The organism is Nocardiopsis sp. iso_237, from assembly GCF_056173345.1.
Genome location: NZ_CM149669.1, coordinates 5,544,728 through 5,602,398, shown reverse-complemented (window position 1 = coordinate 5,602,398; position 57,671 = coordinate 5,544,728). Strand labels below are relative to the sequence as shown.

Sequence of the window (57,671 nt, the reverse complement as noted above, 5' to 3'; positions counted from 1 at the left end):
TCCCGACCAGCGCGTACAGGCCGACCACCGCCACCACGGCGGCCATGAAGAAGACGCCGAGCTCCGGTCCCACCAGCAGCTGAGCGGCGCTCGCCTCCGACACCGGCGGACCGAGGTGCGGAGCGGTCAGTGCCCACGCGACCGCCATGATGACGACGGTCCACACCGCGTGTGAGGCCAGTGGTGAGGAGCGCGGCTTCGTCCCGCGCCCGGAACCGTCCCCACGACAGCCCCCGCCGTGGCGGTCCGCGTCCCTCGGCTCCTCCTCCTGCCCCGCTTCCTCGTCGTCCTCGTCCTCCTCGTCGTCGTCCGCGCCCAACGACGTGCGCTCGGAGACCACCGCCAGGTCCACCGGGCCCTGCGGGGCCGAGGCCCACGGCTGGGCCGGGTTGTAGTAGGCGGGCACCGGCTGCGGCAGCGGCCCCGTGGGCGGCGGTTCCCGCGTGGCCAGGTCCGCGCGCAGGCCGAGCAGCGAGGTCCGCAGGTCCACACCCCGGTTCCTCGCGGTCAGCAACCCCAGCACCAGCGGGATCGCCAACACCAGCGTCCCCCAACCGAACCCGCCCACCAGGCTGAGCGCCGTGGCCCCGGCCAGGCCGAGGGTCAGCAGCTTCAGCACCGCGTGCGGCGGAAAGCTCCGGTTCAGCATCTGCTCGAAGGTCGCCGGACCGCCCTGCGGGTCCCGCATGAGCATCCACGCCGCGATGTACAGCAGCAGCCCCGCGCCGCCGGCGAACGCGGTGAGCACGAACGCGGCGCGCCACACCACGGGATCCACCCGCGTGTACGCGCCCAACCCGGCGCACACCCCGGCCAGGGCCTGCCGCTGGTCGTCGCGGCGCAGCTCGGGGCCGGTCACCGGGCCCGGTGAATCGCTCCCGGGGCCGTTCTCCGTGGCGACACCCTCGGAGGACCCGGCCCCGGCCCGGGCGGAGCCGTCCTCCGGGGAACCGTGCCCGAAGGCCCCGCCCCCGAGGGGATCGCTCCCCGCCGACGCCCCGGTCGGCGTCTCTCCGTCAGACATGGACGCTCACCACACTTTCCTCATGGAACCATCGTGACCTCTGATGCGTCGCGAAGGGAATCCGGGACGACCCTGAACCCACCCTGACCGGAACACCAGGGCCGGACCAGGGCCGCGCCCCCGATGTCCCACGAGGGTCACACAGGGCATGCTGGAACCGTCCACAACCACGCGCGCGCCAGGCCACGGGCGTCGCGCCACACACGAAAGCGGTGATCCGGCGGTGCCAACGACGGCCGTGGAGACCCCGCGGCTCACCCGCGCGGTCGACGGCAGACTCCTCGGCGGCGTCGCCTCAGGGCTGGCCCGGCACCTGGGGCTGGACCCGGTCGTGGTCCGCCTCGCGTTCATGGCGCTCGCCGTCGGCGGGATCGGCGTGGCCGTCTACGCGGCCCTGTACTTCCTCGTCCCCAAGGAGGAGGTCGGCGCCGACGGGTCCGCACCGGGCGAGGACGCCCGGCGCAAGGGCCGCGACATCTCACAGCTCATCGCCTACGTCGGCCTCGCCGCCGGGCTGGGGCTCCTGTTCCTGGTGTTCGGCGGGGTCTTCGACCCGCTTCTGTGGTTCGTCATCTTCGGTGCGCTCGGGGCCACCATCCTGTGGCAGCAGGCCAACCCCGCCGAACGCAACGAGTGGATGAACAGCACCGTCAGCCGTACACGGCCCAAGAGCATCATGCGCACCACCGCCGGTGTCCTGCTGGTCGTGGTCGGCGTCATCGGCTTCCTGGTCTTCCAACAGCAGCTCCAGGAGGCCCGCGCCGGGCTGACCTTCGCGTTCACGCTCATCGCGGGCATCGCGCTCATCGTCGCCCCCTGGATCATCGGTCTCATCCGCGAACGCGACTCCGAGCGCCGCGAGCGCATCCGCAACGCCGAACGCGCCGAACTCGCCGCGCACATCCACGACTCCGTCCTGCACACGCTCACGCTCATCCAGCGCCGCGCCGACGACCCCCGCGAGGTGCAGCGGCTGGCCCGCGTCCAGGAGCGCGCCCTGCGCAGCTGGCTCTACCAACGCCCCGCCGACGCCGAGACCACCGTCACGCCGGGCCTGGAACGGGTGGCCGCCGAGGTGGAGGAGGAGCACGGCGTGCCGATCGAGGTGGTGTGCGTCGGAGACGCGCCCATCGACGACGGCATCAGCGCGATGCTCCGCGCCGCACGCGAGGCCATGGTCAACGCCTCCAAGTACGCCGGAACGGACACCATTTCGGTGTTCGGGGAGGTGGACGAGGCGGAGGTCCTGGTGTTCGTGCGCGACCGGGGGGCCGGGTTCGACCTCGACGACATCCCCGAGGACCGCATGGGCGTGCGCGGCTCCATCGTCGGACGCATGGAGCGCCACGGCGGGAGCGCGCGCATCCGCACCGAACCCGGAGAGGGCACCGAGGTGCAGCTCCGTATGCCCCGCATCCCCGACATGTGAGCCCGGGGGGACACGGGGACGGAGCGGAGGGGCCGAGGAACGGGCAAACCGTGGGCGCCGGGGCCGGGGCGGTGGGCCTTCCGGACGCCGGGCGCGGTGGCCGCTTCGGGCCAGAGGGCGGGCCGGGCGACGCGGGCCACTACCTACCGGGTGACTTCCCTGGATAGGGTCCAGGTGTGGGAGAAGAGAGCACGAACTTCAGTGACGGAGACGCGGTTCCCCGCGTCGTGATCGTGGACGACCACCGGCTGTTCCGCAGCGGAGTGCGCGGGGAGCTCGGGGACGCCGTCAACGTCATCGGTGAGGCCGGTGACGTCGACAGCGCGGTGCACGTCATCGGGGAGACCCTGCCCGACCTCGTGCTCCTCGACGTCCACCTGCCGGGTGGCGGGGGAGTCGAGGTGCTCCGGCGGGTCCTGGCCAAGCACCCCCAGATCCGCTTCCTGGCCCTGTCGGTCTCCGACGCCGCCGAGGACGTCATCGGCGTGGTGCGCGGGGGCGCGCGCGGCTACGTCACCAAGACCATCTCCGGCAAGGACCTGGCCAACGCCATCGTGCGGGTCGCGGACGGCGACGCGGTGTTCTCTCCGCGGCTGGCCGGGTTCGTGCTGGACGCCTTCTCCGCGACGGACGCGCCCCCGGCCGACCCCGAGCTGGACCGCCTCACCCAGCGCGAACGCGAGGTCCTGCGGCACATCGCTCGCGGCTACGCGTACAAGGAGGTCGCCAAGGAGCTGTTCATCTCGGTCAAGACGGTCGAGACGCACGTCTCCTCGGTGCTGCGCAAACTCCAGCTGTCCAACCGGCACGAGCTCAGCCGCTGGGCCACCGCCCGACGACTCGTCTGACCCGGCGCGGACCGGGACGCGGGCCCCTGTCTCCAGGGGACCCCGAATCCCTCCACGCCGCCAGCCCGCATCCCCAGCCTGTGGACAACCGGTCCGCCGGACGACCGGTGACCGGTCAGCGCAGCGAGTCGAGCATGCGGTCGAGGAACTCGTCATCCCGCACCTCGGTGACCACCCGCGCGGCCCGGCGCTCGTCGTCGCTCGGACGCAGGCGACGGTCGGCCACGGTCATCCCACGGGTCAGCCCGCCGGTGAGCTCCACCCGGACCGGAGCCTCGAAGGCCCCGGTCACCAGGTGCGGGTCCACCAGCACGGCCGCGGCCAGCGGGTCGTGCATCGCGCACTGGCGCACCCCGAAGATGCCCCGGTAGAACTCGGCGTAGAAGTCCAGGAACGCGGACGTGTTCTGGGCGCGCGCCCCGGGGACCTCCTGGAGCCGGTCCAGCCACGCCCCGGTGGCCACCGTCCTCATGGTGATGTCGAGCGCGATCAGGTCCAGGTCGAACCCGGCCGCGAACACCGCCTCGGCCGCCTCGGGGTCGTTGGCGATGTTGGCCTCGGCGTGCGAGGACACGTTCCCGGGCACCTCCACGGCACCGCCCATCACGACCAGGCGCCGCACCAGCTGCGGGAGACGCGGCTCCAGGCCGAGCGCCAGGGCCAGGTTGGTCAGCGGTCCCACGGCCAGAACGTCGACCTGCCCCGGGTTCTCACGGACCAGACGCACGAGGAGTTCGGCGGCGGACTCGGCCACCGGTGCACGCACGGGCTCCGGAAGCTTCACGTCGCCCAGGCCGTTCTCACCGTGCACGTGCCCGGCCAGCCGCGGCTCCTGCACCAGCGGCCGGGCGGCGCCCACGGCCACCGGCACGTCCGGGCAGCCGTACAGGTCGAGCAGGCGCAGCGCGTTCAGCGCCGTCACCTCGACCGTGTTGTTGCCGAACACCGCGCCGACACCGACGATCTCCACCTCAGGCCGCGCGGCCAGGTAGGCGAGCGCGACGGCGTCGTCGATCCCCGGGTCGCAGTCGACGAACACACGCATGGACTCCTGGTCAGCCAAGACCAATCTCCCCCCGAACAGGACATGGACCAGCCAGGCGGATGACCTGGTTGGTGTGTGGGGCGTGACCGGAGAGGTTCCGTGGTCGGTCGTGCGTCACAGGAGGCACGCGCACGACCGGAGACATCCGCCGAAAACGCCCCCAACAGGGTAAGCCGCCGGCCGCACCGCACGTCGACGGCGGCCCCGCCCCCACGGGGCGGGAGTGAGGGGAACGACGGAAGGGGCGGGAGGGAGCGGGCACGGGGAGAGCGGGGCGGCCCCTCGGGGGCGCCGCCCCCGGGTGGACGGTCACGTCACCGGTCGGCCGTAACCTGGTAGGCGTGTCCTCCCAAGAGCAGCTTCTCGAAGGTCTGAACGGTCCCCAGCGCGACGCCGTCACCCACGCCGGGGCGCCGCTCCTGATCGTGGCGGGCGCGGGATCGGGCAAGACCCGTGTCCTCACCCACCGCATCGCGCACCTCATGGCCGAGCGCGGGGTGCGCCCGGGGGAGATCCTCGCGATCACCTTCACCAACAAGGCCGCGGCCGAGATGAAGCAGCGCATCGAGGCCCTCCTCGGCACCCGCGCCGCCAACACCATGTGGACGATGACCTTCCACTCGGCGTGCGTGCGCATCCTGCGCCGGGAGGCGCACCGGCTCGGCTACCCGAGCAGCTTCACCATCTACGACGCCGCGGACTCCCAGCGCCTCATGCAGCTGGTCTGCAAGGAGATGGACCTGGACCCCAAGCGGTTCCCGCCCAAGTCCTTCAGCTTCCAGGTGTCCAACCTCAAGAACGAGCTCGTCGACTACGACACGTACGCGGAGCAGGCCCAGACCGAGCAGGAGAAGAAGCTCGCGGAGGCCTACCAGCTGTACCAGCGCCGCCTGCTCGAAGCGGGCGCCATGGACTTCGACGACCTGATCATGATCACGGTCAACCTCTTCCAGATGTTCCCGGACGTGGCCGAGTACTACCGGCGCCGTTTCCGGCACGTCATGGTCGACGAGTACCAGGACACCAACCACGCCCAGTACGCGTTCGTCCGCGAACTCGTCGGCGCGGCGGAGGGCTCCGACACCAGCGTGGTCCCGCCGGCCGAACTCTGCGTGGTGGGCGACGCCGACCAGTCGATCTACGCCTTCCGGGGCGCGACCATCCGCAACATCCTGGAGTTCGAGCGCGACTTCCCGAACGCGCGGACCATCCTGCTGGAGCAGAACTACCGCTCCACCCAGAACATCCTCTCCGCCGCCAACACGGTGATCGACCGCAACGAGGGCCGCCCGGCCAAGAACCTGTGGTCGGAGCAGGGCGAGGGCCCGATGATCACCGGGTACGTCGCGGACAACGAGCACGACGAGGCGGCCTTCGTGGTCGGTGAGATCGACCGGCTCACCGACGAGGGCGCGGTCAAGCCGAGCCAGGTCGCGGTCTTCTACCGGACCAACGCCCAGTCCCGCGTGTTCGAGGACGTCTTCATCCGGACCGGCCTGCCGTACAAGATCGTCGGCGGTGTGCGCTTCTACGAGCGCAAGGAGATCCGTGACATCCTCGCCTACCTGCGGGTGCTGGCCAACCCCGAGGACACGGTGAGCCTGCGCCGCATCCTCAACGTGCCCAAGCGCGGCATCGGCGCGCGGGCGGAGGAGTCCATCGAGCTGCTCGCCGCGCGTGAGCGCGTCTCGTTCTCGAAGGCGCTGCGCCGCGTGGACGAGGCCCCGGGCCTGGCGACCCGTTCGGCCAAGGCGATCCGCAACTTCACCGCCCTGTTGGACGAGCTCGCGGAGGTCGTCCCGGGCAGCACCCCCGCGGAGATCGTCGAGGCGGTGCTCAGCAAGACCGGCTACCTGTCGGAGCTCGCGGAGTCCAAGGACCTCCAGGACGAGAGCCGGGTGGAGAACCTGGAGGAGTTCGTCGACGTGGCCCGGGAGTTCGAGCACACCTTCGCCGCGCTCATCGAGGACGAGGCGGAGCTGGAGGGCGAGGAGAACCAGGGCATCGACCCGGGCGAACCCACCCTGGTCGACTTCCTGGAGCGCATCTCGCTGGTCGCTGACACCGACCAGATCCCCGACGAGGACGACGACGGCGGGGTGGTCACCCTGATGACCCTGCACGCGGCGAAGGGGCTGGAGTTCCCGGCGGTCTTCCTCACCGGCATGGAGGACGGGGTCTTCCCGCACACGCGGACGCTGGGGGACAAGACCGAGCTGGAGGAGGAACGGCGCCTGGCGTACGTGGGCATCACCCGCGCCGAGCAGCGGCTGTACGTGAGCCGCGCGGCGGTGCGCAGTGCCTGGGGGACGCCCTCCTACAACCCGGCGTCCCGGTTCCTGGACGAGATCCCGTCGGCGCTGATCGACTGGCGCCGCGCCGAGTCCACGCTCTCCGCCCCGCCCAGCCGCACCATCGGCGGCCGCTCCGGCGGAGGATTCGGTGGTGGCGGCGGCGGCTTCGCGAGCCCCTTCGGCAGCGGGAGGAAGAAGGCCGTCAAGGAGGCGCCCACGCTCAGTGTGGGCGACCTGGTCAACCACGACTCCTTCGGGATGGGCCGGGTGCAGCTGGTCGACGGCGCCGGGGACAAGACCAAGGCCAGAATCGACTTCGGCGCCGACATCGGTGAGAAGGACTTCCTGGTCAAGTACGCCCCGATCGAGAAGCTCTAGGCGGTCGGATCCCCTGGGGACAGGGGTCCCGCTCCTCTGAGGGGAGCGGGACCCGGAGCGGTGGACGGGTGGTTTCCGGCCCGCGACCGGGTCGCTCCGAGGCGATGTAGGCCAGGACACCGAAGAGATTTCGGAAACCTGTCACGAGCACTCCACCCCAGGGGTACAGTTGGTCAAGACCGAGCGAGACGAACGCGGATAACTCCGCGGGCGGGCCGGTCCACCTCCTCCGAAACACACTGGTTCGAGCAGTCGCTCGGAGCATGTAGGCTCGGGGAGTTGCTTCAAAAGCCCGGCGGAAACGCAGAGCGGACGAGGCACCGGGAATTCTTTCTCCGGATCAGGTTTGAAAGCGAAAACGCCGATTTGGCGGGGCGCGGAACACCTGATAAAGTAAAGACACAACACAGCGAAGAAGCCGCTAAAGCGGTGGAAACGCAGAGGCCTTCTCCGGAAGAGCAGACGGAACCTTGAGGTTCTGGCGCTTGTACGGGAAGAGCGATTGTTTCTTGAGAACTCAACAGCGCGTGTTTGATTTTCTTTAAGCCATGTTTGTTTTGGCCCCGACGCACTTCGGTGCGTAGGGTTCCTTTGATTAACCAACGCGAGTTGGTTGGTCAGGATTTCTTCTAGGTTTACTCGCCCCAGGCTGACCTCTGGTCGCCGGGACGGGTTGTTTGACCTTTATGGAGAGTTTGATCCTGGCTCAGGACGAACGCTGGCGGCGTGCTTAACACATGCAAGTCGAGCGGTAAGGCCCTTCGGGGTACACGAGCGGCGAACGGGTGAGTAACACGTGAGCAACCTGCCCCTGACTCCGGGATAAGCGGTGGAAACGCCGTCTAATACCGGATACGACCCGCCACCTCATGGTGGAGGGTGGAAAGTTTTATCGGTCAGGGATGGGCTCGCGGCCTATCAGCTTGTTGGTGGGGTAACGGCCTACCAAGGCGATTACGGGTAGCCGGCCTGAGAGGGCGACCGGCCACACTGGGACTGAGACACGGCCCAGACTCCTGCGGGAGGCAGCAGTGGGGAATATTGCACAATGGGCGAAAGCCTGATGCAGCGACGCCGCGTGGGGGATGACGGCCTTCGGGTTGTAAACCTCTTTTACCACCAACGCAGGCTCCACGTTCTCGTGGGGTTGACGGTAGGTGGGGAATAAGGACCGGCTAACTACGTGCCAGCAGCCGCGGTAATACGTAGGGTCCGAGCGTTGTCCGGAATTATTGGGCGTAAAGAGCTCGTAGGCGGCATGTCGCGTCTGCTGTGAAAGACCGGGGCTTAACTCCGGTTCTGCAGTGGATACGGGCATGCTAGAGGTAGGTAGGGGAGACTGGAATTCCTGGTGTAGCGGTGAAATGCGCAGATATCAGGAGGAACACCGGTGGCGAAGGCGGGTCTCTGGGCCTTACCTGACGCTGAGGAGCGAAAGCATGGGGAGCGAACAGGATTAGATACCCTGGTAGTCCATGCCGTAAACGTTGGGCGCTAGGTGTGGGGACTTTCCACGGTTTCCGCGCCGTAGCTAACGCATTAAGCGCCCCGCCTGGGGAGTACGGCCGCAAGGCTAAAACTCAAAGGAATTGACGGGGGCCCGCACAAGCGGCGGAGCATGTTGCTTAATTCGACGCAACGCGAAGAACCTTACCAAGGTTTGACATCACCCGTGGACCTGTAGAGATACAGGGTCATTTAGTTGGTGGGTGACAGGTGGTGCATGGCTGTCGTCAGCTCGTGTCGTGAGATGTTGGGTTAAGTCCCGCAACGAGCGCAACCCTTGTTCCATGTTGCCAGCACGTAATGGTGGGGACTCATGGGAGACTGCCGGGGTCAACTCGGAGGAAGGTGGGGACGACGTCAAGTCATCATGCCCCTTATGTCTTGGGCTGCAAACATGCTACAATGGCCGGTACAATGGGCGTGCGATACCGTAAGGTGGAGCGAATCCCTTAAAGCCGGTCTCAGTTCGGATTGGGGTCTGCAACTCGACCCCATGAAGGTGGAGTCGCTAGTAATCGCGGATCAGCAACGCCGCGGTGAATACGTTCCCGGGCCTTGTACACACCGCCCGTCACGTCATGAAAGTCGGCAACACCCGAAACTTGTGGCCTAACCCTTCGGGGAGGGAATGAGTGAAGGTGGGGCTGGCGATTGGGACGAAGTCGTAACAAGGTAGCCGTACCGGAAGGTGCGGCTGGATCACCTCCTTTCTAAGGAGTCTTTTGAAGACCAACACCTTTCTATCGTTGGTCGGACTCGAAAGTGGACCTCACACCCTTCGGGGTGATGGGGAGTGGCTCATAGAAAATTGAACTTCACCTCCGGCGACTAGAAGCGTCGGGGGGCGCGCTGTTGGGTATCTGAGGAAGCAATCGCGGCCATCGGCTCTCTTTTTGGGGGGTGGGTGGCCGAGTTGGTTCCCGCTACCACCTCTGAGAACTCCCAGCTGGTCTGGTGTGAGGTATCGGAGTTTGTGGTTGGTGTTTTGATTTGTGAATAGTGTGCGCGAGCATCTTATTATCTGTAGTGGCCAAGTGATAGTGGCACACGGTGGATGCCTTGGCATCAGGCGCCGATGAAGGACGTGGGAGGCCACGATAGGCCGCGGGGAGCTGTCAACCGAGCTTTGATCCGCGGGTGTCCGAATGGGGAAACCTAGCCCGAGTTGTGTCGGGTTGCCGCTACCTGAATGTATAGGGTAGTTGGTGGTGACGCGGGGAAGTGAAACATCTCAGTACCCGTAGGAAGAGTAAACAACAGTGATTCTCCTAGTAGTGGTGAGCGAACGGGGAAGAGGCTAAACCGTGCGCGTGTGATAGACGACAGTCGTTGCGTGTGCGGGGTTGTGGGATGCATCTTTTCAGGTCTGTCGGCCTGGAGCGCTGATGATTTTTCTAGCTGAATCCGTTGGGAAGCGGTACCGGAGTGGGTGAGAGTCCCGTAGGTGAAGGAAGAGTCTAGGTGTTGATGTTCTCCCGAGTAGCGCGGAGCCCGAGAAATTCCGTGTGAATCTGGCAGGACCACCTGCTAAGCCAAAATACGTCCTGATGACCGATAGTGCACTAGTACCGTGAGGGAAAGGTGAAAAGTGCCCCGGTGAGGGGTCGTGAAATAGTACCTGAAACCGTGTGCTGTCAAGCCGTCAGAGCAGTCCTTCGGGGTTGTGATGGCGTGCCTTTTGAAGAATGAGCCTGCGAGTCATGGTGTGTGGCGAGGTTAACCCGGGTGGGGTAGCCGTAGGGAAACCGAGTCTGAATAGGGCGTTTGAGTCGCATGCTGTGGACCCGAAGCGGAGTGATCTACCCATGTCCAGGGTGAAGCGGGGGTAAGACCTCGTGGAGGCCCGAACCCACCAGAGTTGAAAATCTGGGGGATGAGGTGTGGGTAGGGGTGAAAGGCCAATCAAACTCCGTGATAGCTGGTTCTCCCCGAAATGCATTTAGGTGCAGCGTCGCGTGTTTCTTGCTGGAGGTAGAGCTACTGTTTGGCTGATGGGCCCTACAAGGTTACTGACGTCAGACAAACTCCGAATGCCGGTTAAGTGAAGCGTGGCAGTGAGACTGCGGGGGATAAGCTTCGTAGTCGAGAGGGAAACAGCCCAGATCATCAGCTAAGGCCCCTAAGCGTGTGCTAAGTGGGAAAGGTTGTGGAGTTGCCCAGACAACCAGGAGGTTGGCTTAGAAGCAGCCATCCTTTAAAGAGTGCGTAATAGCTCACTGGTCAAGTGGTTCTGCGCCGATAATGTAGCGGGGCTTAAGTACACCGCCGAAGCTGTGAAGTCCAAGTTTATTCTTGGGTTGGTAGGGGAGCGTCGTGCATCCAGTGAAGCTGCCGAGTGATCGAGTGGTGGAGGGTGTGCGAGTGAGAATGCAGGCATGAGTAGCGAAAGCAACGTGAGAAACGTTGCCGCCGATTGACTAAGGGTTCCTGGGGCAGGTTAATCCGCCCAGGGTGAGTCTGGACCTAAGGCGAGGCCGACAGGCGTAGTCGATGGATAACGGGTTGATATTCCCGTACCCGTGCACGAGCGTCCAGTATCGAATCAGGTGATGCTAACCACGCTGGTTCTTGGTGGTCCCTTCGGGGAGTGCCTCTGAACTGGTCTGGGACCCGAGCTTGTAGTAGGTAAGTGATGGGGTGACGCAGGAGGGTAGCTCTACCCGGCGGTGGTTGTCCGGGGGTAAGCGTGTAGGCCGAGGGGTAGGTAAATCCGCCTCTCATGAAGGTTGAGACGTGATGCCGAGCCGTTTTTGGCGAAGTGAGTGATCCCATGCTGTCGAGAAAAGCCTCTAGCGAGTTCGTGTGTGGCCAGTACCCTAAACCGACGCAGGTGGTCAGGTAGAGAATACCGAGGCGTTCGGGTGAACCATGGTTAAGGAACTCGGCAAATTGTCCCCGTAACTTTGGGAGAAGGGGAGCCCTGTCCGGTGAAGAAGCATGCCTTCGGAGCTGGGTGGGGTCGCAGATAGCGGGGGGAAGCGACTGTTTATTAAAAACACAGGTCCGTGCGAAGTCGTAAGACGCTGTATACGGACTGACGCCTGCCCGGTGCTGGAACGTTAAGAGGACTGGTTAGTGGGTTTCGGCCCGCGAAGCTAGGAATCTAAGCGCCAGTAAACGGCGGTGGTAACTATAACCATCCTAAGGTAGCGAAATTCCTTGTCGGGTAAGTTCCGACCTGCACGAATGGCGTAACGACTTCCCCACTGTCTCAACCATGGGCCCGGTGAAATTGCACTACGAGTAAAGATGCTCGTTTCGCGCAGCAGGACGGAAAGACCCCGGGACCTTCACTATAGCTTGACATTGGTGTTTGGGATGGTTTGTGTAGGATAGGTGGGAGCCTGTGAGACTGTCACGCTAGTGGCGGTGGAGGCGTTGGTGAAATACCACTCTGACTGTTTCGGGCATCTAACTTTGGACCGTGATCCGGTTCGGGGACAGTGTCTGGTGGGTAGTTTAACTGGGGCGGTTGCCTCCCAAAGAGTAACGGAGGCGCCCAAAGGTTCCCTCAGCCTGGTTGGTAATCAGGTGTTGAGTGTAAGTGCACAAGGGAGCTTGACTGTGAGACGGACGTGTCGAGCAGGAGCGAAAGCTGGGACTAGTGATCCGGCACCGGCGTGTGGAAGCGGTGTCGCTCAACGGCTAAAAGGTACCCCGGGGATAACAGGCTGATCTTCCCCAAGAGTCCATATCGACGGGATGGTTTGGCACCTCGATGTCGGCTCGTCGCATCCTGGGGCTGGAGTTGGTCCCAAGGGTTGGGCTGTTCGCCCATTAAAGCGGCACGCGAGCTGGGTTTAGAACGTCGTGAGACAGTTCGGTCCCTATCCGCTGTGCGCGTTGGAGACTTGAGAAGGGCTGTCCCTAGTACGAGAGGACCGGGACGGACGAACCTCTGGTGTGCCAGTTGTCCTGCCAAGGGCATGGCTGGTTGGCTACGTTCGGGAGAGATAACCGCTGAAAGCATCTAAGCGGGAAGCTTGCTTCGAGATGAGGTCTCCTGCCTCCTTGAGAGGGTAAGACTCCCTGTAGACGACAGGGTTGATAGGCCGGGTGTGGAAGCCTTGTGAGGGGTGGAGCTGACCGGTACTAATAGGTCGAGGGCTTGTCCGCTGCAGATAATTGGATGTTCGCGCACACTTTGTTCACGAAGCTTGCTCGTGGCTGTCATTCCCTTTCGGGGTTGAGTGGTGGTTGTGGGTGTTGGTTTCCGTGGTGGTTTTGGCAGGAGGGTCACACCCGGTCTCATTCCGAACCCGGTCGTTAAGTCTCCTTGCGCTGATGGTACTGCCCTGTGATGGGGTGGGAGAGTAGGTCGCCGCCACGGTTTTTCTTGGAAGGGGAGGGGAAGGGTTCACGCCTTGGGGTGTGGGTTCTTCTCCTTCTCTTTTTTGTTGTCCTGGTTTGTGCGTTTGTGAATTGTGAGTTTGGGTGGTGGCCCTGAATCCCGGGGGGTGGAGGTCAAGCACACCCCCTGGGGCTGAGGATGCTCCACACCCGCACGTACACAACCCCTCAACCCCAGGGGTTGTGTTCCGTGCGGGAGGAGAGGGCCGAGCACACGGGGAGAGGGGCCCCTGAAGCCAGGGGCCCCTCTCCCTTTGGGTCAGAAGCCGTAGTTGTACATCGAGCCGCCCGGGTAGACGTTGCCCACGCCGTTGCGGTAGGCGTAGCCGCCGTAGTTGGCGCCCTCGACGAAGGTCCAGCCGCCGAGGGTCAGGCCGTTCAGCGCCACGTACCAACCGGCGGCGTTCGGGTCCGTGTAACCGCGCAGCGCGAAGTGGATGTGGGCGCCGGTGGTCGAGCCGCCCGCGCAGAGGCTGTTGCCCTGGGTGCCCAGGTAGTGGCCGGTGCCGACGTTGTTACCGGGCAGCCACTGGTAGTCCTCCAGGTGGTAGTAGTCCGTGGAGTATCCGTTGTCGTGGATGACCCGGGTCCAGCCGGAGCACAGGGAGTAGGCGTAGCCGCCCCGGGCGGCGCGGGCCTGGCCGTTGCCCCCGGCGAAGTCCACTGAGCTGTACGGCGGGCCGGAGCTGAACCCGTGCGGGCCGCCGGTCATGATCATCGAGGTGCCGATCGAGAACGGCAGCCCCACGCCGGTGTAGGCCATGGGGGAGAGCTGGTCGGGGTCGGTGGAGGCCGCGACGGTCTCGCGCTGTTCGGTGTCCATCAGCCCGGACGCGGCGAGGATCTGGGAGAACTCGTCGGTGCCTTCGAGCCCCACCTCCCAGGCGCCGTCGAGCTCTGCGGCGAACAGCCAGGCGTAGGGGTCCTCGCCCTCGACCTCGGGGGCGGTCACGATGGCCACACCGAAGGCGGCCTCGTCGTTGGCCTCCCGGATGTCGACTCGCACGTCACGGTCCTGGGCGGCGAGGGTGGACAGCTCCGTGGAGCGCTCCGCCAGGACGTCCTCGATGACCGAGTCGGCCAGGGAGGGGGCGGCGGTGGGGAGGTCGTCGGCCACCTCGGACTCGAGAAGGATCTCGACGTTGTCAGCGGTGCTCAGGGGCTCGTTCTGCGCGGACGCGGGGGTCATGCCCGTGACCACGAGGGCGACGGAGGCGGTCAGTACGAGGGGGATTCGGGGGGTTGGCAGTGTCAACGCTTCTCCTGGGGGAGTCGTGCGAACGGGGAGTGACACACCACTTCGTGTTCGTGGCTACCGCAGAGTAACCAGGCACCCAGGCACGGACAAGGGGTGTAACCGGAAAGTTCCTTCGGCTACACCCCTGATTTGGTTGGTTTGTTACCGCTCCAGGGCCAGGAGGAACTCCTTGCGCTCCAGTCCGCCCGCGTAGCCGGTCAGGCTCCCGTTGGCGCCGATGACCCGGTGACAGGGGACGATGACGCTGATCGGGTTCCGCCCGTTGGCCATGCCCACGGCGCGGGACGCGGTGGGGCGGCCCAGCTCCTGGGCGAGCTCACCGTAGCTGGCGGTCTCCCCGTAGGGAATGGTGGTGAGTGCCTGCCACACCCGGAGCTGCCAGGGCGTACCGGCGGGAGCGAGGGGCAGGTCGAAGTGCCGGAGCCTCCCCTCGAAGTACGCGGTCAGCTGCTTCCTGACCTCGGTGAACGCGGCCTCGTCCCGCACCCAGTCGGACGGTACGGTCCGTCCTTCCTTGGGCGGGGTCAACAGCCCGCCCAGGGCCTCGCCGTCGCCGTACAGCGTCAGTTCGCCGAGGGGCGAGTCCATCGTGGTGTGGCGGGTCGGGCCGGGGAGCGGAGTCCGGAAGGTCACCGCCGCCTCGCGTGGCGGGGCCACCGGCTCCAGGTCCATGGGAAGTGCTTCCTGTGTGTTCATCCTGATCCTTCCTCGTCGGGTAGTCCCAGCGACGCCCACAGGAGGTGGGTCGCGTACGAACGCCAGGGGCTCCATGCCTTCGGTGAGACCGGGCCCGTTCGTTCCAGGGCCTGCCGCACCCCGAGGTCCGTCTCCAGGAACACGTCCGGGTCGCCCAGACCGCGCATCCGGACGTAGCCGGCGGTCCACGGGCCGATCCCGGGCAGCTCCATCAGTCGGTGTTCCGCCTCGTCCCGGTCGCAGCCCGGACCCAGGTCCACGCGGCCGGAGGCGATCGCCCCCGCCACGTTGGTGAGGGCCCGCCCCCGGGACACGGGGATGGACATCCCCGCCGGGTCGGCGTCGGTCAGCGCCTCCGGGGAGGCGAACGTGTGGGTGAGCCCGGGGAACAGGCCGTCGAGCCCGGGTCCCAGCGGTTCCCCGTACCTGGCCACCAACCGTCCTGCCAGGGTACGCGCGGCCCTGACCGAGACCTGCTGGCCCAGGACCGCGCGGACCGCCAGTTCGGCGGGGTCCACGTGGCCCGGCGCGCGCACCCCGGGGCGTCGGCGCAGGACCGGGCCGAGCACGGGGTCCGGTCCGAGGACCTCCGCGACCGCGTCGGGGTCGGCGTCCAGGTCCAGCAGGCTCCGGCAGCGGCGCACGGCGCTGGTCAGGTCGCTCGGGTCGGTCAGCCACAGTCGGCACCGCACGTGCCCGGAACCGGCGGAGAGTTCGACGATCCCCGGACCGTGGGGCAGACGGAGCGTGCGCCGGTAGGTGCCGGAGTACTCCTCCACGCCCGGGACCGCGCGGTCACCGAGGAAGGAGAGCATCCGGTCCAGGTCGATCGCGCCCCGGTACGGGAGTCGCAGCACGATCCCGCTGGTCGGTGGTGTGCTCGACCGTCGGGTGGCGGCGCGCATCTCCGAGGGGGAGCGGTCGAAGACCGCCCGCATCGTCTCGTTGAACTGCCGCACACTCGCGAACCCGGAGGCGAAGGCGACGTCGGACATGGGCATGTCCGTGGTCTCCACCAGGACCCGCGCGGTGTGGGTGCGTTCCGCCCTGGCCAGGGCGAGCGGTCCCGCGCCGACCTCGGCGCTGAGCAGGCGGTTGAGCTGGCGTTCGCTGTATCCGAGGTTGTCCGCGAGGGCGCCCACCCCTCCTCGGTCGACGGCGCCGTCGTGGATCAGCCGGATCGCCCGGCCCACCACGTCGGCCCGCACGTTCCACTCGGGGGAGCCGGGCACGGTGTCCGGCCGGCACCGTTTGCAGGCGCGGAACCCGGACTCCTGCGCGGCGGCCGCCGTCCTGTAGAAGCGGACGTTCTCCCGGCGCGGGGTCACTGCGGGGCAGCTCGGTCGGCAGTAGATGCCGGTGGTGCGCACGGCGGTGTAGAAGACCCCGTCGAAACGGGAGTCCCTGCTCCGTACCGCTCTGTAGCGCTGCTCGTCGTCCATCACAACCACCATGTTCGCCCAGTGGAGAGGGGGATGCTGGCGGTTTTCGGACACCCAGGTGGGGTCAGTCCTCCCCGTTGAGATAGTCGATGTAGACGGGGCGCAGCGCCTCGTGCACCTTCGGGTCGTGCTCCGACGAGAACGCCTCGTAGAGGAGCCCCGACACCTGGGCGACGCTGGCCTCGCTGGCGTCCCGGTTGCCCGCGGCGGCCTCGGCGGCCGGGATCAGGCTCAGCAGGCGCCAGAGGAAGCCCACGTCCCAGCGCTTCCGTGCCAGTTCCAGGGCGCGTTCCCGCAGGTCCTCCGTGCTGGTCTGTTCGTATCCGTCGTCCATGGTCGGACGATACCCGCCCCCGTGCCCCGCACCCGCGAGTGACCTGGGTTACTCTTCACACGAGTTCATCATCTCCCCGGCGGGAGGGCCCTCACGAGGGGCGCCCCGCAGGGAACGTAGTGAGGGGTACGCCATGGCCGAGGCCGCCGCGCGCGTCGTCGTCGCGAAGCCGGGACTGGACGGGCACGACCGGGGGGTCAAGATCGTCGCCCGGGTCCTGAGGGACGCCGGGGTGGAGGTCATCTACACCGGACTGCGCCAGACCCCGGAGATGATCGTGGCCGCCGCGCTCCAGGAGGACGCCGACGCCATCGGGCTGTCGGTGCTCTCTGGCGCCCACATGACGATGTTCGGCCGGGTCATGGAGCTGCTGCGGGAGAACGACGCCACCGACATCAGGGTGTTCGGCGGGGGCATCATCCCCGACTCCGACATCGCGGAGCTGGAGGCGATGGGGGTCGCCCGGATCTTCACACCGGGTGCGCCGACGGCGGAGATCGCGGACTGGGTGCGCGAGAACATCCGGCCCGCGCACGCGGCCTGAGGGGTCGTGACCTTCGTCGCACTTCGGTGGAAGTCCGATGCGGGGCGGATCGACCCCGGATCGGTGTTATCAGTCGTGTCTCTGGTCACATATGTTCCCATGTGGGAGGCCCCGCAGTGCCGCATGAGCGGCATTTGTGCGCAAGGCCATGGGGTCAACGCGACCCTGGTGTCCGGTGGCCGGACAACGGGCGACTAAGCTTTGCGCATGTCGCGGGTGGCAACGCCGCGGCGATCTCGATCTCTGTAGGCGGCTCACCCCCAACGAGGGGTGTGCGTCGTGTGACACCCCTTCAGTGCGTCACCGCCGATCCGGACACGCCACCCCGGTACACACTTGAGCCAGCGAGTTACAAGGACGGACCCTCGTGGACCTGTTCGAATACCAGGCGAAGCAACTCTTCGCAGAGTACGGGGTTCCCGTACCCCAGGGGAAGGTGGCGAGCACGGTCGCTGAGGCGCGTGCCATCGCCGATGAGTTCGCCGCCGCGGGCAAGCCCCGCGTCGTCGTGAAGGCCCAGGTCAAGACGGGCGGCCGCGGGAAGGCCGGCGGCGTCAAGGTGGCCGACGGCCCCGAGGACGCCGAGGCCAAGGCCGAGCAGATCCTCGGCATGGACATCAAGGGCCACACGGTCCACCGTGTCCTCGTCGAGGAAGCGAGTGACATCGCTGAGGAGTACTACTTCTCCTTCCTGCTCGACCGCGCCAACCGCAACTTCCTCTCCATCTGCTCCAAAGAGGGCGGCATGGAGATCGAGGAGGTCGCGGAGACCAACCCCGACGCCGTCGCCAAGATCTCGATCGACGCCCTGAAGGGCGCCCCGGCCGACGTGGCCGCGGAGATCGTCAAGGCAGGCAACCTGCCCGAGGCCGCGGCCTCGGGCGCCACGGAGATCGTCTCCAAGCTGTGGGACGCCTTCGTGGGCAAGGACGCCACCCTCGCGGAGGTGAACCCGCTCATCCTGACCAAGGACGGCCGGGTCGTCGCCCTCGACGGCAAGGTGACCCTGGACGAGAACGCCGAGTTCCGCCAGGACCTGGAGAGCCTGACCTTCGCCGAGGAGGGTGACCCGCTCGAGGTCGCCGCCAAGGCCAAGGGGCTCAACTACGTCAAGCTCGACGGCGAGGTCGGCATCATCGGTAACGGTGCCGGTCTGGTCATGTCGACCCTGGACGTGGTCGCCTACGCCGGTGAGAACCACGGCGGCGTCAAGCCCGCCAACTTCCTCGACATCGGTGGCGGTGCCTCCGCCGAGGTGATGGCGAACGGCCTGGAGATCATCCTGGGCGACCCCGCCGTCAAGAGCGTGTTCGTCAACGTCTTCGGTGGCATCACCGCCTGCGACGCCGTGGCCAACGGCATCGTGCAGGCTCTGGAGCTCCTGGAGCAGCGCGGCGACGACGTCAGCAAGCCGCTGGTCGTCCGCCTGGACGGCAACAACGCCGAACTGGGTCGCCAGATCCTCGACGAGCGCGCCCACCCGGCCGTTCGTCGGGTCGACACGATGGACGGCGCCGCCGCTCAGGCCGCCGAGCTCGCGGCGAAGTAGGGGACAACACACCATGGCTATCTTCCTGAACAAGGACAGCAAGGTGCTCGTCCAGGGCATGACCGGCTCTGAGGGCACCAAGCACACCCGCCGTATGCTCGCGTCCGGCACCAACATCGTTGGTGGCGTGAACCCGCGCAAGGCCGGGCAGAGCGTCGACTTCGACGGCACCGAGGTGCCCGTCTTCGGCTCCGTCGCGGACGGTATGGCCGCCACCGGCGCCGACGTCACCGTGATCTTCGTTCCGCCGAAGTTCTCCAAGGACGCCGTCGTCGAGGCGATCGACGCCGAGATCGGTCTGGCCGTCGTGATCACCGAGGGCATCCCGGTCCACGACACCGCCGCCTTCTGGGCCTACGCCGGCTCCAAGGGCAACAAGACCCGCATCGTCGGCCCGAACTGCCCCGGTCTCATCACCCCGGGCCAGTCCAACGCCGGCATCATCCCGGCCGACATCGCGAAGCCGGGCCGCATCGGCCTGGTCTCGAAGTCGGGCACGCTCACCTACCAGATGATGTACGAGCTGCGCGACATCGGCTTCTCGTCCGCCGTCGGCATCGGTGGCGACCCGATCATCGGCACCACGCACATCGACGCCCTGGCGGCCTTCGAGGCCGACCCGGACACCGACGTGATCGTGATGATCGGTGAGATCGGCGGCGACGCCGAGGAGCGCGCGGCCGACTTCATCAAGGCCAACGTGACCAAGCCGGTTGTCGGCTACGTCGCGGGCTTCACCGCCCCGGAGGGCAAGACCATGGGCCACGCCGGCGCCATCGTCTCCGGCTCCTCCGGCACGGCCGCCGCCAAGAAGGAGGCCCTCGAGGCCGTTGGCGTCAAGGTCGGCAAGACCCCGAGCGAGACCGCTCAGCTGGTGCGCGACCTCTTCTAGGGGACGTGCCCCGCAGGGCGCTCGTTCAGCACGGCTCCGCCCCGCCGCCGGTGACATCCGGTCGGCGGGGCGGAGCCGTTTCGTGTGCGGGGGTCAGCCGTCCTGGTCCCGGCGCCCGCGCCGAGCGACGAGCTGCCCGACGAGGGGGCCGATCACCATGAGGCAGAAGAACCCGAGGAAGACCGTGATGGCGTAGACGTTGCCGCTGACGAAGGAGGGCGTGCCCCACACCAGGAGGAGGAAGCCGCCCCAGCCGAGGAGGCCGCCGACGTTCACTCCCTTGTCCTTCTCGGAGACCTCGGCCGTGTCCTCGTCGGGGACGGCGGGTGAGGCCGGTTCGGGGACGGCGACGGCGTCGGGGGCCAGCCCGGGCGGGAGGTCGTCGAAGAGCGGGACGAGGTCGGCGCTGTTGACGGCCCGGAGGGCGGCGTCCGAGCGCTGTTCGTGCTCCTCGGTGTCCAGCCGCCCCTCCTCGAAGGCCACGCGGAGCTTCCCGAGGGCGTCGTCGCGTTCGGTGTCGGACAACCGGTAGCCGCGGTCGGGTTCGAGCTCTGACATGGGGCGTCCTTCGTGCGGGGGGCGGGCTGTCATCTTACGACGTATCGCGTTTGTCGGGCGTTCCCCCGAGGTGACGCGGGCACGACACGCGCCGCCCGGATACCACGGAGCATTCCGGTCCCTGGCAGCATAAGTCGGGTGAGTACGCCAGGATCTCCCCCCGACCGAGGCCGACAGTCGAAGCGGTCCACGAGCACCAGCGACGGGGCCTCCGAGGGTGTGCCCGCGTCACCGCCGGAGGCGGCGGGCCGTCCGATCTACGCGACGGGCGGGATCGCCGCCGCGTCCGCGGCGGGCATCGGCCTGGCGGTGATCGTCACGCTCACCCTGGCCGGGTGGGTGGCGGCGCCGCACGACACCTTCGGCGAGGACATCGCCGACCTCCTGCGCGGGGCCGTCCTGGCCTGGCTGGTGGGCCACCACGTCTCCTTCTCCTTCGCGGAGGGGCAGATCAGCCTGCTGCCGATGGGCCTGGTCCTGCTGCCGGGGATGCTGCTGTACCGGTTCGGCCGCTGGCTGGCGCGCGGCTGCGTGATCGGGCGGCTCCGGCACGTGCACCGGGCGGCGCTGGCCATCGCCGGTCCCTACGCGGCGATCGCGGGCACGCTCGCGCTCCTGGCCCGCACCGACGAGGCCGTGCCGAGCATGCCGCGCGCGCTCCTCATGGGGTTCGTGATCGCGTTCATCGCGGGCGGGCTGGGGGTGCTGCGCCAGCTCATGCGGGACAAGGGCGTGGCCGCGCGCGACCTGCTCGACCTCATGCCCGCGCGGTCGAGGTCGCTGCTGGTGGGCATGCTCGCGTCCACGGGAACACTGCTGGTCGGGGGGCTGGTGCTGTTCCTGGTGGCGTTGGGGCTGAACCTGCCGGAGGCGGTCGAGATCACGCGGTCGCTGGGGCCGGGGATGGTCGGCGGGACGCTCCTGCTGATCGTGCAGCTGGCGTACCTGCCCAACGCGGTGGTGTTCGCGGTCTGTTACGCGCTCGGTCCGGGGTTCGCGATGGGGGCGTCCACGGTGGTCGCGCCGACCGAGGTGTCGGTGGGCGCGGTTCCGGCGCTGCCGATGCTGGCGGCGCTGCCCTCCAACGGAGCCGCCCCGGTGCTGTCCCTCGGCGCCCTGGTGGTGCCGTTCGTGGCGGGGGCGATCGGCGGGGTGCTGACCCAGCGCAGCGCGCCGGACGTGGTCAGCGAGGCGGCGCCCCTGTGGGGGTTCGTGTGCGGTGTGACGACGGGCTTGCTGTTCGCGGCCCTGGCCGGGGTCGCGGGCGGTTCCCTGGGGGCGCAGCGGCTCAGCGAGGTGGGCCCCTCGGCCTGGCAGGTGGGTGTGGTGGCCGCCCTCGAAGTGGGGGTGGCGGCCGCGGTGGCGGCCTGGATCGCCAACTGGTGGTACACGCGCAGGCAGTCCCGGCGGGTCGCCGCCGAGCGGGGGGAGACCGCCGCGGAGCCGCGCCCCGCACCCGCCGTGCCCGTGGTGGAGCTGCCCGACGACGTGCCGGTCGGCAAGGGGCTGGCCACCGTCACGGCGCTGCGCCCCCGCGAGGAGGAGCGGGTGGTGGAGGAGGTGCCGGAGCCGACCGTCGCCGAGCGCCGGGCGGCGCTGCGCCGTGTACGCCGGGCCCGCGGGCGCGACCGCGTGGTGGAGCGCCGGGCGCGCAGGGAAGCCCGCCGGGAGCTGCGGGCGCAGCGCCGCGCGGACCGGCGCGCCGAGGGCGGCTGGTGGCGCCGCGGCCGAGCGGACGAGGAGGCCGAGGAGGAGATGTACGGCATCACCTACGAGGCCGCTCCCGACGAGGTGGAGCGCCGCGACTGAGGTCGGGGGACGAACGTGGGGGCACGGCCGTCGGCCGTGCCCCCACTGTCTCCTCCGGGGAGGTCAGTCGCCCTTGGGGACGACCCTGCGCTTGTCGGGCTCGAAGATGGAGTTGACCAGGTCGGTGCACCACTTGAGGAGTTCGAGGTCGCGCAGCGGCTTGCCGCCGAGCCCGCCCGCCTTCGGGACCGGCACCAGGAGGGTCTTCGCGGACTCCTTCTGGATGGATCTCGGGTACATCCGGCGCAGCCGCAGCTCCTGGGACTCCCTCAGCTCCACCGGGGAGAAGCGGATCTGGTTGCCCTGCATGACCACGTCGGCCAGCCCGGCGGACTTGGCCAGCACCCGGAACCGGGCCACCGCCATGAGGTTGTCCACCTGCTGCGGCGGGGTGCCGTAGCGGTCGGTGAGCTCCTCGTAGGCGGCGAGGATGTCCGCCTCGCTGGTGACGCTGGCGATGCGCTTGTACGACTGGAGGCGCAGGCGTTCGCCCGGCACGTAGTCGTGCGGGATGTGCGCGTTGATCGGCAGCTCCACCTTGGTCTCGACCTCGGCCACCGCCTCCGGGTCGCCCTTGAGCTCGGCGACGGCCTCACCGACCATGCGCACGTACAGGTCGAAGCCCACACCGGCGATGGTCCCGGACTGCTCCGCGCCCAGGATGTTGCCCGCGCCCCGGATCTCCAGGTCCTTCATGGCCACGTACATGCCGGCGCCGGTCTCGGTGTGCTGGGCGACGGTGGCGAGCCGTTCGTAGGCGGTCTCGGTGAGCGGGCGCTCCGGCGGGTACAGGAAGTACGCGTAGGCGCGCTCGCGGCCGCGCCCCACCCGGCCGCGCAGCTGGTGCAGCTGGGACAGGCCGTAGGTGTCGGCGCGGTCGATGATCAGCGTGTTGGCGTTGGGCACGTCCAGGCCGGACTCGACGATGGTCGTGGAGACCAGCACGTCGAAGTTCTTCTCCCAGAAGTCGACCATGACCTTCTCGAGCTGCTGCTCGTTCATCTGGCCGTGCGCGTAGGCCACCCGGGCCTCGGGGACCAGCCGCTTGATGGAGGCCGCCACCTTGTCGATGGAGGCCACCCGGTTGTGCACGAAGAACACCTGTCCCTCGCGCATGAGCTCGCGGCGGATGGCGGCGGTGATCTGCTTGTCCTCGTAGGGCCCCACGAAGGTGAGCACCGGGTGGCGCTCCTCGGGCGGGGTGAGGATCGTGGTCATCTCGCGGATGCCGGTCAGACCCATCTCCAGGGTGCGCGGGATGGGCGTGGCCGACATCGCCAGCACGTCCACCTGGGTGCGCAGCCGCTTCAGGGCCTCCTTGTGCTCCACACCGAAGCGCTGTTCCTCGTCGATGATGACCAGGCCGAGGTCCTTGAACCGGGTCTCCTGCGACAGCAGGCGGTGGGTGCCGATCACCACGTCGACCTCGCCGGAGCGCAGGCCCTCGCGGGTCAGCTCGACCTCGCCGTCGGTCTGGAACCGCGACATCGGCTTGACCGTGACGGGGAAGGACGCGTAGCGCTCGGTGAAGGTCGACAGGTGCTGCTGGACCAGCAGGGTGGTGGGCACCAGCAGGGCCACCTGCTTGCCGTCCTGGACCGCCTTGAACGCGGCGCGCACCGCCACCTCGGTCTTGCCGTATCCCACGTCGCCGCAAATCAGCCGGTCCATCGGGACCGACTTGGACATGTCCTTCTTGACCTCGTCGATGGCGGCGAGCTGGTCGGGCGTCTCCACGTAGGGGAAGGCGTCCTCCAGCTCGTTCTGCCACGGGGTGTCCGCGCCGAACGCGTGCCCGGGGGAGGCCTGCCGGGCCGAGTACAGGCGGATGAGGTCACCGGCGATCTCGCGGACGACCTTGCGGGCGCGGCTCTTGGCCTTGCTCCACTCGGCGCCGCCCATCTTGGACAGCGTGGGCGCCTCGCCGCCGACGTACCGGGTGACCTCGCTGAGCTGCTCGGTGGGCACGAACAGGCGGTCGCCGGGCTGGCCGCGCTTGGAGGGCGCGTACTCGATGAGCAGGTACTCGCGGGTGGCGCCCTGGATCTGGCGGCTGACCATCTCCAGGTAGCGGCCCACACCGTGCTGTTCGTGCACGACGTAGTCGCCCGGCTTGAGCTGGAGGGGGTCGACCGTGCCCTTGCGGCGGCTGGGCATGCGGCGCATGTCGCGGGTGGAGGACTTCTGCCCCACCAGGTCGGTCTCGGTGAGGACCACCGTGCGTACCGACCGCAGCAGGAAGCCGTGGTCGACCAGACCGGTGGTGACGGTCGCGATCGCCTCCTTGGGCGGCTCGACCAGGTCGGCGGAGAGCGCGGCCCCCAGCCCGGCGTCCCGGAGCATGGCCACCAGGCGTTCGGCGGGACCGTGCCCCTGGGTGACCAGCACGACGCTCCAGTTGTCGTGCAGCCAGCTCTTGACGTCGGCCAGGGCGCGCTCGGTGTCGCCGCGGTAGGAGTCGGCGGGCACCGCGCCCACCACGACCGCGTCGTCCTCCTCGCCCGCGTCCTCGCCGGCGCTGAAGGGGGTCAGCCCCCACCAGGGCAGGCCCAGGCCGCTGGCGACCGAGCGCAGCTCGGAGATGGACATGTAGGCGGACTCACCGAGGTCGATGGGGGCCTCGCCGCCGGAGGCGGCGTTGATCCATGAGGCGTCCAGGAACTCGGCGCTGGTGGCCTCCAGTTCCACGGCGCGGGTCCGGATGCGCTCGGGGTCGCAGCCCACCACCATGGCGTTCTTCGGCAGGTACTCCAGGAAGGGTTCCATGCGCTCGGCCAGCACGGGGGCGAACGCCTCCATGCCCTCGACCGAGACGCCGTCGGCGATCTTGGTGAGCACCTCGGCCAGCGAGGGGTGCTCGGCGGCCAGGGCGCGGGCCCGCTCACGCACGGTCTCGGTGAGCAGGAGCTCGCGGCAGGGCGGGGCGAACAGGCCGGAGGCGGCCCGGGAGTCGGCGGCCTCCCCGTTCTCACCGGGAGTGATGGAGCGCTGGTCGGCCACCTGGAAGTACCGGATGTCCTCGACGGTGTCGCCCCAGAACTCCAGCCGGAGCGGGTGCTCCTCGGTGGGCGGGAAGACGTCCAGGATGCCGCCGCGCACGGCCATGTCGCCGCGCTTCTCCACCAGGTCGACGCGGGCGTAGCCGGTGTTGGTCAGGGAGCTGACCACGTCCTCCAGGGACGCCTCGTCGCCGGGCCGGATACGGACCGGTTCGAGGTCACCGAGCCCGGCGACCAGCGGCTGGAGGACGCTGCGGACCGGGGCCACCACCACACGCAGCGGGGTGGTGAGGGGGTCCGAGGGGTCGGGGTGCGCCAGACGGCGCAGGACCGCCAGACGCTGGCCCACGGTGTCCGAGCGCGGGGAGAGCCGCTCGTGCGGCAGGGTCTCCCAGGCGGGGAAGAGCGCGACGGAGTCCGCGGGCAGCAGTGAGCCGAGCGCGTCGGTCAGGTCGGCGGCCTCCCGCTCGGTGGCGGTGACGGCGAGCACCGGCCGGTTCGCGCCCACGGGGGAGTCGGCGGCGAGCGCCCCCACCATGAAGGGGCGCAGAGCCGCCGGGGCGACGAGGTCGAGATGGGGATCGCGGCCGCTTCGGGCGGTCTCGATCGCACTGTGCAGTGCCGGGTCCGTGGAGACGTCGGCGAGAAGTCCAATGAGGCTCATAGCACCAAAAACTGGAAGTGGTCCGGTTCAGGAGTCGGGTCCTGCCCTGACGCCGACACCCGCGTGCGGCGGGCACGGTTGCCGCCGTCCCGCGAGTCGAGTGGGGACGGTCCGGTGACGGTTGTGGGCGGCCGTGTGTGTGGATGGGCGTGGCCACCCGGCTTCCCTCAGCTTATCCAGTACCACCGTCGCGCGCGGGCCCGGTCGCGAGGTCGGCGGTTCGGTTCCCGCGCGTCCCCGACCTGCCCTCGGCCACGGTGATCCGGAGAGGTCACTAGGAAGAGAACCCGCTCTGAACTGCTGATATTCCGGAGTGACGGGTTCGCCGCCGGGGCGGGCGATCCGCCGGGCATACGCTGGACGCTCGTGGAGGGTTCCGCTGAACGGCCAGAGAAGAGGAAGCGCGTGGTGAGTGCCCACAGACACGGGAGCGGACGGGACGGCGACAGCGGCCGACCGAGTGCCCCGGCCTTCGCACCAGGTCCGGACGGCCTCGCCCACTTGGAGCTCATCCTCAGCGGCGCCTACCCGCTGGCCGGGTTCATGACCCGCGAACAGGCGGAGTCGGTGGCGCTCCGGGGACGTCTGCCCGACGGTCGGCCCTGGCCGGTTCCGGTCACCCTGGAGGTGCCGGAGGAACTGGCGGGACGGGAGCGGCTCACCCTCACCGACCTGGAGGGCGCGCCCCTGGCCGAGCTGGTGGTGAGCGAGAGCTGGGAGTCACCCGGTGAACCTGGCGTGCACCACCTGGCGGGGGACGTCACTCTGCTGCGGCCGCCCACCTACGGGGTCCTGAGGGAACTGCGGTCCACCCCCGCCGAGGTCCGCGCCCAGAGCGGGCTGGAGCCCGACCGCCCCCTGCTGGCCGTGGTCACCGACCGGCCGCTGCACCACCGGGCCCTGCACCAGATCCGGGCCGAGGCCGAGGCGCTGGGGCGGGCCGAGGTCCTGGTCATCCTGGACACCGGCCTGCACGACGCGGGACTGGCCGACGCCGTGCTCGCGGCCGAACCGCTGCTGCCGCCCCGGACGTCGTTCGCCGTCGTCACCCTGCCCCGGTCCCGGGCCCGCGCCACGGGCGCGCTCGGCGGCTCCTGGACCGAGCGGGACGCCGCGCTCGCGGGCCACGTCGCCGCCGCCTACGGCGCCACCCACCTGCTGGTCGAGGCGGGCGGGCACGCGCCCGAGACCGAGCGGGTCATGGCGCAGCGGCCGCCGCTGACCGTCCTGGACCCCGAACCGTGGCGGTACGACGCGAACGAGGCGCTGTGGAAGCCCCTCACCCACGTGGACCCGCGCACCGTCCTCGCGGAGCCGACCGACGAGGAGGTCGCGGCGGAGCTCGCGCACGGCCGCGAACTGCCCGCCTGGTTCACCCCGGCCCGGGTCGGCGCCGAGCTCGCCCGGCTGCGCCCCGCACGCACCCGGCGCGGCCTCACCCTGCTCTTCACCGGCCTGTCCGGTTCGGGCAAGTCCACCATCGCCCGCGGTGTGTGCGACGGCGTCCGCCGCTCCGGCCGCACCGTGAGCCTGCTCGACGGCGACGTGGTGCGACGCGTGCTCTCCAAGGGGCTCACCTTCTCCCGGCAGGACCGCGAGCTCAACATCCGGCGCATCGGCTACGTGGCCGCCGAGATCACCCGCCACGGCGGGGTGGCGGTCTGCGCGCCGATCGCGCCGTACGCGTCGGGCCGGGCCGAGGTCCGTGCCATGGTGGAGGAGTTCGGGGACTTCTTCCTGGTACACGTGGCCACGCCCCTGGAGGAGTGCGAGGCCCGGGACCGCAAGGGCCTGTACGCCCAGGCCCGCGCGGGGGAGATCCCCGAGTTCACCGGGGTCTCCGACCCCTACGAGGAGCCGACCGACGCCGACCTGGTCGTCGACACCGTGGGCGCGGACCCCTCCGAGTCCGTGGCCCTGGTGCTGGACGCCCTGCGTGCGGGCGGCTGGCTCCCCTCCGACCAGCACGTGAGCGAGGACTGATGACGAGCGACGCCCCGACCCCACCGGTGCCCGGGCACCGGATGCTCCGCCTGGTCGAGGTGATGGAGACGCTGCGCCGGGAGTGCCCGTGGGACAGCACCCAGACCCACGAGTCCCTGGCGAAGTTTCTGATCCAGGAGTCCTACGAGACCCTGGAGACCATCGAGGACGGTGACTACCCGCAGCTGCGCGAGGAGCTGGGGGACGTGCTGCTCCAGGTGGTCTTCCACGCCGCGATCGGCGCCGAGCGCCCCGAGGGGGACCCGGCCCGGTTCACGGTGGACGACGTGGCCGACGCCATCATCGACAAGATGACCCGTCGCCACCCGCACGTGTTCGGCGGCCAGGACGTGTCCGGCACCGACGAGGTGTGGTCGAACTGGGAGGCCATCAAGGCGGCCGAGCGCTCCGCGAAGGCCAAGGCCAGGGGCGGCAGCGGTGAGACCTCGGTACTGGACGGGGTGCCCTTCGCCCAGCCGGCCGTGCTGTTGGCCTACGAGCTCCAGAAGCGGGCCGTGCGCAACGGGTTCCCCGCCGACCTGGTGGGTGACGACGGTTCCGAGGGCGGGGAGCTGTTCGCCGCCGTGGCCGCGGAACGGGACCAGGGCCGTGACCCGGAGAGCGACCTGCGCCTGGCGGCCCGCCGCTTCGACACCCGTGTGCGTGCCGCCGAGGAGGCCGCCCGCGCCGAGGGCCACGAGCCCCGCGAGCTCACCGACGAACAGTGGCGCACGTACTGGTCGAAGACCGGATAGGCGGAGCGTGACGGCCCCGGCGCGGTTTCCCGCCCGGGGCCGGAACGCCACGGAGCGGTCCCGGCCTCCGGCCGACCACGGTGCACGCGACCCGGTGGGAGTCGCGCTCCGCCCCGGCGTCCGGAGCAGCACGATCGTCGCTCCCCGCCCCGTTACGGCGGGTCCACCCGTCGACCGCACCCCGCGAACGGCTGGGCCAGCTCGGAAGAACCTCACATAGGTCAAGTTGATCTTGACTCCCGTGTGACCCGTGCAACACAGTGCTCTCACCTCGGGGCCCGGGGCTCCGGCACCCTCCGCCGCGGTCCGGGCCCCCGTACACGTGGGAGCCCCTCATGCGCCGCTTCGGAAACGCCCTCGCGGCGTTCAGCACCAGATGGGTGCCGGACGCCTTCGTCTTCGCGGTCATCCTGTCCGCCCTCGTCTTCGGGATGGCCCTGTTCCTCACCGACCGGACGCCGATCCAGCTGGTCGGGGACTGGTACGGCGGGTTCTGGGGCCTGCTGGAGTTCGGCATGCAGATGGCCCTGGTCCTGGTCACCGGGTACGCACTGGCGTCCTCGCCCCCGGCGCGGCGGGCGATCCTCCGGGTGGCGGGGCTGGCCCGGGGGCCGCTGACGGCGGTCCTGGTCACGGCCGTGGGCTCCGCGCTCCTGGGCATGGTGCACTGGGGGCTCGGTCTGATCGCCGGTGCCCTGCTGGCCGTGGAGGTGGCCCGCTCCTGCAAGGAGCGCGGGATCAGGGTGCACTTCCCGCTGGTCGTCGCGGGCGGCTACACGGGGCTGATGGTCTGGCACAGCGGCCTGTCCGGTTCGGCGCCCCTGCTGGTCAACACCCCCGGGCACTTCCTAGAGGACCAGATCGGCCTGATTCCGCTCAGCGAGACCATCTTCCAGCCCTTCAACCTGGTCTTCCTCGCGGCCATGCTGATCGGCGCACCGCTGCTGCTGATGAGCATGACCCCCAAGGCGGAGGAGAGCGAGGAGATCGGTGACACCTCCGACAGCGAGCCGGGCCCCGGTCGGCCCGGCCGCGACGAGCTGCGCGCCCTGTCCCCGGCGCAGCGCCTCATGCACAGCCGGGTGCTGGTGTACGCGGTGGTGGCCGTGGGGCTGGTCCACCTGGTGCCCGCGCTCGTGACCAACGGTGTGGTGGGCATGGACATCAACCTGCTCAACTTCGCGTTCCTCATGGCCGGGCTGGGCCTGCACGGGACGCTGGCGGGCTACTCGGCCGCCGCCGCCGAGGGGGCGCGGAACGCCTCCGCCGTGATCATCCAGTTCCCCTTCTACGCCGGGATCATGGGGATCATGGACACCTCGGGGCTGCTGGAGGTCATCACCCAGTGGTTCATCTCGTTCTCCACCCCGTTCACGTACCCGTTCTGGGCCCTGATCAGCGCGTGCCTGGTCAACCTCGCGGTGCCCTCGGGCGGTGGCCAGTGGGCCGTGCAGGGGCCGGTGGTCATCGGCGCCACCGAGACCCTGGGCATCCGCCCCGGGGTGGGCGTCATGGCCGTGGCCATGGGCGACCAGCTCACCAACGGCATCCAGCCGTTCTGGGCGCTGCCGCTGCTCGCCCTGACCAAGCTCAGGGCGGGCCGCATCCTCGGCTACTCGGCGGTCGTGATGCTCTTCGGCATCCTCGTCGCCTCGCTGTGCATCACGTTCCTGACCTGAGTCAGCGGATGCCGTCGGGCAGGTCGCGCACGTTGATCACCTCGGTCGAGGGGTCGCCGGGCGCCAGCCCCGAACTGAACGACTCCTGCGGTCGGCGGGCGGACTCGCTGATGGTCAGCAACAGGCCCACGATCAGCCAGTTGGCCATGAGCGCGGATCCGCCCGCCGACATGAAGGGCGTGGTCATACCGGTGAGCGGGATGATCAGCGTGGCGCCGCCGAGCACGATGAAGACGTCGAACGCGGTGATGAACCCGTAGCCCAGGGCGGTGAGCTTCAGGAACACGTCGCGGCAGCCCAGGGCGATGCGCAGGGCCCGCTGGGCGAACAGCAGCAGCAGGGTCAGCACCGCCATCAGCCCGGTCAGGCCCAGCTTCTCGCCCGTCGACACCAGGATGAGGTCGCTGTCGGCGGCGAACAGGTTCTGCGCGTTGCCGCCGTCGAACCCGGTGCCCAGCAGCCCGCCGTAGGCCAGGGCGATCATGCCCTCCACCACCTGGAAGCTGCCGCCCGCGCTGTGGTACACCTCCGGGTCGAACGCGTTCAGCCAGATCCGCACCCGGTTCTGCACGTGACCGAACATCAGGTAGGCGACGTACGCCCCACCGGAGAAGGCCACCAGCCCGATCAGCACCCAGGACTTGCGGGCGGTGGCCGCGTACAGCACCGCCAGGAACGTGCCGAAGAGCAGCAGCGAGGTGCCCAGGTCCTTGGTGCCCACGAGTAGCAGGATCGCCACGCCCCAGCCCACGGCCATCGGGGCCAGGTCCCGGGCGCGCGGCGCGCTGAACACCTTCACCCCGCCGATCCGGAAGGTCCGGGTGACCAGCGCCATCACCTCGCGCTGGCGGCCCAGGTACGAGGCCAGGAAGATCACCAGGAGCACCTTCGCGAACTCCGAGGGCTGCATGGTGAAGGGCCCGATCATGATCCACCGCCGGGCGCCGAGCACCTCGTGGCCCAGCGGCGACAGCGGGAGCAGCAGCAGGACCAGCGCGACCAGGGCGATCAGGTAGGTGTACATCGTGAGGCGGCGCGGCTGCCGGACGAACGCGATGGCGGCGGCGCACAGGACCATGCCGACCAGCGTCCACATCAGCTGCCGGTCGGCCTCGCTGCTGCCGGGCGCCTGGTCCCGGGTCATCTGGAGCGCCCAGATCATGGTGAGCCCGATCCCGCTGAGCGCGGTGGCGACGGGGAGCAGCACGGGGTCGGCGTAAGGCGCCACGAACCGCATCAGCACGTGCAGGGCGAGCGCTCCGGCGCCGAGAACCAGTCCGTAGACCAGGACGCGGTTCTCCACACCGCCGGTGACCGACAGCGACGCGTAGAGCAGAGCCGCGAAGGTCACCCCGATCGAGGCGAGCAGCAACGCCAGCTCGGCGCGTCTCTGTCGTGCGGGGCGCAGGGCCCCGTCCACCGGGTCGGTCTTCGGGTTGGCCATGCTCGTCCTCTACCGTTCACGCGGGGCCGTGGCTGTTCCGGGCACGGATGGGGGGGACGGTGGCCCTCAGTGGGAACTATAGACAGGCCCGTGGACCCGGCAAGGGGAACGGCCACTTCCGGGCGGTTCGGTTTAGCCGGTTCCGGGCGGCGCGGGGGCGTCCAGGTCGATCCCCTCGGCGGCGTCGGCCACCCGTGTGTCCAGACCGGACAGCCGGGACAGGAGCCCGCTGAACCTCAGCAGCACGTCGCGCCCGACCAGGCCCAGGCGGGAGCGCGGCGCGAGGAAACCCAGTCCGGTGTCCGCGATGGCCTGGTTGGCCAGGACGTACGGGCGCATCCGGGCCTCGTACGCGTCGAGCGCGACGGCGGGGGCCGTGTGCCGGGACAGCTCCTGGGCCAGCACGTACGCGCCGACCAGCGCCAGAGTGGTGCCCTGGCCGGACATGGGGGAGGGGCCGTACCCGGCGTCTCCCAGCAGCGTCACCCGTCCCCGGGACCACCGGTCCATGCGGATCTGTGTGACCGAGTCGAAGTAGAAGTCGGGGCTGTCGTCCAGCCCGTCCAGGAGTCGCGCGCACTCCCAACCGGACCCGGCGAAGCGGGCGCGCAGGTACGCCTTCTGCTCCTCCTCCGGAGCCCGGTCCACGCCCCGCGGCTCGCGCTCGTGTATGAGGAAGAGGGCCTTGGCCCCCGGGAAGCGGGGGGAGGTGCTGATCCCGGCGGCGCGGCCGGGCTCGTTGTACAGGCGCACCTCCCGGTCCTGGCCGAGGAGGTCGGGGACGGTGGCGATGCTGATCAGGGCGCCCAGGTAGCGGGCGTAGCGCTCCTCGGGGCCGAAGACCAGTCCCCGGGTGCGGGAGTGCAGGCCGTCGGCGCCCACGACCAGGTCGAACACGCGGGGTTCGGTGCGCTCGAAGGTCGCGCGGACCCCGTGCGGGGTCTCCTCCAGAGCGGTGACGGTGTCGTCGTACAGGTACTCCGTGTACGCGGTGGTGGGCTCGTGCAGGATGCGGGTGAGATCGCCGCGCACGACCTCCAGGGACCGGTCGTGGTCGGTGTCCATGGTGGTGCCGATGTCGGCGCGGATCCGGCCGTCCGCGCGGACGAACACGGTGCGGGAGGTCTCGGTCACACGGGCGCGGAGGGCCTCCAGCACTCCCATGCGCCGGGCGACGTCGACGGCGACGCCGCGCACGTCGACGGCGTGCCCGCCGGTGCGGGGAGCGGGGGCCCTCTCCACCACGGTGACGCGGATCCCGTACCGGTGGAGCCAGTGGGCGAGGGCGGGTCCGGCGACGCTGGCCCCGGAGACAAGGACGGTTCGAACAGCGGTCACGGTCGACGACTCCTTGGGTGTCGAGGATCCCTCACGCTAGACCGAGAAGCCTGGGAGGACCAGCGGGGAGGGGCTCCGGGGGCCGATGACCCGTATGGACTAGACCAATGTGGCAGGGCGGACGCCACTGACCGGCTCAGGGGTCGCTAGTCTCGTGTCCGGGCCCGGAACTGTGGGCCCAGACACCGAAGATACGGAGAGATCGTGGCGTCCATCGAGTCAGTCCAGGCGCGGGAGATCCTTGACTCCCGGGGCAACCCGACAGTCGAGGTCGAGGTCCTGCTCGACGACGGGACCATCACCCGAGCTGGTGTCCCCAGCGGTGCCTCCACCGGCAGGTTCGAGGCGGTCGAGCTGCGCGACGGCGGCGACAGGTACGGCGGCAAGGGCGTGACGAAGGCCGTCACCGCCGTCAACGACGAGATCGCGGACGAACTGCTCGGCCACACCCCCGACGAGCAGCGCATCATCGACCGCGCGCTGATCGACCTGGACGGCACCCCGGACAAGTCCCGGATCGGCGCCAACGCCATCCTGGGCACCTCCCTCGCCGTGGCCAAGGCCGCCGCCGAGGAGGCCGGTCTGCCGCTGTTCCGCTACATCGGCGGTCCCAACGCGCACGTCCTGCCCGTGCCGATGATGAACATCCTCAACGGCGGCGCGCACGCCGACAGCAACGTCGACATCCAGGAGTTCATGGTCGCGCCCATCGGCGCCCCGACGTTCTCCGAGGCCCTGCGCTGGGGCACCGAGGTCTACCACTCCCTGAAGGCCGTCCTGAAGTCCCACGGCCTGGGCACCGGCGTCGGTGACGAGGGCGGCTTCGCCCCCGACCTGGAGAGCAACCGCGCCGCCCTGGACCTCATCGTCGAGGCGATCGAGAAGGCCGGGTACAAGGTCGGCACCGACATCGCGCTGGCCCTGGACGTGGCCGCCAGCGAGCTGTTCTCCGACGGCGTGTACACCTTCGAGGGCAAGACCCGCACGGCCGAGGAGATGGCCGCCTACTACGCGGAGCTCGTCGACTCCTACCCGCTGGTCTCCATCGAGGACCCCCTCGACGAGGAGGACTGGGACGGCTGGAAGAAGCTCACCGAGCAGCTCGGCGCCAAGGTCCAGCTGGTCGGGGACGACCTGTTCGTCACCAACCCCGAGCGCCTCCAGCGCGGCATCCTCGCGGACACCGCCAACTCGCTCCTGGTGAAGGTCAACCAGATCGGCACCCTCACCGAGACGCTGGACGCGGTCTCCCTCGCCCAGCGCAGCGGCTACACGGCGATGATCAGCCACCGTTCCGGCGAGACCGAGGACACCACCATCGCGGACATCGCGGTGGCCACCAACGCCGGGCAGATCAAGACCGGTGCCCCGGCGCGCAGCGAGCGGGTCGCCAAGTACAACCAGCTCCTGCGCATCGAGGAGGAACTGGACGACGCCGCCGTCTACGCGGGCGTGTCGGCCTTCCCGAGGTTCGCCAGGCGCGGCTAGTCTGCCCCAGTGTCCCGCGAATCCAAGCAGCCGCCCACAAAGGCCAAGAAGGCGACCAAAGCCGACAGGCCTGCGAAGGCCGCTGCCCGGAACGGCGCCAGGCGCGCCGGTGACGCGGGCACGAAGGACTCCGGCGTGGGCCGCACCTCCCGGGTGCGGCCCATGCTCACCAGCCGCGCCGCCATCCTCGCGCTGGTCGTGTGCGTGATCGCGCTGAGCCTCGCCTATCCGCTGCGCGAGTACGTGATGCAGCAGTCGCAGATCGCGCAGCTCAAGGAGGACCGCGCACGCATGGAGGAGAACGTCGCCGACCTCCAGGAGCGCGAGGAGGCGCTGAGCGACGAGGCGTTCGTGGAGCGCGAGGCCCGCGCCCGGCTCCACTACCAGTACCCCGACGAGACCGCCTACATCGTCATCCGGCCCGAGTCCGAGGCCGAGACGGAGGCGGACCCGGCGGAGCCCACCGAACCGTGGTTCACCGAGCTGTGGCGCACGGTCGAGGAGGCCGACAGCCCGGACCCCGACGCCGGTCTGTAGGCCCCGCGGACCCGGCCCGTCCGGGTGCGGCGGCAACTATGCTGGGCTGGTCATGACTTCCGCAGATCAGCCCGTTCCGGGGCACACCGACGGCGGTCCCGCGTCCGAACGGGACCTCGCCGCGATCGAACTCCAGTTGGGCCGCCAGCCGCGCGGGGTCAGTGCCGTCGCGCACCGATGCCCCTGTGGCCTCCCCGACGTGGTGAAGACAGCTCCCCGCCTGGAAGACGGCACCCCCTTCCCGACGTTGTACTACCTGACATGCCCGCGAGCCGCCTCCGCGATCGGTCGTCTGGAGAACGAGGGCCGCATGCGCCGGATGCAGGAGCGCCTGGGGGAGGAGCCCGAGCTCCAGGAGGCCTACACCAGGGCCCACGAGTCCTACCTGGAGGAGCGCGCCGAGCAGGCGCGCGCCGACGGGTTGGAGCCGTTGCCCGAGGGCATGCAGAGCACCGGTGGCATGCCGACGAGGGTCAAGTGCCTGCACGCGCTGGTCGGCCACGAGCTGGCCGCGCCGGGTACCAACCCGTTCGGGGCGGAGGCCCTGACCGAGCTTCCCGAGTGGTGGGCCAAGGGCCCGTGCGTGTGCGTGGACGAGAGCGCCCCCGAGGGCGCTGAAGGGACGGACGCTTCATGAGCGGTGTCGCGGCGATCGACTGCGGAACCAACTCGATCAGGCTGCTGATCGCGGACGTGGTGTTCCTGGGCGACGACGAGGTCCAGGTGGTCGATGTCGACCGCCGGATGGAGATCGTGCGGCTGGGTCAGGGGGTCGACGAGACCGGCGCGTTCGCGCCCGAGGCCCTGGAGCGGACCCTGGAGGCGCTGCGCGGCTACGCGGAGACCATCGAGGCGCACGGCATCGAGCTGGGTCCGCACGCGGTGCGCATGGTCGCCACCAGCGCCACCCGGGACGCCAGCAACCGCCAGGAGTTCGTGGACGGTGTCCGCGCGATCCTGGGTGTGGAGCCCGAGGTGGTGACCGGTCTGGACGAGGCCGAGCTCTCGTTCGTGGGCGCCACGGCCGAGCTGGAGGCGCAGGCCGCCGAGGGCGAGGCCAACGCGGACTTCACGCCGCCGTTCCTGGTGGTCGACATCGGCGGGGGCTCCACGGAGTTCGTGCTGGGCGGCCTGGACGACGACGAGGACCTCGTGCGCGCGGCCCTGTCGGTGAACGTCGGCTGCGTGCGCATGTCCGAGCGCCACCTGCGCGACGACCCGCCCACCAGGGAGCAGATCGAGGCGGCCACGGCCGACATCGACGCCGCCCTGGACGAGGTGGAGAAGGTCGTCCCGTTGCGGGAGGCCGGTTCGGTGGTGTGTGTGGCGGGGACCGCGACCACGGTCGCCGGGATCGCGCTGGACCTGCCGGAGTACGACTCGGAGCGGATCCACCACGCACGGGTCTCGGCCGAGGACCTGGAGCGGATCACGGGTGAGCTGCTGGCCTCGCGGCACGCGGAGCGCGCGGAGATCGGCGTGATGCACCCGGGCCGCGTGGACGTGATCGCGGCGGGTGCGCTGGTGCTGTCGCGTGTGCTCGCGCGCACCGGCGCGGACCGCTTCACCGCGAGTGAGCACGACATCCTCGACGGTGTCGCGTGGAGTCTCATCGCCCCTGAGTAGAATCAGGGCAAACTGGTACTAAAGAGGACATAGCCTCCTCGAAGGGGACCTTCGGCCGATCCGGAGGGGTCCTTCGAGGGGGGTCCCACAGGGCCCCTGGGTGAGACGCGTCACCCGGAAGACTCTTGTGAATGCATTCACAACCCGCCTGACCTGCATAAACGTCGTCGCCTTGCACGTGAGGATGGTGGGAAGGTGGGCGAATGTGAACCTTCCTGCGGGGAGGGGCTTGTGAAAGAATGCACAAGCAGGACGAACCACGGCACCACGGACCCCGGTGCGGGGCACCGAAGACCGTGACAGCCTTCGCGGCCCTTGAGGCAAGGGCGCCAAAGATTAACCGTTAGGGCGGAAATGCGATGACCGAGAGCAGGAACTACCGGCTGGTGCACGGCGGCGGGGACGAGGCGGAGATCCCGCACATCCTCATCGTCGGCGGCGGTTACCTCGGGATGTACACCGCGAGGCGACTGGAGAAGAAGCTCGGGTCCGGTGAAGCCCGCATCACCGTCATCGACCCGAACTCCTACATGACCTACCAGCCGTTCCTGCCCGAGACGGCCGCCGGCAACATCTCCCCGCGCAACGTCGTGGTCCCGCTGCGGAAGGTCTTCGACCGCGTCCGCGTGCTGGGCGGCCGCGTCGTGCGCATCGACCACGCCGACAACACGGTCCGCTACGAGCCCAACGTCGGTGAGCCCCAGACGCTCCACTACGACTACCTCGTGATGGCGGCCGGAGCGGTCTCGCGCACCCTCCCCATCCCCGGCCTGGCCGAGTGGGGCATCGGGATCAAGACCGTCGAAGAGGCGGCCTACCTGCGCAACCACGTGCTCAACCAGCTCACCATCGCCGACTCCACCGACGACGAGGCCGTGCGCGCCAAGGCGCTCAACTTCGTGTTCGTCGGCGGCGGGTTCGCCGGTGCCGAGGCCATCGCGGAGCTGGAGGACATGGTCCGCGACGCGGTCCGCCTCCACCCCTCCATCGACCTCTCCGACGTGAACTTCTACCTCATCGAGGCCGCGGACAAGATCCTGCCCGAGGTCGGCCCGGAGGTCGGCGGCAAGGCGCTCAACCAGCTCCGCCGCCGGGGCATCGACGTCCGCCTCAAGACCTTCCTCGAATCCGCCGTCGACCAGCGCATCAAGCTCAGCGACGGCGCCGAGTTCGACGCGGGCACCCTGGTGTGGACCGCGGGCGTCAAGCCCAGCCCGGTCGTCTCCGCCAGCGACCTGCCGCTCGGCCCCAAGGGCCACGTCGACACCAGCGAGTACCTGACCGTCAACGGCACGGACAACGTCTTCGCCGGCGGTGACAACGCCCAGGTCCCCGACGGCAACGGCGGCTACTACCCGCCCAACGCCCAGAACGCGGTCCGCCAGGCCCCGGTGCTCGCGGACAACGTCATCGCGACCCTGCGCAACGGCAAGCTCAAGGCCTACCAGCACAAGAACCTCGGCGCCGTCGCCGGGCTCGGCCTGCACAAGGGCGCGGCCCAGCTGTTCGGCAAGATCAAGCTCAACGGCCGCCTCGCCTGGTACGCGCACCGCTCGTACCACCTGCTCGCCGTGCCCACCTTCAACCGCAAGCTGCGGGTCCTCTCCGACTGGACGCTCGCCTTCTTCCTGCGCCGCGACTTCGCCGCGCTCCCGGAGATGTCCGAGCCGCGCCAGGCCTTCGAAGAGGCCAGCCAGCCCCAGGTGGAGGACGGCCGCCTGCGCCGCGTGAGCTGACCCCGCGCGACGCCTTCGGCTGCGAACACGAACGAAACGACCGGCTTCCTCGCGAAGCCGGTCGTTTCGTGTCCCCATCCGGCCAAGCCGAACCAAAGTGGGCAATCGGCCCGGCCGGTATGATGGGCCACGCCCCCGTAGCCCAATGGAAGAGGCAGGCCCCCTAAAAGGGTCACAAGTGTCGGTTCGAGTCCGACCGGGGGTACTTTGTCTTCCTGCATCTCCGCTTCGCTGTGGTGCGGGTTCAGGTGTGTTTGTTTTGGGCCTCCGCTTCGCTTCGGCCCGTGTTCGGGCGCCCGAGTAGCCAGGGACTTCTTCATCCTCGTCTACGCCTGACGCTCGTTCCTCGCTGGCGGCTTGTCTCGTCTTGCAGAACCCTGGCGGCGCCCGAACGGGCACCCCCCAGCGGCTGAGGGGGCCCGGGTTCAGGCGTGTTTGTTTTGGGCCTCCGCTTCGCTTCGGCCCGTGTTCGGTCACCCCCAGCGGCTGAGGTGCACGGACGGGACTCACAGTTGGGGTTCAGGGCCCGGGTGGGTCTCACGGCCCGTGGCTGAGGAGAACGGTCGGGACCCACGGTTGGGGTTGAGGTGACCAGGTGGGGCTCGTAGGCCGGGCTGGCCGGGGACCCGTGTGCGGATCAGCCCTGTTCCATGAGGAGCTGGAGCTGGGTGAACAGGCGCTCGCCCGGGTCGGAGAGGTCGATCCCGCTCACCGAGGCGGCGCGGCGCACCCGGTACCGGAGCGTGTTCGGGTGGATGTGCAGCCTCTCGGCGGCGGCCCGTGCGTCACCGAAGGCCTCCAGGTAGGCCAGCAGGGAGTGCACGAGGTCGGCGCCGCCCGCCCGGTCGTACTCGATCAGTCGGCTCACCCGGGGGTCGCGGAGCGACGGGTCGGCGCGCAGGTGCTCCAGGGTCTCGCTGATCAGCACCCGGGAGCGCACGTCGGAGATGGTGGCCACCTCCCAGTCCGTGCCGCCGTCCAGGTCGCGGCCCATCGCGTCCAGCACCCGGTCGGCCTCGCCACGGGACTCGGGCACGTCGCGCAGCCGCTCCACCAGTGAACCCACGGCCGCCTGCACGCGCAGGCCCAGGGCGGCCCGTGCGGCGGCCACGGTCTTGCGGGTCAGCGCCAGCACCGACTGCTCCACACCGCGCCAGCCGTCGCCGCCGGGGGCGCGGGCCAGGTCGGGCAGCAGCACGTACACGCGGCCGTCGAGCTCGGTCACCAGGGAACTGCGCCGGTAGGCGGCCGTGTGCACGGACACCAGGTCGATCAGCTGGCGGCGGCGCAGCTCGCGCACGGGCCGGTCCGGGCGCTCACCGTCCGTGCCCTCGGGTTCGGCCTCGGGCTGGCTGAGGGAGAAGGCCGCCACCAGGGCGGCCCGCTCGGTGTGCACCTCGACGGTGTCCGCGAGGGCGCTCGCGTCGATCCGCCCCTCAAGCAGGCTGGACAGCAGGTCCTCGCGCAGCCGGAGCCCGGCGCTGGTCTGGGTACGCTGCCGGATCATCTGGAGCGCGGTCGTCCGGGCGGCGCCGAGCAGGGCCTCCTCGGCGTGCTGGGAGAGGGGCTGTGAACCCTCCTGCACCCAGATGGCGCCCAGCGGTTGGCGTCCGGCGTGGATACCCACCGCGAGGCGGCGGCGGATGCCGAGCTCGGGGTGCTCCTCGATCCGGACCACCTCCTCGCCCGCGCGGAGCTTGGTGAACACGCCCCACTCCCGCAGGAGCGCCAGATAGGACTCGGGCCCCTGGCGGCCGAGCACGGACAGGCGCCGCAGCTCGTCCACCTCGGCGCCGCTGGAGTAGGCCAGGACCCGGCTGGCGGAGTCCTCGATGCTCACCAGCCCGCCGGTGAGCTGGGCGATGGTCTGCGCCATGGAGAACAGGTCGCCGGTGGCCTCGCCCAGATCCTCGGAGGTGGTCAGCCGGGCGTCGTCCACGATGCTCTGGCACACGGACTGGAGCTGGTCCCAGCGCACCTCGGGCCGGACCGCGAGGAGGGCCACGCCGTTCTCCTGGGCCTCGGCGCGCAGGGTCCGCAGCTCGTCGGCGCCGGACCTGGACCGGCGGGACTCGGAGGAGGGCGGGATGGTCTCCTCGGCGGGCGCGTACCCGCCCGCCTTGACCGCGACCGCCGTCGCCCCCTGCGCGGCGAGCGCCCGGACCAGGCGGCGGGCGGCCCCGCCGCGCACACCGATCAGGAGGACCAGGTCCCCCTCGCGGGCCTCCACCCGGTCCTCGGGGTCGATGATCACGACGTTGTCCACCTGAACATCCAGCCCGTCCGGTGCGGCGGCGACGTCCAGAATCGGGTCGCCAAGGGCCAGGAGGAGTCTGCGCAGGGGCAGCCCCGCGCCTTCTTCACTCTGTGATCCTGATTGACCAGGCATCATGTGGTTCCTCACCGGTCGGGTCCGGGAACCGACACTACTGGAGGGGCGAGGGAGCGGCGCCGGGGCGCGTGTGCCTGAGTTTGTTCTGGTGAACAAATAAGGCTGGCAAAGAGTGGCCCGTCCCACAAGGTCGGCGGGGGTCGGTTCTGGGACTGTTGAATCAGTCAACCCTGCTCATTCAGGGACATTCTTTCCAGGGAGGTGCCCATGGACGCCGTGACCAACGTCCCGCAGCCGGTGAACGAACCCGTTCTCACCTACGCGCCCGGGAGCGCGGAGCGCGCCGAGCTCGTCGCCAAGCTCGAGGAGCTCGGTCGCGAGAGCATCGACCTGCCGATGCGCATCAACGGCGAGAGCCGTATGGGTGGCGGCGAGCCGATCGACGCCGTCCAGCCGCACAACCACGCGTCCGTCCTGGGCACCATGCGCAACGCCACCCACCAGGACGCCCGCGACGCCGTCGCCGCCGCGAAGGCCGCCGCCCCCGCCTGGCGCGCCATGTCCTTCGACGACCGCGCCGCGATTATCCTCCGCGCCGCCGAACTGCTCGCCGGCCCCTGGCGCGCCACGATCAACGCCGCCACCATGCTCGGCCAGTCGAAGACCGTCCAGCAGGCGGAGATCGACTCGGCCTGTGAGCTCATCGACTTCTGGCGCTTCAACGTCGCCTACGCCCGCCAGCTCATGGAGCAGCAGCCCCTGAGCGTGCGCGGCGTGTGGAACCGTATGGAGCAGCGTCCGCTGGAGGGGTTCGTCTACGCGATCACCCCCTTCAACTTCACCGCCATCGCGGGCAACCTCCCCACCGCCCCCGCCCTCATGGGCAACGTGGTCGTGTGGAAGCCGTCCCCGACCCAGCAGTTCGCCGCCGAGCTCACCATGCGCCTCCTGGAGGAGGCCGGGATGCCCCCCGGCGTCATCAACATGGTCACCGGTGACGGCCTCGCCGTCTCGGACATCGCGCTCAACGACCCCGAGCTGGCCGGTGTGCACTTCACCGGTTCCACCAAGACCTTCCAGCACCTGTGGAAGAGCGTCGGCGAGAACATCTCCAACTACCGCTCCTACCCGCGCATCGTGGGCGAGACCGGTGGCAAGGACTTCATCGTCGCGCACCCCTCCGCCGACCCGGAGATCCTGCGCACCGCCATCGTGCGCGGCGCCTTCGAGTACCAGGGCCAGAAGTGCTCCGCCGCCTCGCGCGCCTTCGTCGCCCGCTCGGTGTGGGAGAAGATGCGCGACGACCTGGTCGCGGAGACCGAGGCCCTCACCATGGGCGACGTCACCGACCTGTCGAACTTCGTCGGCGCCGTCATCGACCGCCGCTCCTTCGACAAGCTGGCCAAGGTCCTGGAGGACGCCAAGTCCGACCCGACCCTGACCATCGTCGCGGGCGGCACCGCCGACGACTCGGTGGGCTACTTCGTGCGCCCCACCATCATCGAGGGCACCGACCCGACCAACGACGTGTTCCGCACGGAGTACTTCGGTCCGGTCATCGCCGTCCACGTCTACGAGGACGACAAGTTCGAGGACGTCCTCAAGATCGTCGACGAGGGCTCCGCGTACGCCCTGACCGGCGCCATCCTGGCCAACGACCGCGCCGCGGTGGCCAAGGCGACCGAGGCCCTGCGCTTCGCGGCCGGCAACTTCTACATCAACGACCGCCCGACCGGCTCCATCGTCGGTCAGCAGCCCTTCGGCGGCGGTCGCGCCTCCGGCACCAACGACAAGGCCGGTTCCGCCCAGAACCTGTCCCGCTGGGCCAGCCCGCGCGCCATCAAGGAGACGTTCGTCGCGCCGACGGTCTCCTCCTACCCCCACCAGGGGTAGTCACCGGCGGCCGCGCCCCCTCCTTCCGTCCGAAGGGGGCCGCCGCCACCACGGGGCCCGCTCCCCGGTGCCGCGAGCACCGGTGGGCGGGCCCCGGCCCCCCGAGGAACCCACCGCGCGGACGGCACACCGCCCGCGCGCATCGCCCGCGCCAGCCCCTGCGGCTCGCGCACGTCTCTTCGAGGTCACCATGCTTCGTAAGCCCCTGCTGCTCGCCGCCAGGTCCGCCACCTGCCGCAAGATCGTCGAGCGCACTCCCATGACCCGGGCCATGGTCACGCGCTTCGTCGCGGGCTCCAGCCAGGAGGAGGCCCTTCCGGCCGTCCACGAGCTGGCCAAGGACCGCTTCGTCACGCTGGACTTCCTTGGTGAGGACACCACGGACCTGTCCCAGGCCACCGCCACCGTGACCGCCTACCAGGACCTGCTCGCCGCCCTCGGTGAGGCCGGTCTGGGCGACCGCGCCGAGGTCTCCGTCAAGCTGTCGGCCGTCGGCCAGTTCCTGAACCAGGACGGCGAGAAGATCGCGCTGGAGAACGCGCGCCTGATCGCGGAGGCCGCGCAGGCGATCGGCACCACGGTGACCCTCGACATGGAGGACCACACCACCACCGACTCCACGCTGGGCATCCTGCGCGAGCTGCGCGAGGACTTCCCGTTCGTGGGCGCGGTGCTCCAGGCCTACCTGCACCGCACCGTGGCCGACTGCCGCGACCTCAGCGGCGCCGGTTCCCGCGTGCGCCTGTGCAAGGGCGCCTACGACGAGCCCGAGTCGGTGGCCTTCCGCGACAAGCACGAGGTCGACCGGGCCTACGTGCGGGCGCTGAAGGTCCTCATGGAGGGCGACGGCTACCCGATGGTCGCCTCGCACGATCCCCGCATGGTGGCCATCGCCGGTGAGCTGGCCGCCGCCAACGGCCGCGGCGCGGACGACTACGAGTACCAGATGCTCTACGGCATCCGGGACGGCGAGCAGGTCCGCCTGGCCGCCGAGGGCAAGCGCATGCGCGTCTACGTCCCCTACGGCGACGAGTGGTACGGCTACTACATGCGCCGCCTGGCCGAGCGCCCGGCCAACATGCTCTTCCTCGCGCGGTCCCTGGTGACCCGCAACTAGGAGTGGCCGTCGCCACGTGCGACGGCGGCGGGGCCCGCACCGACGTGAGTCGGCGCGGGCCCCGTTTCGCAACGGTGACCTTGGCCCCGGAACCCCTGGTCCGGGCCGTACGTTACTTTGTGGGCAGCAATCCACGCGTGAAAGGCCATTACTAGACATGCGGATGCGGAGTTCCAACCCCGTCCTCAAGCGGGCGCTTCAGCAGCAGTCCGGACCCCAGCAGGGTTACGGACAGCCCGGCTACGGTCAGCAGGGCTACGGGCAGCAGGGTTACGGACAGGCGTACCCGCAGCCCTACGGCCAGCAGGGTTACCCCCAGCAGGGGTACCCGCAGCAGGGCTACCCCCAGCAGGCGCAGGCCGAGCAGCCGATGACGATCGACGACGTCGTCGTGCGCACCGGCATGACCCTCGGCGCCGTCGCGCTCTTCGGCGTCATCAACTACTTCCTCTTCTTCTCGGGCAACCCGGGCCTGGCCATGGGCCTGATGTTCCTGGGCATGATCGGCGGGCTCATCCTGGGCCTGGTGATCGCGTTCAAGCAGATCACCAACCCGGTCGCGATCCTGTCGTACGCGGCCCTGGAGGGCCTGCTCGTCGGCGGTCTGTCGGCCGTGCTCGGCAACATGCTGTCGATGCAGATGGGCGACCCCTCGGCGGGCACCTCGCTGGTCTCCCAGGCCGTGATCGGCACCGTCGCCGTCTTCGGTGTGATGCTCGCGCTGTACAAGTTCCGCATCATCAAGGTGACCGACGGCTTCGTCAAGGCCGTCTCCTACGCCGTGCTCGGTGCGGCCGCGCTGATGCTGGTCAACTTCGTGCTCAGCTTCTTCATCGCGGGCGGCATGGGCCTGCGTGAGCCCACCTGGCTGGGCCTCGGCGTCGGCATCGTGTTCGTCGTCTTGGCCGCGCTCACCCTCGCCATCGAGTTCCGCGGCATCGAGGAGGGCGTCAACGCCGGCATCCCGAACAAGTTCGCCTGGCAGTTCGCCTTCGGCCTGACCGTCTCCGTGGTCTGGCTGTACATCGAGATCCTGCGTCTGCTCTGGTTGATCAAGACGATGTTCGCGGACTAGTAGGCAACGCCGCACGTGACGAGGGGCCGTCGCCCGGGATCTTCCCGGGGGCGGCCCCTCCGCCGTGTCGGCGGGTCAGGCGGACTTCGGGCGGGGCGACGGGATGGAGCGGTTCCGGCGGCGGCGGTCGTACTCGGTGACGATCGCGTGCGCGTAGCCGTGGGTGAGGTCGTACTCGTCGGCGAGCCAGCGCGACCGGTCCGTGGGGCGCAGGAGGCCCGGTCCCTGGTCCAGCGAGTCGAACCACTCGTGGAGTCCTCGGCCGGTCACGACCGGGATGCGTTCGATGAGCTTTGCGTGGATCTCCGGCGAGTGGGTCACCGTCATAGGCACCTCCGCAGCGCGTTGAACGTGTGGCACTTACCTGTGACCCTGCATCAGGATTCCGACGGGGACAAGACCCGGCCACCAGCTTTTACCTTGGCGGAGTGGGAACGTTTGCCCCTGGGACATCCGCAGGCGATATGGGGGCGCCGCGCGGTCCGAGGGCACGGAAAAGGGGCCCCGGACCGGCTCCGGGGCCCCTTCCCGCACGCGGCGCGTACTAGCTCAGGCGCTCGAAGACGGCGGCCATGCCCTGGCCGCCGCCCACGCACATGGTCTCCAGACCGAAGGTCCTGTCGTGGAACTGGAGGCCGTTGATCAGCGTGCCGGTGATGCGGGCGCCGGTGCTGCCGAACGGGTGACCCACGGCGATGCCGCCGCCGTTGACGTTCAGCTGGGAGTCGATGTCGATGCCCAGCTGGTCGGCGGAGGGCAGCACCTGGGCGGCGAAGGCCTCGTTGATCTCGGCCAGGTCGATGTCACCGATGGCCATGTTGGCGCGGGCCAGGGCCTGCCTGGAGGCCTCGACCGGGCCCAGGCCCATGATCTCGGGGCTGAGTCCGGTCACGCCGGTGGAGACGATGCGGGCCAGCGGGGTGATGCCCAGCTGCTTGGCCTTGGTGTCGCTCATGATGACCAGCGCGGAGGCGCCGTCGTTGAGCGGGCAGGCGTTGCCCGCGGTGACGGTGCCGTCGGGGCGGAACACCGGCTTGAGCTGCGAGACCTTCTCGTAGGTGGTGCCGCGGCGGATGCCGTCGTCGGTGCTGACCACGGTGCCGTCAGGCAGGGTGACCGGGGTGATCTCCCGCTCCCAGAAGCCGTTGTCCAGCGACTTCTCGGCGAGGTTCTGCGACCGGACGGCGAACTCGTCCTGACGCTGGCGCGAGACACCGGTGATCTCCGCGACGTTCTCGGCGGTCTGGCCCATCTCGATGTAGGCGTCGGGCAGCAGGCCGTCCTCGCGCGGGTCGGTCCAGGTGCCCTGGCCGCCCTCCTTGCGCCTCTCGGTGCGGGCCTTGGCGTCGGCGAAGAGGCGGTTCTCGTTCTGGGGGTTGTCGCTGCTGCCGTTGACGAAGCGGCTGACGGTCTCCACGCCCGCGGAGACGAACACGTCGCCCTCGCCCGCCTTGATGGCGTGGTAGGCCATGCGGGTGGTCTGGAGGGAGGAGGAGCAGTACCGGGTGACGGTGGTGCCCGGGACGGTGTCCAGCCCCAGCTGCACGGCGACGATGCGGGCCAGGTTGAAGCCCTGGTCGCCGCCGGGGAGGCCGCAGCCGAGCATGAGGTCGTCGATGCTCTTCGGGTCGAGCTCGGGGACCTTGGCGAGGGCTGCGCCGACGATCTGGGTGGTCAGGTCGTCCGGGCGCAGGTCCTTGAGGGAGCCCTTGAAGGCTCGGCCGATCGGGGAGCGCGCGGTGGCGACGATGACTGCTTCGGGCATGTTCTTCGTCCTTGTTCGGGTCACGGCGAGACTTGTTACTGACCAGTTAACCCGCCGGGCGCCCTCACGCGCCACCCGGGGTCGGCCTTGGCGCGTCCTCCTCCTCGGGGGACTCGGGCGGTGTCGGCCGGGTCCCCGCGCCGAGGCGGAAGGGCCCCCGGACCAGCGCCGTCCACCTGCCGTGGACCCCGCCCGACGTCTGGTCGGCGGCGCGCGTGACCTCCGTGCCGGGGGTCTGCGCCGCCACCACGGCGGCGCGGTCCACCGGCAGGACGCCCTCGGTGCGCCCGGCCTCGTCCAGCTCGGGGAGCAGGCCCAGGGCGGCGCAGGCGGAGGGCAGGACCACGAAGGCCGCCTGCGCGTACCCGCGCGCCGACGGGTGGAACCGGTCCGGTCCGAACATCGAGTGGGGGTCGGTGCGGAAGTCGTCCGCGAGGATGTCGCTCAGGGAGACCGTGCGACCGCCCGCCTCCGTCACCGCGATGGTCTGTGCGGCCGCCAGCTGCCGTGAGGCGCGGCGGGCCACCGACCGCAGCGGCCAGCCGATGGGGCGCACGGTGCCGAGGTCGGGGCAGGTCGCCACCACCACGGGGGTGCCCAGCCCGACCAGCTCGGCGGTGACCTCGCGCAGCGCGGCCACGGCGTCGTTGGGGCGGACCCGGCGGATGACGTCGTTGGCGCCCACGAAGACCACCGCGACGTCGTAGCGCCTGTCCGGCTGGCGGGCCCCGGACCGCTCCACCTGGGAGTCGAGATCGGCGGAGGTGGCACCCGGGCTGGCCGTGCAGCGCAGCCACACCGGACGGTCGGCGGCGGCGGAGATCCCCGCGGCGAGGAGGGCCCCCGGCGTCTGCCAGGACTCGTCCACCGCGAATCCGGCGGCCGTGGAGTCACCGAGCATCAGCAGGCGCAGCGGCGGCCCCTCACCCTCACCGAAGGTGCCGTTGGCCCTGGGCCGGTCCCACGGGGTGTGGCCGATCGCGTTCTGGGCCAGCCGGGCCTGGAGGTAGAGCAGGGCGACGGTGCCACCGCCCACCAGCGTGAGCCCGCCGCCGCCGAACGCGGTGGCGGCGGCGATGCGCCGGGCTCGCGCGGCTCGCAGCATCGGTACCCCCCGGAAGCGTCCGACCAGCCAGTTCTCCCCACCGACGTTACCGGCGGGCCTCCTCGGGGTCACGTACCCGAAGGGCACACAATCGTGCCCGGGGGTCACCGAAGTCGGTCGCCCCGGTACGGGGTACCGGTCCACTGGTCCGAACCGGTCCACACCGCGCGTCGGCGCCTTGATCCAGGTGAGCGGCGCGAGACCGGTGAAATCGGCCTAGAGTCTGGTGGGGAGCCGGACCGGCCCCATCTGCCTCGGACGTCACCGGGGAAACAACACGGGCGGGCCGAAGACCCGGTCGCCACGATGCGAAGGAGCGAAGTTGCGGGTACACGACTCACTGATCGACCTGGTCGGAGACACCCCCCTGGTCCGTCTTCGGAAGGTCACCGAGGGGTTGGCCCCGACGATCCTGGCCAAGGTCGAGTACTTCAACCCGGGCGGGTCGGTCAAGGACCGCATCGCGCTGCGCATGGTCGAGGCCGCGGAGAAGAGCGGAGAGCTCAGGCCGGGCGGCACGATCGTCGAGCCCACCTCCGGTAACACCGGAATCGGCCTGGCCCTCGTGGCGCAGGAGAAGGGCTACCGCTGCGTCTTCGTCTGCCCCGACAAGGTCGGCCCGGACAAGCTGTCGGTGCTGCGCGCCTACGGGGCCGAGGTCGTGGTGTGCCCGACCACGGTCGCGCCCGAGCACCCCGAGTCCTACTACTCGGTCTCCGACCGCCTCGCCGCCGAGATCCCCGGTGCCTGGAAGCCCAACCAGTACGAGAACGAGAACAACCCGGAGTCCCACTACCACTCCACGGGCCCGGAGATCTGGGACCAGACCGAGGGCCGGATCACCCACTTCGTGGCGGGTATCGGCACCGGCGGGACGATCAGCGGCACCGGCCGGTACCTCAAGGAGGCCTCGAAGGGCTCCGTCCAGGTCGTCGGCGCCGACCCCGAGGGTTCGGTGTACTCGGGCGGCAGCGGCCGTCCGTACCTGGTCGAGGGCGTGGGCGAGGACATCTGGCCCGGTACCTACGACACGGCGATCTGCGACGAGATCGTGCCGGTCAGCGACAAGGACTCCTTCCTCATGACCCGTCGCCTGGCCAAGGAGGAGGGCCTGCTGGTGGGCGGCTCCTGCGGTCTGGCGGTCGAGGCGGCCCTGCGCGTGGCCAAGGACGCCGGTCCGGACGACGTCATCGTGGTGCTGCTGCCCGACGGCGGCCGCGGTTACCTCGGCAAGATCTTCAATGACGAGTGGATGGCCGACTACGGCTTCCTGTCCGCCGAGACCGAGGAGGCCACGGCCGGCCAGGTGCTCGCGGACAAGGAGGGCGAGATGCCCGACTTCGTGCACAGTCACCCGGACGAGACGGTCGGCACCGCCGTGGCGATCATGCGCGAGTACGGCGTCTCCCAGCTGCCGGTGATGAAGGAGGAGCCGCCGGTCATGGCGGCCGAGGTGGTCGGCTCCATCGCGGAGCGGGACCTCCTGGACGCCCTGTTCGACGGTCGGGCCGAGCTGGACGACCTCGTCGAGACGCACATGGGCAAGCCGCTGTCCACGGTGGGCACGGGCACGCCGGTGAGCGACTGCGTGCGTCTGCTGCGCACCTCGGGCGCGCTGGTGGTGCTCCGCGACGGCAAGCCGGTGGGGATCCTCACCCGTCAGGACCTGCTGGCCCACCTGTCCGGCTGATCCCGGCTCCCCGGGGTTCCGAACGAGGTTCGGGCCCCGGGGTTCACGCACCGGACACGGTGCCGCATACTCGGACACTGCTAATGTTCGCGTCAGTATGTACTGGCCGGTAACTAAGTAGGTGCACCCGTGTCGCGGCTCCTCAACTGGATCATCCGCTCCGCCTGGTCGTACGCGCGGAGCCACGGAGAGATCCGAGCCGACTCCAGGGCGGCCCGGAAGTTCGCGCGCTTCGGCGTCGGTTCCGCGATCGCCTTCCCCACGGCCACCCTCTACGGTGAGCCGTGGATCGAGATCGGCGTGCACACCGTCCTGGGCGGGGACATGACCCTCGCGGCCGGGATGGGGCCGGACTACGACCTCGGTGAGGGCACGGTCGTGCGCATCGGGTCGGGCTGCGCCATCGGCCGGGGGTCGCACATCGTGGCGCACCGCTCGGTGGACATCGGGGACCACGTGTACACGGGGCCGTACGTCTACATCACCGACCAGAACCACGCCTACGCCAACACGGAGATCCCCGTGGGCCTCCAGTGGCCCGTGGACGACCCGGTGAGCATCGGGGACGGGAGCTGGCTCGGCGCCAACAGCGTGATCCTGCCCGGGGTGCACCTGGGGCGGAACTCCGTGGTGGCGGCCGGGACCGTCGTGCGGCCGGGCCGGTACCCGGACCACGCGGTGATCGCGGGTGTCCCCGGGAAGGTCGTGCGCACCCACGACCAGGAGCTCGGCTGGGACCCGCCCCTGCGCGAGACGGGGACGCCGACCCGCGTCCCGACCCCGGTCTCCGGGCTGCCCCCCGAGGCACCCACGGAGCCTCCCGAGCCGGGTTCCCCGACCCGGTTCCCCCCGGCCTGACACACGGAGTGAGGGCGACGCGCAGCGTGAGGCCCGTTGGCTGGCGTGCACCTTGGAGTGCGGGGGCCTGACTCCTCCCTTCGTGGGTGCCTTCGCCGTGTCGGCTCCCGCCGGGCCGCGGTGCCCGGGAAGAGGGTGACCACATCCTGAGATATGCCTGTTGACAAAGGGTTCCGGCGGGGTTCGGGGCACTAGGCTGGACCCATGAAGTTCGACGGTTTTGAAACGCTGGCCATCCACGCGGGGCAGGAGCCGGACGCCGGTACCGGCGCCGTGGTTGTGCCGATCTACCAGACGAGTACCTACGCCCAGGACGGCGTCGGCGGGATGCGACAGGGGTACGAGTACTCCCGCACCAAGAACCCCACGCGCACCGCGCTGGAGGAGTGCCTGGCGGCCCTGGAGTCCGGGGCGCGCGGCCTCGCCTTCGCCTCCGGTATGGCGGCCGAGGACACCCTGCTGCGCGCGGTCCTCTCCCCGGGCGACCACGTCATCATCCCCGGTGACGCCTACGGCGGCACGTTCCGGCTCATCTCCAAGGTGGTCGAGCGCTGGGGCGTCAGCTGGGACGCCGTCGACCAGACCGACGTGGAGGCGGTCCGCGCCGCCATGCGCCCCAACACCAAGGTGGTGTGGACGGAGACGCCCACCAACCCGCTGCTGGGCATCACCGACATCGAGTCGGTCGCGCAGGTCGCCCACGACGCCGGCGCGCTGCACGTCGTGGACAACACCTTCGCCTCCCCCTACCTCCAGCGCCCCCTCACCCTGGGCGCCGACGTGGTCGTGCACTCCACGACCAAGTACATCGGCGGGCACTCCGACGTCGTCGGCGGCGCGCTGGTCGTGGCCGACGCGGAGCTGGGCGAGCGGCTGGCCTTCCACCAGAACACCATGGGCGCCATCCCCGGCCCGTTCGACTCCTGGCTGACCCTGCGCGGGGTCAAGACGCTGGGCGTGCGGATGGACCGCCACAGCGAGAACGCCGAGCGCGTGGTGGCGGCCCTGGAGGGCCACCCGGCGGTGCGCAGGGTCTACTACCCGGGCCTGGACAGCCACCCGGGGCACAAGATCGCCGAGCGGCAGATGCGTTCGTTCGGTGGCATGGTCTCCTTCGCGCTGCGTGACGGGGAGAAGGCCGCCCTGGAGCTGTGCGAGCGGACCCGGGTGTTCACCCTGGGTGAGTCGCTGGGCGGGGTGGAGTCCCTCATCGAGCACCCGGGGCGGATGACGCACGCGTCCACCGCTGGTTCCCCGTTGGAGGTGCCGGCCGACCTGGTCCGGATCTCCGTGGGCATCGAGTCCGGTGACGACCTCGTGGCGGACCTGGCGCAGGCCCTGGAGGGCTGATCTCCCGGTTCGGGGTGCCCGCGTCGAGCCGCGCGGGTCCCCCGGCCGTGTGCCGGGCCCGTCGCGGCCTGTGCCTCGGTGGTGCTCCTCGGACGTGGGTCCGGTCAGACGGCGGTGGGGGTACGGCCGCTGTCCGGAAGCTCGCGCCGGTCGTCCCGGAAGCGCAGGCCGACGACGGCCCGGCTCGAACGGGAGAGCGCGCTGTGGTTGCCGTCCTGGCGCAGGGAACGGTAGGTGCCGTTGCGGTCCTGGCGCCGGATGCCGATGGACACGGCGAGAAGGAACCCCGTGGCGAGTCCCAGAAGGAGGAGTCCGGCGAGGATGAGGAGGGCGAAGGCGATCTGCATGGGGAAGTTGTCCTCTGTGTCGGTGGTCGTCAGTTCCTGGTCGGCCCCCTGGTGCACCGGGGGAGAGTAGGGCTGGGGTTCATCGGTCGCGGGTTCCTCTGGCGGTATGGGGCGGGTGGTCCTGGAGGGGGCTGCGCATGCGGGGGATCTCCGATTCGGGGCCGGGGCGCCCTGTACTGAGGGTCACCTTCCTCTAGGATGGGTTCAGGAAAACCAGTGGGACCTGTTCTGCTGGCGTAGCACCTAGCTTGTTGGTACAAGCTGTGTTGTTGGTCTTTTACCCCTCCTAGGGCGGACTTATGCGGGCAGAGAGCAGATATCGACAGATCGCCCGTGTCCTGCGGCGGGAGATCCAGGACGGGAGCCTGCCCCTGGGCGGGCAACTCCCCTCGGAGAAGCAGCTGGAGGAGCGCTTCGAGGCCTCCCGCAACACGATCCGCCTCGCCCTGGGCATGCTGCGCAACCAGGGGCTCATCGTCAGCAGGCCCGGACGCGGGCACTTCGTGCAGGACGTGGTCCCCGAGATCTTCTACGCCACCCGCAAGGCGGGCGGCCCCGACGGGCTCAACGAGTTCAACATGAGCGGTCTGACCCTGGAGGAGCTCCAGCTGCTCAGCGCCACCCCCGACATCGCCAGCCGACTCCGCGTCCCGGAGGGCGAGATGACGGTGGTCCGGCGCATGCACCGCTTCTCCGGTGAGCGCTCGGGGTCGATCAGCTCCGCGTACTACCCGGTGGACTTGGTCCAGGGCACCTCACTCATGATCCCCGAGAACGTCGAGAGCGCCCTGTCCGTCCTCCTGGAGCACGGACACCGGCAGGTCGGGTACGTGGACGAGCTGGAGACGCGCATGCCCACCCCCCAGGAGGCCTCGGAGCTCGAACTCCCGCCCGGGGTCCCGGTCCTCAACGTCCACCGCACCGACTACTCCGACGACCGCCCCCTGCGGATGGTGCACACTGTCCACGCGGGGCACAGCATCCGCTACCAGTTCGAGCACGGCAACCTCCAGGCCTACTACCGGGACTGATCCAGCCAATGAGCGCGACGAAGAAGACCGTGGTCGCCGACTACCTGCGCGAGGCCCTGTCCAGGGGCGACTACCGTCCGGGCGACCGGCTCCCCGGTGAGGAGGAGCTCGCGGACGAGCTCGACGTCTCCCGTGCCACCGCGCGCCTGGGGATGCGCATCCTCCAGGACGAGGGCCGCGTCTCCATCCGCGTCGGCCGGGGCGCCTTCGTCTCGGACCACCACCCGGTCATGCACAAGGCCACCCCGGACGGATCCGACGACCCCGCCCGGTTCGACCTCGGCTACCACGACCGGCTACGGCAGGCCGGATACAGCAACATCGACGAGAAGGTCAAGGTCAGCCTGGACACCATGCGGCCGAAGGTGGCCAAGCGGCTGGTCGACGCGGTCGACGGCCAGGCTGCCGGGGGCGGACTGGTCGTGATCCGCTCCTCGGAGTACTACGTGGACGGCGGCCTGTGGCAGTCCCACGTCACCTACTTCCCGTTCGGGATCGCCAACAACACCCCGCTGATGTCGCCCGAGTACCTGGAGAACGGCATCGGCTCGGTCATGCGGGAGCTCGGCTTCCACGAGAACTGGAACTGGGACGTCGTGGGCGCGCGGATGCCCTCCCAGGACGAGGCGGACGCCTTCGGCCTGGGGCCCGGCCTCCCCCTGCTGGTCCAGGAACGGGTGACCTACGAGGGCCAGCGCCCGCTGCGCTATACCCAGACGCTCATGCCCGCCAACCGCCACCAGCTCCTGTACGCGGGCGGCGACGCCCCGGACGACCTGCCGGTCATGGACTCCGACGTCAGCGTCTTCGAGCACTGACCCGTCTTCGGGCACTGACCCGTCCTCGGGCACCGACCCGGCTCAGGGGCGGCGCCGCAGGTACCGGTCGATCACCATCGGCCCCAGGGCCTCCGCGTCCGCGCCCACCACACCCACGCCCCGGCGGCGTTCGAGCAGCCCCCGGAACTCCCGCAGCCGGGGGTCGTCCGCGAGCAGGAAGAACGTGATCCCGGCGCCCTCGGCCAGCGCGACGTCGAGCTCGGCCGCCGTGAGCTCCACCGTGCGCGGTGCGGGCGGCCAGGCGAACCGGGCGTCCCCGTCCTCGCCCAGGTGCGCGGTGGGCTCTCCGTCGGTGACCACCAGGACCAGGGGGCTCAGCCCCCGGTGGCGGCGCAGGTGCCGCCGGGCCAGGTGCAGCGCGTGCTGGAGGTTGGTGCCGGGGACGCGCCGCCAGTCGTACTCCACGAGTTCGGCGGGGGTCATCTCGCGGGCGCGGTCACCGAACCCGACCAGCAGGACGCGGTCCTCGGGGTACCGGGTGCGCACCAGGGTGTGCAGGGCCAGCGCGGTGCGGGTGGCGGCCTCGTGCAGGCCGCGGGCGGTCATCGAGTGGGACAGGTCCACCAACAGGCACACGGCGGCTGCCCCCGCCGGTTCGGTCTCCGCGTACCGGACGTCCTCCGCCCGCAGGGGAGCGGCGGACACACCCTCGGCGGCGCGGCGGAGCATGGCCTCACGCAGGGTCGCGACGGCGTCCAGGGCACGGTCGCGGCCGTCGTGGGCGAGCGCGGCACCGGTGGGTTCGCCGCCCGCGCCGTCGCCGCCCCGGTGGCTCCCGGGCGCACCGCGCCGCGCCGACTCGATCTCGCCCAGCGCCACCTCGCCCAGCCTGCGGAGTTCGCGCGGGGTCAGCCCGTGGTCGGCGGCGTCCAGGCGTTCCAGGAGCCCGGACGCGGCGGCGCCCAGGAAGCCCCGCAGAGCCCCGGTGTCCCATCCGGCCAGGGCGTCGCGGTCGCCCTCGGTATAGCGGGTCAGCGCCTCCTCGGCGGCGGTGAGCGCCTCCTGCGGGGCGTCCTCCTCGGAGCGCTCCCCGGCGATCATCTCCAGCAGGCTCTCGGCGGCCCGCACCGCCTCCTCAGGGGGCGGATCGGGCTCGGCCAGGGGGTCGGGGCCACCCATGTACTCCCGGTACCTGAACCTCATCAGAAGCGGTACACACCTCCGTCGGGCACGGTGTCCTTGGACAGCCGCCGTTCCAGGTAGAGCCCCTCCAGCGCGAACTCGACCACGGCGGCGGCCAGCCCCGGCGTGGGCGGACCGTCGACCGACTCGGGGGCGGCCCGCTCCAGGAGGTCGGACAGCCCGGGCACGGTACCCACCCGGCGCAGCAGCTCGGCGGCGCCCACGAGGTCGCCGCTCTCCACCGTCCCGCCGCCCGTGAACCGGTCGCTGAGCGGTTCCAGGTCCGCCTCACCCAGTCGGGCGCGAAAGGTCTCGGCCACCGCCCGGCGCAACAGGGTCTCCAGGACCGACGCCTCGCGGCCCTCCGCGCCGGTCTCGAACTCCACCTTGCCCAGGAGCGGCTCGGCCACCCCGGACAGGTCGCAGACCCGGGCCACCGGCACCTCCTCCCCGGTCAGGGCGGCCCTTCGCAGCGCCGAGGCGGCCAGTGTCTCGGCGGCGGCCACCGAGAAACGCACGGACACCCCCGAACGCTGGTCCACCCGGTTGGAGGCGCGTACCAGCCTGGTGAAGCGGGCCACGCTCTCCAACAGGTGCGACGGGACGGTCGTGCCCGGGGGCAGGGCCGCCTCCTGCCGGATCAGGGCCAGTTCGTCGTCGAGGCCGGGCGGGTAGTGCGTGCGCACCTGGGCACCGAACCGGTCCTTGAGCGGGGTGACGATGCGGCCCCGGCTCGTGTAGTCCTCGGGGTTGGCGCTGGCCACCAGCAGCAGGTCCAGGGGGAGGCGCAGGGTGTGGCCGCGCACCTGGAGGTCGCGTTCCTCCAGCACGTTGAAGAGGGCCACCTGGGCGCGCGCGGGCAGGTCGGGGAGTTCGTTCACGCAGAACACGCCGCGGTTGGCGCGGGGCAGCAGGCCGTAGTGGATCGTCTCGGGGTCACCGAGGGAGCGCCCCTCGGCCAGCCGGGCCGGGTCCACGTCACCGATCAGTTCCGCGGTGCCGGTGTCGGGCGTGGCCAGCTTCTCGCCGTACCGGGCGTCGCGGTGCCGCCAGGCCACGGGGAGGCCGTCGCCCTCGGCCGCGCTCCGGCGCAGGCAGGCGGGGCAGACCGGGGCGAAGGGGTGGTCGTTGACCGGACACCCCTCCACCACGGGACTCCACTCGTCGAGAAGCCCCGCGACGGTGCGGATCAGCCTGGTCTTGCCCTGGCCGCGCTCACCCAGCAGGACGACGTCGTGCCCGGCGATCAGCGCCCGTTCCAGCTGGGGCAGCACGGAGTCGTCGAATCCGTGCACCCCGGGGAAGCGGGGGCGGCCCGAGGCCATCCGGGCCAGCAGGTTCTCACGCACCTCCGCCGTGGTCGTGCGGAGGACGTGGCCGGACTCGCGCAGCGCGGCACGGGTGCGCGGGAGCCCGCTCGGAGCTTGTGCGGCATGGGTCACAAGGGGAGTGTAGGGCGTGCCCGGCCGGTACCGCCCGCCCCGTAAGGGGGGAAGATCCGGGGCACACACGCCGGGGCCGGGGCGTTTGAGCGGCCACCAGGAGGAAAGCTCCTGTTGGGAGTCCGGATGGAAGAATGAGACGGCAAGGTTCCCAGGGACCGGTCCGCACGACCGGTGAAGGCGGGGGTGGCAGCTGGTGGCTAGGTTCGGCGATGCACTGACGACGGGGGCCGACCTCGTGAACGCGGCCGAGCGCGCCGCGCTTCAGGCCCTGGAGCAGATGGACGGCCCGGCCGACCTGGTCTGCTTCTTCGTCAGCGGGGCGGACCCGGACGAGGTCACGCTCGCCGGCAGGCGGGTCATGGAGCTGACCGGCGACGCGCTCACCCTGGGGTGCAGCGCCACCGGCGTGGTCGGCGGCGGCCGGGGCGTGGAGGGCCAGGGCGCGGTCAGCGTGTGGTGCGCCCGCCTGCCCGGGGTCGAACTGACCCCCTTCCGGCTCGACACCGTCGTGGAGGGCGACCAGCTGGCGGTGGTGGGCATGCGTGAGCCGTCCCCGCGCGACCGGGCCGGAATCCTGCTCACCAACCCCTACGAGTTCCCCACCCAGGCGTTCGTCCGCGAGACCACGGCGGCCCTGGGCGGCCTTCCGCTGGTCGGGGGCATGGCCGACGGGCTGCGCGGCGAGGAGTCGGTGCGGCTGTTCTGCGAGGGCGAGGTGGCCGACAACGGCGCCGTCGGCGTGCTGATCGGCGGCGAGGGGGTGCTGGGCACGGTGGTCAGCCAGGGCTGCCGCCCGGTCGGACCGAGCATGACCATCACCAAGGCCGACGGCAACCTCGTGCTGGAGCTGGCCGGGACCAACGCCTACGAGCGGTTGGAGAGCCTGGTGGAGGAGCTCTCCGAGGAGGACCGCGAGCTGGCCTCGCGCGGGCTGCACATCGGGATCGCGATGGACGAGTACGCCGACCACCACGAACAGGGCGACTTCCTCATCCGCACCCTCAGCGACGTGGACCCGGAGTTCGGGGCGCTGACCATCGACGAGATGGTGGAGGTCGGCCAGACCGTCCGCTTCCAGGTCCGCGACTCCGGCACGGCCGACGAGGACCTCGCCCGCAAGCTGACGGAGTTCGGCGCCGAGCACGCCGTGGGCGCGGGGCTGCTGTTCTCGTGCAACGGCCGGGGCGAGGCGCTGTTCCCGCAGTCCGACCACGACGTCCTCGCGGTCCGGCGCATCCTCGGGGCGGGCCCCGTGGCGGGCTTCTTCGCGGCGGGGGAGATCGGCCCGGTCGCCGGGGTGAACCACGTGCACGGCTTCACGGCCTGCCTGCTGGCCTTCGCCGCCTGAGAACCGCCAAGTCGGACTTTTACCCTCGGATCACCAACACCCTGACCAACCTGCTTGAGTGCGGGCACACCAGGGTGATTACTAAGAGTGACTAGATTCATCACTTTGCGTGTTTGGTGAGAGAAGGAACGATGGCCGACAACCGGCGC

Annotated in this window: 42 protein-coding genes, 1 tRNA gene and 3 rRNA genes (2 of these 46 running past the window's edge); 29 read left to right on the top strand and 17 right to left on the bottom strand. The window is 69.8% G+C overall.

The window, feature by feature from the left end:
- On the bottom strand, positions 1-1,024 hold the 5' portion of the coding sequence (locus AC0VYM_RS25130) for a PspC domain-containing protein (RefSeq protein WP_475456174.1). Its footprint begins 527 nt before the window's first position; the window shows 1,024 of its 1,551 coding nt (coding positions 1-1,024); the start codon lies at positions 1,022-1,024; its stop codon lies off the left edge, out of view.
- A gap of 238 nt (positions 1,025-1,262) precedes the next feature.
- On the opposite strand from AC0VYM_RS25130, the gene AC0VYM_RS25125 reads away from it, so the two are divergent.
- Both AC0VYM_RS25125 and AC0VYM_RS25120 read left to right on the top strand, forming a co-directional pair.
- Positions 1,263-2,453, top strand: coding sequence for an ATP-binding protein (locus AC0VYM_RS25125; protein WP_475463224.1), 1,191 nt, complete (start codon positions 1,263-1,265; stop codon positions 2,451-2,453).
- A gap of 176 nt (positions 2,454-2,629) precedes the next feature.
- Complete coding sequence (locus AC0VYM_RS25120) at positions 2,630-3,301, top strand: response regulator (RefSeq protein ID WP_378738339.1); 672 nt, start codon at positions 2,630-2,632, stop codon at positions 3,299-3,301.
- Between the two features lie 115 nt (positions 3,302-3,416).
- Here AC0VYM_RS25120 and AC0VYM_RS25115 read toward each other — a convergent pair whose 3' ends face one another.
- Entirely contained in the window at positions 3,417-4,346 is a 930-nt protein-coding gene (locus AC0VYM_RS25115; RefSeq protein WP_475463222.1) for a nucleoside hydrolase, read from the bottom strand.
- 341 nt (positions 4,347-4,687) lie between these two features.
- Between AC0VYM_RS25115 and pcrA the strand changes: the two genes are divergently transcribed.
- The 4 genes from pcrA to rrf all read left to right on the top strand — a co-directional run bounded on the left by pcrA (position 4,688) and on the right by rrf (position 12,854).
- On the top strand, positions 4,688-7,018 hold the full coding sequence (pcrA, locus tag AC0VYM_RS25110) for a DNA helicase PcrA (RefSeq protein ID WP_475456172.1): 2,331 nt from the start codon (positions 4,688-4,690) through the stop codon (positions 7,016-7,018).
- Positions 7,019-7,701: 683 nt separating this feature from the next.
- Positions 7,702-9,234: ribosomal RNA gene (locus tag AC0VYM_RS25105) — 16S ribosomal RNA — on the top strand.
- Positions 9,235-9,551: 317 nt separating this feature from the next.
- Positions 9,552-12,641 (top strand): 23S ribosomal RNA (locus tag AC0VYM_RS25100).
- A 97-nt stretch (positions 12,642-12,738) separates the two neighbouring features.
- Positions 12,739-12,854 (top strand): 5S ribosomal RNA (gene rrf / locus AC0VYM_RS25095).
- The 16S, 23S and 5S rRNA genes sit together here, the layout of an rRNA operon.
- Before the next feature lie 279 nt (positions 12,855-13,133).
- On the opposite strand, the gene AC0VYM_RS25090 is transcribed toward rrf, so the two are convergent.
- The 4 genes from AC0VYM_RS25090 to AC0VYM_RS25075 form a co-directional block, all read right to left on the bottom strand.
- On the bottom strand, positions 13,134-14,129 hold the full coding sequence (locus AC0VYM_RS25090) for a M23 family metallopeptidase (RefSeq protein ID WP_475456170.1): 996 nt from the start codon (positions 14,127-14,129) through the stop codon (positions 13,134-13,136).
- Positions 14,130-14,273: 144 nt separating this feature from the next.
- Complete coding sequence (locus tag AC0VYM_RS25085; protein WP_475456168.1) at positions 14,274-14,828, bottom strand: methylated-DNA--[protein]-cysteine S-methyltransferase; 555 nt, start codon at positions 14,826-14,828, stop codon at positions 14,274-14,276.
- Positions 14,825-16,282: an AlkA N-terminal domain-containing protein gene (locus AC0VYM_RS25080; protein ID WP_475456166.1), complete on the bottom strand. Its 1,458-nt coding sequence runs from the start codon at positions 16,280-16,282 to the stop codon at positions 14,825-14,827. The genes AC0VYM_RS25085 and AC0VYM_RS25080 overlap by 4 nt, the downstream gene beginning before the upstream one ends.
- 52 nt (positions 16,283-16,334) lie before the next feature.
- Entirely contained in the window at positions 16,335-16,604 is a 270-nt protein-coding gene (locus AC0VYM_RS25075) for a hypothetical protein (RefSeq protein ID WP_475456164.1), read from the bottom strand.
- Positions 16,605-16,737: 133 nt separating this feature from the next.
- Between AC0VYM_RS25075 and AC0VYM_RS25070 the strand changes: the two genes are divergently transcribed.
- From AC0VYM_RS25070 to sucD, 3 genes are all read left to right on the top strand, one after another.
- Positions 16,738-17,148, top strand: coding sequence for a cobalamin B12-binding domain-containing protein (locus tag AC0VYM_RS25070; protein ID WP_378745213.1), 411 nt, complete (start codon positions 16,738-16,740; stop codon positions 17,146-17,148).
- A gap of 367 nt (positions 17,149-17,515) precedes the next feature.
- A complete protein-coding gene (gene sucC, locus AC0VYM_RS25065; RefSeq protein ID WP_475456161.1) occupies positions 17,516-18,697 on the top strand; it encodes an ADP-forming succinate--CoA ligase subunit beta in 1,182 nt (393 codons plus the stop codon).
- Positions 18,698-18,710: 13 nt separating this feature from the next.
- Entirely contained in the window at positions 18,711-19,589 is an 879-nt protein-coding gene (gene sucD / locus AC0VYM_RS25060; RefSeq protein ID WP_017545891.1) for a succinate--CoA ligase subunit alpha, read from the top strand.
- A 93-nt stretch (positions 19,590-19,682) separates the two neighbouring features.
- On the opposite strand, the gene AC0VYM_RS25055 is transcribed toward sucD, so the two are convergent.
- Positions 19,683-20,147 carry a DUF1707 SHOCT-like domain-containing protein gene (locus AC0VYM_RS25055; RefSeq protein WP_475456159.1) on the bottom strand — a complete coding sequence of 155 codons (465 nt, stop codon included), beginning with the start codon at positions 20,145-20,147 and terminating at the stop codon, positions 19,683-19,685.
- A gap of 219 nt (positions 20,148-20,366) precedes the next feature.
- Between AC0VYM_RS25055 and AC0VYM_RS25050 the strand changes: the two genes are divergently transcribed.
- A complete protein-coding gene (locus AC0VYM_RS25050; protein WP_475463220.1) occupies positions 20,367-21,956 on the top strand; it encodes a cell division protein PerM in 1,590 nt (529 codons plus the stop codon).
- 63 nt (positions 21,957-22,019) lie between these two features.
- Here the strand turns inward: AC0VYM_RS25050 and mfd are convergent, their stop codons facing one another.
- Positions 22,020-25,619 carry a transcription-repair coupling factor gene (mfd, locus tag AC0VYM_RS25045; protein WP_475456157.1) on the bottom strand — a complete coding sequence of 1,200 codons (3,600 nt, stop codon included), beginning with the start codon at positions 25,617-25,619 and terminating at the stop codon, positions 22,020-22,022.
- 405 nt (positions 25,620-26,024) lie between these two features.
- Here mfd and cysC point away from each other — a divergent pair, with 405 nt between their 5' ends.
- The 3 genes from cysC to AC0VYM_RS25030 all read left to right on the top strand — a co-directional run bounded on the left by cysC (position 26,025) and on the right by AC0VYM_RS25030 (position 30,036).
- Positions 26,025-27,602: an adenylyl-sulfate kinase gene (gene cysC, locus AC0VYM_RS25040; protein ID WP_475456155.1), complete on the top strand. Its 1,578-nt coding sequence runs from the start codon at positions 26,025-26,027 to the stop codon at positions 27,600-27,602.
- Entirely contained in the window at positions 27,602-28,357 is a 756-nt protein-coding gene (locus AC0VYM_RS25035) for a MazG family protein (protein ID WP_475456153.1), read from the top strand. Before cysC ends, AC0VYM_RS25035 begins: the two co-directional genes overlap by 1 nt.
- A gap of 335 nt (positions 28,358-28,692) precedes the next feature.
- Entirely contained in the window at positions 28,693-30,036 is a 1,344-nt protein-coding gene (locus AC0VYM_RS25030) for a short-chain fatty acid transporter (RefSeq protein WP_475456151.1), read from the top strand.
- A gap of 1 nt (position 30,037) precedes the next feature.
- On the opposite strand, the gene AC0VYM_RS25025 is transcribed toward AC0VYM_RS25030, so the two are convergent.
- Positions 30,038-31,480 carry an FtsW/RodA/SpoVE family cell cycle protein gene (locus AC0VYM_RS25025; protein WP_475456149.1) on the bottom strand — a complete coding sequence of 481 codons (1,443 nt, stop codon included), beginning with the start codon at positions 31,478-31,480 and terminating at the stop codon, positions 30,038-30,040.
- 132 nt (positions 31,481-31,612) lie between these two features.
- A complete protein-coding gene (locus AC0VYM_RS25020) occupies positions 31,613-32,818 on the bottom strand; it encodes an FAD-dependent monooxygenase (protein WP_475456147.1) in 1,206 nt (401 codons plus the stop codon).
- A gap of 204 nt (positions 32,819-33,022) precedes the next feature.
- Between AC0VYM_RS25020 and eno the strand changes: the two genes are divergently transcribed.
- From eno to AC0VYM_RS24990, 6 genes are all read left to right on the top strand, one after another.
- Positions 33,023-34,306, top strand: coding sequence for a phosphopyruvate hydratase (gene eno, locus AC0VYM_RS25015; RefSeq protein WP_475456145.1), 1,284 nt, complete (start codon positions 33,023-33,025; stop codon positions 34,304-34,306).
- A 162-nt stretch (positions 34,307-34,468) separates the two neighbouring features.
- On the top strand, positions 34,469-34,843 hold the full coding sequence (locus AC0VYM_RS25010; protein ID WP_475463219.1) for an FtsB family cell division protein: 375 nt from the start codon (positions 34,469-34,471) through the stop codon (positions 34,841-34,843).
- 52 nt (positions 34,844-34,895) lie between these two features.
- Positions 34,896-35,480, top strand: a complete 585-nt coding sequence (locus AC0VYM_RS25005; protein ID WP_475456143.1) for a DUF501 domain-containing protein — start codon at positions 34,896-34,898, stop codon at positions 35,478-35,480.
- On the top strand, positions 35,477-36,469 hold the full coding sequence (locus tag AC0VYM_RS25000) for a Ppx/GppA phosphatase family protein (protein ID WP_475456141.1): 993 nt from the start codon (positions 35,477-35,479) through the stop codon (positions 36,467-36,469). The genes AC0VYM_RS25005 and AC0VYM_RS25000 overlap by 4 nt, the downstream gene beginning before the upstream one ends.
- Positions 36,470-36,828: 359 nt before the next feature.
- Positions 36,829-38,205, top strand: a complete 1,377-nt coding sequence (locus tag AC0VYM_RS24995; protein WP_475456139.1) for an NAD(P)/FAD-dependent oxidoreductase — start codon at positions 36,829-36,831, stop codon at positions 38,203-38,205.
- Between the two features lie 131 nt (positions 38,206-38,336).
- Positions 38,337-38,410: transfer RNA gene (locus AC0VYM_RS24990), tRNA-Leu, on the top strand.
- Between the two features lie 432 nt (positions 38,411-38,842).
- Here the strand turns inward: AC0VYM_RS24990 and AC0VYM_RS24985 are convergent.
- Positions 38,843-40,594, bottom strand: coding sequence for a helix-turn-helix domain-containing protein (locus AC0VYM_RS24985; protein ID WP_475456137.1), 1,752 nt, complete (start codon positions 40,592-40,594; stop codon positions 38,843-38,845).
- A gap of 210 nt (positions 40,595-40,804) precedes the next feature.
- Between AC0VYM_RS24985 and pruA the strand changes: the two genes are divergently transcribed.
- The 3 genes from pruA (at position 40,805) to AC0VYM_RS24970 (ending at position 44,622) form a co-directional block, all read left to right on the top strand.
- Positions 40,805-42,430, top strand: coding sequence for an L-glutamate gamma-semialdehyde dehydrogenase (gene pruA, locus AC0VYM_RS24980; protein ID WP_475456135.1), 1,626 nt, complete (start codon positions 40,805-40,807; stop codon positions 42,428-42,430).
- A gap of 190 nt (positions 42,431-42,620) precedes the next feature.
- Positions 42,621-43,547: a proline dehydrogenase family protein gene (locus tag AC0VYM_RS24975; protein ID WP_475456133.1), complete on the top strand. Its 927-nt coding sequence runs from the start codon at positions 42,621-42,623 to the stop codon at positions 43,545-43,547.
- Between the two features lie 157 nt (positions 43,548-43,704).
- The gene (locus AC0VYM_RS24970; RefSeq protein ID WP_475456131.1) at positions 43,705-44,622 is read left to right on the top strand and encodes a Bax inhibitor-1/YccA family protein; all 918 of its coding nucleotides are present in this window, start codon (positions 43,705-43,707) and stop codon (positions 44,620-44,622) included.
- A 75-nt stretch (positions 44,623-44,697) separates the two neighbouring features.
- Here the strand turns inward: AC0VYM_RS24970 and AC0VYM_RS24965 are convergent, their stop codons facing one another.
- The 3 genes from AC0VYM_RS24965 to AC0VYM_RS24955 form a co-directional block, all read right to left on the bottom strand.
- On the bottom strand, positions 44,698-44,949 hold the full coding sequence (locus AC0VYM_RS24965; protein WP_378745326.1) for a DUF4287 domain-containing protein: 252 nt from the start codon (positions 44,947-44,949) through the stop codon (positions 44,698-44,700).
- Between the two features lie 217 nt (positions 44,950-45,166).
- On the bottom strand, positions 45,167-46,387 hold the full coding sequence (locus tag AC0VYM_RS24960; protein WP_475456128.1) for an acetyl-CoA C-acetyltransferase: 1,221 nt from the start codon (positions 46,385-46,387) through the stop codon (positions 45,167-45,169).
- 64 nt (positions 46,388-46,451) lie between these two features.
- Positions 46,452-47,492, bottom strand: coding sequence for an SGNH/GDSL hydrolase family protein (locus tag AC0VYM_RS24955; protein ID WP_475456126.1), 1,041 nt, complete (start codon positions 47,490-47,492; stop codon positions 46,452-46,454).
- A 322-nt stretch (positions 47,493-47,814) separates the two neighbouring features.
- On the opposite strand from AC0VYM_RS24955, the gene AC0VYM_RS24950 reads away from it, so the two are divergent.
- The 3 genes from AC0VYM_RS24950 to AC0VYM_RS24940 all read left to right on the top strand — a co-directional run bounded on the left by AC0VYM_RS24950 (position 47,815) and on the right by AC0VYM_RS24940 (position 51,390).
- The gene (locus AC0VYM_RS24950; protein WP_475456124.1) at positions 47,815-49,182 is read left to right on the top strand and encodes a cystathionine beta-synthase; all 1,368 of its coding nucleotides are present in this window, start codon (positions 47,815-47,817) and stop codon (positions 49,180-49,182) included.
- Positions 49,183-49,311: 129 nt separating this feature from the next.
- A complete protein-coding gene (locus AC0VYM_RS24945) occupies positions 49,312-50,040 on the top strand; it encodes an acyltransferase (protein WP_475456122.1) in 729 nt (242 codons plus the stop codon).
- Between the two features lie 204 nt (positions 50,041-50,244).
- Complete coding sequence (locus AC0VYM_RS24940; RefSeq protein ID WP_475456120.1) at positions 50,245-51,390, top strand: cystathionine gamma-synthase; 1,146 nt, start codon at positions 50,245-50,247, stop codon at positions 51,388-51,390.
- Between the two features lie 104 nt (positions 51,391-51,494).
- On the opposite strand, the gene AC0VYM_RS24935 is transcribed toward AC0VYM_RS24940, so the two are convergent.
- Positions 51,495-51,737, bottom strand: coding sequence for a hypothetical protein (locus AC0VYM_RS24935; protein WP_475463217.1), 243 nt, complete (start codon positions 51,735-51,737; stop codon positions 51,495-51,497).
- Positions 51,738-52,036: 299 nt separating this feature from the next.
- Here AC0VYM_RS24935 and AC0VYM_RS24930 point away from each other — a divergent pair, with 299 nt between their 5' ends.
- Both AC0VYM_RS24930 and AC0VYM_RS24925 read left to right on the top strand, forming a co-directional pair.
- Positions 52,037-52,768, top strand: a complete 732-nt coding sequence (locus tag AC0VYM_RS24930) for a GntR family transcriptional regulator (protein ID WP_475456118.1) — start codon at positions 52,037-52,039, stop codon at positions 52,766-52,768.
- Positions 52,769-52,776: 8 nt separating this feature from the next.
- Complete coding sequence (locus AC0VYM_RS24925) at positions 52,777-53,586, top strand: GntR family transcriptional regulator (RefSeq protein WP_475456116.1); 810 nt, start codon at positions 52,777-52,779, stop codon at positions 53,584-53,586.
- 42 nt (positions 53,587-53,628) lie between these two features.
- Here AC0VYM_RS24925 and AC0VYM_RS24920 read toward each other — a convergent pair whose 3' ends face one another.
- Both AC0VYM_RS24920 and AC0VYM_RS24915 read right to left on the bottom strand, forming a co-directional pair.
- Positions 53,629-54,750, bottom strand: coding sequence for a VWA domain-containing protein (locus AC0VYM_RS24920; RefSeq protein WP_475456114.1), 1,122 nt, complete (start codon positions 54,748-54,750; stop codon positions 53,629-53,631).
- Positions 54,750-56,171, bottom strand: coding sequence for a sigma 54-interacting transcriptional regulator (locus tag AC0VYM_RS24915; RefSeq protein ID WP_475456112.1), 1,422 nt, complete (start codon positions 56,169-56,171; stop codon positions 54,750-54,752). Before AC0VYM_RS24915 ends, AC0VYM_RS24920 begins: the two co-directional genes overlap by 1 nt.
- 196 nt (positions 56,172-56,367) lie before the next feature.
- Between AC0VYM_RS24915 and AC0VYM_RS24910 the strand changes: the two genes are divergently transcribed.
- Complete coding sequence (locus AC0VYM_RS24910; RefSeq protein ID WP_475456110.1) at positions 56,368-57,522, top strand: FIST signal transduction protein; 1,155 nt, start codon at positions 56,368-56,370, stop codon at positions 57,520-57,522.
- Positions 57,523-57,653: 131 nt separating this feature from the next.
- Positions 57,654-57,671: the 5' end (the start) of an SH3 domain-containing protein gene (locus AC0VYM_RS24905; RefSeq protein WP_475456108.1), read on the top strand. The gene runs 1,350 nt beyond the window's last position; the window shows 18 of its 1,368 coding nt (coding positions 1-18); the start codon lies at positions 57,654-57,656; the stop codon falls past the right edge of the window.

What these genes read in the sequence shown, in the direction of transcription:
- AC0VYM_RS25115 (WP_475463222.1), bottom strand. Translation starts at nt 4,346, where the DNA reads ATGCGTGTGTTCGTCGACTGCGACCCGGGGATCGACGACGCCGTCGCG.
- AC0VYM_RS25085 (WP_475456168.1), bottom strand. Translation starts at nt 14,828, where the DNA reads ATGAACACACAGGAAGCACTTCCCATGGACCTGGAGCCGGTGGCCCCG.
- AC0VYM_RS25080 (WP_475456166.1), bottom strand. Translation starts at nt 16,282, where the DNA reads ATGGTGGTTGTGATGGACGACGAGCAGCGCTACAGAGCGGTACGGAGC.
- AC0VYM_RS25075 (WP_475456164.1), bottom strand. Translation starts at nt 16,604, where the DNA reads ATGGACGACGGATACGAACAGACCAGCACGGAGGACCTGCGGGAACGC.
- AC0VYM_RS25070 (WP_378745213.1), top strand. Translation starts at nt 16,738, where the DNA reads ATGGCCGAGGCCGCCGCGCGCGTCGTCGTCGCGAAGCCGGGACTGGAC.
- sucD (WP_017545891.1), top strand. Translation starts at nt 18,711, where the DNA reads ATGGCTATCTTCCTGAACAAGGACAGCAAGGTGCTCGTCCAGGGCATG.
- AC0VYM_RS25055 (WP_475456159.1), bottom strand. Translation starts at nt 20,147, where the DNA reads ATGTCAGAGCTCGAACCCGACCGCGGCTACCGGTTGTCCGACACCGAA.
- mfd (WP_475456157.1), bottom strand. Translation starts at nt 25,619, where the DNA reads ATGAGCCTCATTGGACTTCTCGCCGACGTCTCCACGGACCCGGCACTG.
- AC0VYM_RS25035 (WP_475456153.1), top strand. Translation starts at nt 27,602, where the DNA reads ATGACGAGCGACGCCCCGACCCCACCGGTGCCCGGGCACCGGATGCTC.
- AC0VYM_RS25030 (WP_475456151.1), top strand. Translation starts at nt 28,693, where the DNA reads ATGCGCCGCTTCGGAAACGCCCTCGCGGCGTTCAGCACCAGATGGGTG.
- AC0VYM_RS25025 (WP_475456149.1), bottom strand. Translation starts at nt 31,480, where the DNA reads ATGGCCAACCCGAAGACCGACCCGGTGGACGGGGCCCTGCGCCCCGCA.
- AC0VYM_RS25010 (WP_475463219.1), top strand. Translation starts at nt 34,469, where the DNA reads ATGCTCACCAGCCGCGCCGCCATCCTCGCGCTGGTCGTGTGCGTGATC.
- AC0VYM_RS25005 (WP_475456143.1), top strand. Translation starts at nt 34,896, where the DNA reads ATGACTTCCGCAGATCAGCCCGTTCCGGGGCACACCGACGGCGGTCCC.
- AC0VYM_RS25000 (WP_475456141.1), top strand. Translation starts at nt 35,477, where the DNA reads ATGAGCGGTGTCGCGGCGATCGACTGCGGAACCAACTCGATCAGGCTG.
- AC0VYM_RS24995 (WP_475456139.1), top strand. Translation starts at nt 36,829, where the DNA reads ATGACCGAGAGCAGGAACTACCGGCTGGTGCACGGCGGCGGGGACGAG.
- AC0VYM_RS24985 (WP_475456137.1), bottom strand. Translation starts at nt 40,594, where the DNA reads ATGCCTGGTCAATCAGGATCACAGAGTGAAGAAGGCGCGGGGCTGCCC.
- pruA (WP_475456135.1), top strand. Translation starts at nt 40,805, where the DNA reads ATGGACGCCGTGACCAACGTCCCGCAGCCGGTGAACGAACCCGTTCTC.
- AC0VYM_RS24975 (WP_475456133.1), top strand. Translation starts at nt 42,621, where the DNA reads ATGCTTCGTAAGCCCCTGCTGCTCGCCGCCAGGTCCGCCACCTGCCGC.
- AC0VYM_RS24970 (WP_475456131.1), top strand. Translation starts at nt 43,705, where the DNA reads ATGCGGATGCGGAGTTCCAACCCCGTCCTCAAGCGGGCGCTTCAGCAG.
- AC0VYM_RS24965 (WP_378745326.1), bottom strand. Translation starts at nt 44,949, where the DNA reads ATGACGGTGACCCACTCGCCGGAGATCCACGCAAAGCTCATCGAACGC.
- AC0VYM_RS24960 (WP_475456128.1), bottom strand. Translation starts at nt 46,387, where the DNA reads ATGCCCGAAGCAGTCATCGTCGCCACCGCGCGCTCCCCGATCGGCCGA.
- AC0VYM_RS24955 (WP_475456126.1), bottom strand. Translation starts at nt 47,492, where the DNA reads ATGCTGCGAGCCGCGCGAGCCCGGCGCATCGCCGCCGCCACCGCGTTC.
- AC0VYM_RS24940 (WP_475456120.1), top strand. Translation starts at nt 50,245, where the DNA reads ATGAAGTTCGACGGTTTTGAAACGCTGGCCATCCACGCGGGGCAGGAG.
- AC0VYM_RS24935 (WP_475463217.1), bottom strand. Translation starts at nt 51,737, where the DNA reads ATGCAGATCGCCTTCGCCCTCCTCATCCTCGCCGGACTCCTCCTTCTG.
- AC0VYM_RS24930 (WP_475456118.1), top strand. Translation starts at nt 52,037, where the DNA reads ATGCGGGCAGAGAGCAGATATCGACAGATCGCCCGTGTCCTGCGGCGG.
- AC0VYM_RS24925 (WP_475456116.1), top strand. Translation starts at nt 52,777, where the DNA reads ATGAGCGCGACGAAGAAGACCGTGGTCGCCGACTACCTGCGCGAGGCC.
- AC0VYM_RS24920 (WP_475456114.1), bottom strand. Translation starts at nt 54,750, where the DNA reads ATGAGGTTCAGGTACCGGGAGTACATGGGTGGCCCCGACCCCCTGGCC.